Origin of the sequence: Halomonas nitroreducens (genome assembly GCF_003966155.1) — a bacterium.
Classification (GTDB): Bacteria; Pseudomonadota; Gammaproteobacteria; order Pseudomonadales; family Halomonadaceae; genus Halomonas; species Halomonas nitroreducens.
In genome coordinates this window covers 284,956-339,545 of the sequence record NZ_RXNS01000001.1, presented here as the reverse complement: position 1 = coordinate 339,545, position 54,590 = coordinate 284,956, and the positions used below count along the sequence as shown (strand labels likewise).

Sequence of the window (54,590 nt, the reverse complement as noted above, 5' to 3'; positions counted from 1 at the left end):
GGCATCGCAGATCGCGTGCAGCAGCACATCGCCGTCGGAGTGGGCGATGAAGCCATGCGTGAAGGGGATGGCGACCCCCCCGATCATCAGCTGGTCGCCCTCGCCGAAGCGGTGCACATCGAAGCCGTGGCCGATTCGCATCATGCGGTGTTTCCCCTGTCAGCGTGGTTCTGGGTCAATGGAAGTGGCATCGGCCTGGGCGGCGAGGATCAGCTCGGCCAGGGGCAGGTCCTCGGGATGGGTGATCTTGAGGTTGTCGCGGCGCGCGCTGACCAGACGCGGTGCCATGCCCAGGGCCTCCACCGCCGAGGCCTCGTCGGTCACGGCAACCCCGCACTGGGCTGCCTCGGCCAGGGCCCGCCGCAGCAGGCCATAGGCGAAGCCCTGGGGCGTCAGGGCATGCCAGAGGCCCGCGCGGGACTCGGTGCCGCGCACCCGGCCGGCCCCGTCGTCGCGTTTCATGGTGTCGGCCACCGGGGCCGCCAACAACGCTCCCACCGCGTCCTCGACCACCGCCGCGTGGAGCCGGCGCAGGTCGTCGACGGTCACGCAGGGGCGCGCCACGTCGTGCACCAGCACCGGCTCCCCGTCGGCGGCGTGCCCGGCGATGGCCTCCAGGGCATTGGCCACCGAGTCGACCCGTTCGGCGCCCCCGGCAACCCGCCGCCAATCGGCGAAGGGCACCCAGGCCGGATCGAAGCGGCTGTCCTCGGGATCCAGGCACAGGCATAGCCGAGCTCGGGGAAAGGCCAGGTGGAGGCGCTCCAGGGTCCGGGCCAGCACCGGCGCGCCGCCCAGGGACAGGTACTGCTTGGGGCGATCCGCCCCCATGCGCCGCCCCTGCCCCGCCGCGGGCACCACCAGCCAAGGCATCTCGCTCAAGGCGCCTGCCCTCCCCGGGCATCGCTCCCGGCATCGGGGACCCAGAAGAACTGCTCGTCGCGGCGCACCATGCCGACGTCGCTGCGCGCCCGCTCCTCGATGGCGTCCAGCCCGGTCTTGAGGTCGACCACCTCGGCGGCGAGCCGCGCGTTGCGCGCCCGCAGCGGAGCGTTCTCGGCCTCCAGGGTGGTGACCCGCTGGCGCACCTCGGCCAGCTCGCGCAAGCCGCTTTCGCCGAGCCACAGGCGATACTGCAGCAACGCCAGCAAGGCGATGAGCACGATGGCCAACCATTTGAGCATGCGGCGGTTCCGTCACCAGATCGTCGATGACGGCTAGTATGCCATCTTCCCCCGCCGGCCTCATCCACGAAACCGTCGCGAGCGCCGTCATCGCTCGCGGCGATGCCCCCTGCGGGGCCCGGCTCAGGACATGGCCCGCAACGGCAGGGCCGCCTGGGTGGCCGCCACATAGGCCTCGACGTGGTCGCGCTCCTCGGCGCAGAAGCGCGCCACCCCGGCCCGCAGGCGGGGATCGGCGATATGGTGAAGGGATGTCAGCCGGCACGGGGCAAAGCCCCGGGCCAGCTTGTGCTCGCCCTGGGTACCGGGGTCGAAGCGGCTCAGGCCACGGGCCAGGCAATGCTCGATGCCCTGATAGTAGCAGGCCTCGAAGTGCAGGCCGTCGGCCAGGACTTCGCTGCCCCAGTAGCGGCCATAGAGGGTCCGGCGCCCCTGCAGGCACAGGGCCGCGGCCACCGGCTTGCCGTCGAGGCGGGCCTGGACCAGCAGCAGTGCCTCGGGCAGGGTGCGGCGCAGTCGAGCGAAGAAGTCCGCGTTGAGGTAGCCGGGCCGGCCACGCTCCAGGTAGGTGAGCTGGTAGCAGCGGAAGAAGTGCGCCAGGTCGGCGTCGCCGATCGCCTCGCCCTCCAGGCGATGCAGGGTCAGCCCCTGCTCGGCGACCCGGCGGCGCTCGCGACGGATGGCCTTGCGCCGTTTCGAGGTCAGGGCGCCGAGAAAGCCCGCGAAGTCACCGTAGCCGCGGTCATGCCACTGGAACTGCACGCCGTGGCGCGGGATCAGCTCGGGGCAGGCCGCCCGCCAGGCGGCCACCTCGGCCGGCTCGGCGAACAGCAGGTGCCAGCTCGACAGCTCGCCCGCCTCCCAGGCCTCGGCCAGGCGCCGGCGGGCCGCCAGCGGATCGACGTCCGCGGCCAGCGCCAGGCGCGGCCCCGGGGCGGGCGTGAAGGGGATCGCGCTGAGCCCCTTGGGGTAGTAACGTCCGCCGGCCTGCTCCCAGGCCTCGGCCCAGGCCCAGTCGAAGACGTATTCGCCGAAGGAGTGCTGCTTGTGGTAGTGCGGCAACAGCCCCACCAGGGTCTCGCCCCGCCACAGGGTCAGGTGGCGCGGCGTCCAGCCGGTGGCCGGGCTCACCGCCCCGCTGGCCTCCAGGGCGTGCAGGAACTCATGGCGCAGGAAGGGGTGATCGTCACCCACCAGGGCGTTCCAGGATGCGGCGGCCACCGCCTCGATGGCGGGCAGCTCGGTGAGACGCAATCGGCTCATGGGGGCTCCCGGCTGGGCCGGCTGACAAGACGCCGGCAGAACACCTACATTGTGCCTAGGGCCGGTTGACGTTTCATCACGAACCGCGTTGCGGCGCCAAGGGCGTCAGGCAAGGCGCGAAACGCCGGCAATGGTGGTGCCCGTACCCAGTTTCGCAACGCTGCATGGCGTTCTTTGGCGCGCAACCCGAAGGGGCAGGGTCCATTGGGCACAGCACTGCGTTGTTCGTTGCTCATTGGGAACGACCCAACGACGCTCCTCACGCCTTGTTCTGCACCCAATGGACCTCTGTCGCGGCCATGAGGAAACATCAACAGGCCCTGGCCACCTGCCGCCCTGCCACCCCGCCTGCCGGTCACTGGCGTCGCGTCGACGAGGCCAGAATAGGTAAAATAATTACAACTATAGCCGCATCGACCTACCAATCGCGATATTTTGGCTGTAAGTTTGTTAAACTTACTAGATTCATCCTTCTCGTTGCCGAGGTGCCCCATGGCCCAAGCTTCCACGCCCCTCAATGCCACCGTCCAGCAGGTCACCCAGCGCATCCGTCAGCGCAGCGCCGAGCGCCGGGCGCTCTACGAGGAGCGCATGGCCGACCAGCACCGCCGTGGCGTCCACCGCGGCGAGCTCTCCTGCGGCAACCTGGCCCACGGCTTCGCCGCCTGCGGCGCGGAGGACAAGAATGCCCTGAAGCTGATGAACTCGGCCAACCTGGGGATCATCTCGGCCTACAATGACATGCTCTCGGCCCACCAGCCGCTGGAGACCTTCCCCGAGACCATCAAGGCCGCCGCCCGCGACATGGGCTCCACTGCCCAGTTCGCCGGCGGCGTGCCCGCCATGTGTGACGGCGTCACCCAGGGCCAGCCGGGCATGGAGCTGTCGCTGTTCTCCCGGGACGTGATCGCCATGGCCACCGCCGTGGGACTGTCCCACAACATGTTCGATGCCGCCCTCTACCTCGGCGTCTGCGACAAGATCGTCCCGGGGCTGTTCATCGCCGCGGCACGCTTCGGCCATCTGCCGGCCATGTTCGTGCCCGCGGGCCCCATGCCCAGCGGGCTGCCCAACAAGGAGAAGGCGCGCATCCGCCAGCTGTTCGCCGAGGGCAAGGCCAGCCGCGAGGACCTGCTCGAGGCCGAATCCCAGTCCTACCACAGCCCCGGCACCTGCACCTTCTACGGTACCGCCAACTCCAACCAGCTGATGATGGAGATGATGGGGCTGCACCTGCCCGGCACTTCCTTCGTCAATCCCGGCACCGAGATGCGCGAGGCGTTGACCCGCTACGCCACCGAGCAGGCGATCCGCAACACCGCGCCCGGCGGCGACTACCGCCCCTTCTACCGGCAGGTCGACGAGCGCGCCATCGTCAACGCCGTGGTGGGGCTGCTGGCGTCCGGCGGCTCCACCAACCACACCATGCACCTGGTGGCCATGGCCGCCGCCGCGGGCATCACCCTGACCTGGGATGACTTCACCGAGCTCTCCGCGGTGACGCCGAGCCTGATGCAGGTCTATCCCAACGGCCAGGCGGACATCAACCACTTCCAGGCCGCCGGCGGCATGGCCTACCTGTTCCGCGAACTGCTCGGCGCCGGCCTGATCCACGGCGACATCCCCACGGTGTTCGGCACCGACATGACCGCCTATACCCAGGAACCCTTCCTCGAGGACGGCAAGCTGGTCTGGCGGGAAGGCCCCGACGAGAGCCTCGACACCGAAGTGCTGCGCGGCGTGGCCGAGCCCTTCGCGCCCACCGGCGGACTCACCGTGCTCGACGGCAACCTCGGGCGCGGCGTGATCAAGGTCTCGGCGGTGGCCGAGGAACACCGCGTGGTGGAGGCGCCGGTCAAGCTCTTCGAAGACCAGAACGAGATGAAGGCCGCCTTCGAGGCCGGCGTGCTCGATCGCGACGTCATCGCCGTGGTGCGCTTCCAGGGCCCCAAGGCCAACGGCATGCCCGAGCTGCACAAGCTGACCCCCTACCTGGGCGTGCTGCAGGATCGCGGCTACAAGGTGGCGCTGGTCACCGACGGACGCATGTCCGGCGCTTCCGGCAAGGTCCCGGCGGCCATCCACATGAGCCCCGAGGCGCTGGACGGCGGCCCCCTGGCCAAGCTCCGCGACGGCGATATCGTGCGCCTGGACGCCAACGCCGGCACCCTGGAGGCCAGGGTGGACGCCCACACCTGGGCCGATCGCGCACAATACGTCGCCGAACTGGATCACTATCACGTGGGCCTGGGCCGCGAGCTGTTCGCCGGCTTCCGCCACCTGGCCATGCACGGCGAAGAGGGGGCCGGCGTCTTCGGTGGCTTCGAGGCCGACGACCTGGCCCGCCAGGCCGGCCAGATCCATGACGAGGACGCCTGAGGCCAGGCGCTGCGCGCCGAGGTGCCGCCCCGATTCCCGCTCGGGAGGGGCGGCGGCCTGGCGGACCTGGCGACGATACCCTAGGGTAGCCCGCCCCTGGACGAACACGTGAGACCAGACCATGACACGACCGGCCCTGATCGGTGATATCGGTGGGACCAACGCACGCCTGGCGCTGGTGACGCCGGGCGCCGTCGTCCCCCATGACATCCAGAGCCTGCCCTGCGCCGACTACGACGGCCCGGTGGCGGCGATCCGCGACTACCTGGCCCGGGTCGGCGCCGTCGGCGACGACGCCCCGCGCGAGGCCTGCCTGGCCTTTGCCTGCCCGGTCCACGGCGAACGGGTAACGATGACCAACAATCATTGGGACTTCACCAAGGCCGAGGTCAGGCAGGCCCTGGACCTCGAGCTGTTCAAGGTCATCAATGACTTCATGGCCCAGGCGCTGGGCGTACCTCACGTCGCCGAGGAGGAGCTGGTCAGCCTCCAGGCCGGCGAGGCGGCACCCCACGCCGCACGCCTGGTGATCGGCCCCGGCACCGGCCTCGGGGTGGCCGGGGTCTTCCCCGGCCGGCATGCCTGGATACCGCTGCCCACCGAGGGCGGCCACGTGACCTTCGCCCCCACCGACGAGCGCGAACAGAACCTGCTGCGCCACTTCCGCAACCGCTATGGCCGGATCTCGGTGGAGCGGCTGCTTTGTGGCCAGGGCCTGCTGGACCTGTACCTCGCCCACTGCTCGCTGAAGGGCGCCCCCCCCCGCCACGCCACTCCCGCCGAGGTCACCGAGGCGGCCGGCAGCGGCGACGGCGTGGCCCGTGATACCCTGCTGCGTTTCCTGAAGATCCTCGGCGACGTCAGCGGCGATGCCGCGCTCACCCTCGGCGCCCGGGGCGGCGTCTACCTGTGCGGCGGCATCCTGCCCCGCCTGCTCGACTGGCTGCCGGAAAGCCGCTTCCTCGAGGCCTTCGCCGCCAAGGGCCGCATGAGCGCCTACACCGGCCACATTCCCGTCCAGGTGGTCACCGCGCCCTGGACCGGCCTGCTGGGCGCCGCCGAGGCCCTGCACAATGAAGAGGTCGAGTAGCTCGACGGAGGAGGTCGAATGATACCCGCATCCCTGCGCGCCCTGCTGGACGCCACCCACGGCCAGCGCCGTGCCGACTGGGCCGGCCGCGAGGTCTGGCTGGCCCGGGAACCCTGGGGCGAGCTTGCCGTATCGCTCCAGGGCGCCCAGGTCCTGCACTACCAACCGGCTGGCGCCGCGCCGTCCGGACCCGCCGCCCCCCTCCCAGCGGGCGACGCCGAGGAGACGCTGGTACCCGGCGGCTGGCTATGGATCACGCCCACCCCCCAGGCCCTGCCCGGGGCCATCCGGGGCGGCATCCCGCTGTGCTGGCCCTGGTTCGCCGACGAGCGCACCGCCGACGAGTCGCCCGATCGCTCCGGCCCCATGCACGGCCCGGCCCGCAAGGCCGAGTGGGGCCTGGAGGCCGTGGACGAGCACGAGGAGGGGGTGGAGCTGCACCTCTCCCCGGTCGAGCGGCTGCACACCCAGCTGGTCCCCCGGGCGGTGATCCAGGCCAACGCCCAGCGCCTGCACGTGGAGCTGATCACCGAGCATGTCGGCGAGACCCCGGTGAAGATCACCGGCGCCCTGCACAGCTACCTGGCGGTGGCCGAGGCCCATGCCTGCCGGGTGGAGGGGCTGGCCGGCGCCCGTTACCTGGACAAGCTGGCCGACTTCGCCGAGCGCGAGCAGCAGGGCGAGCTGGGCGTACGCGGCGGCCTGGACCGCATCTACCACAGCAATGCCGAGCTGGTCCTCGACGACGGCCGCCGCCGGCTGCGCGTCGCCCGCCAGGGCAGCGACTCGGCGGTGATCTGGCACCCCGGCGACGCCTTGCCGGCGGACACCCCCGCCGAGGCGGGCCGCCGCTTCCTGTGCATCGAATCCGCCAACACCCGGCTCGATCCGGTGTGGCTGGTCCCCGGCGCCCAACACCTGCTGGGCACCACCCTCTCCCTGACGAGCGAGCCATGAACGACGACTCCCCTAGCTTCGACGTCCCCTTCGCCCTGGGCATGATGAACCTGCATGAGGCCCGCGACCTGCATGCTCCCGGGACACTGGCCGACTGGATCGAGGCCCGCCTCGAGGCGGGCCTGCACTGGTTCGACCACGCCGACATCTACGGCGACCGGGCCGCCGAGACGCTGTTCGGCGACGCCCTGCGGGCGCGCCCCGGGCTGGCGAAGCGGGTCCGGGTGGTGACCAAGACCAGCATCGTCGCCCCCGGGCGGGACGCCTCACCCTTCGCCGTCAAGCACTACGACAGCTCGGCGGCCTACGTGACCGCAGCCATCGACGCCTCCCTCGAGCGCCTGGGCGTGGACCACCTGGATCACTTCCTGCTCCACCGCCCGGATCCGCTGATGGACGCCGAGACCACCGCCCGCGCCCTGGACGACGCCATCGCCGCCGGCAAGATCGGCGCCGCGGGCGTCTCGAACTTCCTCCCCGAGGCGTGGCGCCGGCTGCAGGCGGCCATGACGCATCGCCTGGTCGCCCACCAGCTGCAGCTCTCGCTGGATCATGCCGAGCCGCTCTTCGACGGCCTGTTCGACGCCGTGGTCGGCGACGGCCAGGTACCCATGGCCTGGTCGCCACTGGGCGGCGGTGCCTGCCTGCAGGGCGAGGCCGGCCGACTGCTGTCGCGCCTCGCCGAGCAGCGCGACGCCTCCCCCGCCGGCCTGGCCCTGGCCTGGCTGCGCGCCCTGCCCGGTCGACCGCTGCCGGTGATCGGCAGCCTCAAGGCCGAGCGCATCGCGACACTGCGGCGGGACGCCGCCCAGGACCTCGACCGCGCCAGCTGGTACGCGCTGCTCGAGGCGGCCCGCGGCCACGAGGTCGCCTGAACGCCCATGCCCGATACCCACCACTCGATCAGGAGACACCCATGACCCCGGTGATCGCCTTCGGCGAGGCCCTCGTCGACATGCTGTCCAGCCGCCTCGGAGAGACCCGGGACGGCCCGGAGACCTTCACCCCCTATGCCGGCGGGGCCCCCGCCAACGTGGCCGTGGCCTGCGCACGCCTGGGGGTGCCGAGCCATTTCCTGGGCATGCTCGGCGAGGATCACTTCGGCGACTTCCTCGCCGGCGAGCTCGCCGGCCATGGGGTCGACCTCTCCGGGGTCGCGCGGACCCGCGAGGCGCGTACGGCGCTGGCCTTCGTCTCGCGGGATGCCCAGGGCGAGCGGACCTTCGACTTCTATCGGCCGCCCGCCGCCGACCTGCTGTACCGGCTCGAGCACCTGCCGGCGGGCGTCTTCGCCGAGCCGGCCATCCTCCACCTGTGCAGCAACAGCCTCACCGAGCCTGCCATCGCCGAGACCACCCTGGCCATGGCGGAAATGGCCGCCCGGGTGGGCTGCCTGGTCAGCGTCGACGCCAACCTGCGCCATAACCTCTGGCCCGACGACCAGGTGGACATCGGCCTGGTGACCCGACTGCTCGACGCCGCGGACCTGCTCAAGCTGTCCCGGGAGGAGCTCGACTTCCTGCGCGGCGATCACCCCGAGGCGAACTGGCTGGCCGAACGCCTGGCGGCAGGGGTCAAGCTCGCCGTGATCACCGATGGCGGCGGCACGGTGCGCGCCGAGGGGGTGGGCATGTCACTGGCGGTCGCACCGCCGGCAGTCGAGCCAGTGGATACCACCGCGGGAGGGGACGCCTTTATCGGCGGCCTGCTGGCCCGGCTGGCCGAGGACGGGGTCGAGGAGGGCTGGCACCGCGACCCCGAACGTCTCGAGACGGCCCTGGCCTTCGCCTGTCGCTGCGGCGCCCACGCCGTCACCCGCCCGGGCGCCTACGTCGCCCTGCCCACCCGCGACGACCTCGAGTCCTGAGGCCGGCTCAGGCCCGGCCGCCCGGCTCAAGCCGGGCGCCGCTTCAGGCTCCGCGGGATGACCTCCCGCCCGGGCTGGTAGTCGCCGCGTGAGGCGGCCAGGGCACAGGCCAGGGTCGCCGCCGCGATGCGCACGTGATCCTGCACCGCCGAGTTGACCGGCAACGGCAGGAAGTCGAGCAGCCGGCTGTCGCCGAAGGTGGCCAGGCGCAGCGAAGGCAGCAATTCCCCGGCCTCCAGCAAGGTATCCAGGACTCCGTCCAGCAGCGAGTAGGACGCCGTGACCAGGGCGTCCGGTGCCCCGTGCTCGTCGAGCAGCGAGCGCATCAGCCGCGCACCCTCGGCGCGGTCGTAGCGTTCCCCGCCCCGCATGATCACCTCCAGCTTGCGGCCGTCGAGGGCCTGCTGGAAGCCGGCGCGACGCTCCTGGCTGATCGACAGCCAGGGAACAGCATCCAGCCAGGCGATGCGCGACACCGAGACGTCCAGTACCGACCGGGTCAGCTGGGCGGCGGCCTCGGCATCGTTGCTGACCACGCTGGCGAAGCGTCGCGGGTCGAACCCCCGGTCGACGGCCACCACCGGCAATCCCTCCGCCTGCAGCTCGGCGTAGAAGGGGTCCTCCATCGACAGGCAACTGGCGGTGATCAGCACCTCGCAACGCTGGGCTCGCAGGGCAATCGCCAGGTCGCGCTCGGCCTCGGGACGATCATCGGAGCCCGCGATCAGCAGCTGGTAGCCCTGCTCCCGGGCGCCGCGCTCCATGAGCTTGGCCAGCCGCGCATAGGTGGCGTTCTCCAGGTCGGGAATGATCAGGCCCAGGGTGCGACTGGAGCCGCGTCGCAGCGCCGCCGCCTGGGGATCGACCCGGTAACGGTGCTGGCGCACCACCGCCATGACCTTGTCGACCGTTTCTCGGCTGATGCGCCGTTCCCCGGCCTTGCCGTTGATGACATAACTGGCCGTGGTTCGCGAGACCCCGGCCAGACGAGCGATTTCGGCGAGTGTCATGGTCTACCCCTTGAGATGTTGGGGGGATTCTACGCCGGACCACCGCCCGCCTGCCCCCTGCCAAAGTCGTAGACGATCGACCTTGCCATGCAAGATGAATCGATCCAGCATTCAGTTAAGCACGGGTGACACGATTCACCCAAGCAAAGAAGGAAAGATCAACGAGAGTGAAACGCGACTGCCACGCCCCTCGGGCCCTGGATTGCCCCGGCGTCGCCCCCTCGACAACCGGAGACGCCCATGTTGACGCTCAGCCAGGACGACATCCTGCTCGGCTGCCAGGCAGAGAGCTGGCGCGCCGCGCTGGATCAGGCCGCCGACGCCCTGCACACGGCGGGACTGGTGGCCCCCACCTATCGGGATGGCCTCTATGCCCGGGAGGCCCAGTCCTCCACTTACCTCGGCAATGCCATCGCCATCCCCCACGGCACTCCGGAGAGCCGCACCCATGTCCGCGCCACCGGCGTCCGGGTGCTGCAGTTCCCCGGTGGACTCGAGTGGCATGACGGCAACCGGGTCCACGTGCTGGTGACCATCGCCGCCCAGAGCGACGAGCACCTGGATATCCTGCGCCAGCTGACCCACGTACTGGACCAGGACGGCATGGCCGAACGCCTGGCCGGGGCCGACAGCCGAGCCGAGATCGCCGGCCTGCTGTCGAAGGCGGTGGTCGAGGCTCGCCTCGACGCCGAGACCCTCTGCCTGGGTTTCCCCGCCCGCGACCACCAGGAGCTGGCCCTGGCCGGCGCCGCCCGGCTGCGCCAGGCCGGCTGCGTGACCAGCGAGTTCGTGGCCGCCCTGGCCGAGACCTCGCCGCTTTCCCTCGGCCAGGGCCTGTGGCTGGCGGCCAGCCATCGCGGCGTCGAGGTGCCGGCGCTGTCGCTGGCCACCCCGGCCACGGCCCTGGAGACGGACGCGGGCGAGGTGGCCGGCGTCTTCTGCCTGGCCGCCCGGGGCGAGGCCCATCGCGGCCTGCTCGAGCGGATCCTCGCCCTGCTCGAGAGCGAGGCGGGCGGCGACGTGCGCGAGGCCGATGCCGCCACCCTACTGGCCCGCCTCGCCGGCGAATCGGCCAGCGTCAGCCGCCGCCTCGCCCGGGTCCTCAACGCCCACGGCCTGCATGCCCGCCCGGCCAAGCAGCTGGTCCAGGAGGCCCGCGCCCAGGGCATCGCGATCCGTGTCCGCCTGGCCGAGGGCGGCTTTGATGCCGTCTCCGCGACCAGCCTGACCAAGATCATCAACCTCGGCGCCCGGCGTGGCCAGCAGCTGGCCTTCTCCGCCGAGGGCGAGGGGGCCGACGCCGCCCTGGAGGCGATCTGTCGGGCCGTGGAAGGCGGCCTCGGCGAGCGGGTCATGCCCTTCGACGCGAGCCGCGAGGCCATCGCCCCGGACGAGGACGCGCCGGCACCGGAGTCGCTGCCGGCCGACGAGGCCCATCCCGGGGTGGCGGCCTCGCCGGGCCTGGCCATCGCCCCGGCCTTCGTGCTGATGACCCCGCGCTTCGACTATCCGGCCCGCGCCGCCGATCCCGCCGCCGAGAACCGCCGCCTCGATGCGGCGATCCACGAGGGGAAAGAGCAGCTCGAGGCGCTGGTCCAGCAGGCCCGCGGCGGCGAGGTGGCCCAGATCCTCTCCATGCACGAGGAGATGCTCGGCGACCCGGAACTGCACCAGGCCGCCCGCGAGGGCATCGCCGAGGGCGCCTCCGCCGAAGCCGCCTGGTGGGAGGCCATCGACACCGCGGCCCAGGCCCAGGAGCGGCTCGCCGACCGCCTGCTCGCCGAGCGTGCCGCCGACTTGCGCGACGTGGGCCGCCGGGTGCTGGGCATCCTGTGCCGGGTCGAGCTGCCCGAACCGCCGGACCATCCCTATATCCTGGTCACCGACGACATCGGCCCCTCCGACGTGGCGCGCCTCGACACCGACCGGGTGCGCGGCCTGCTCACGGCGAGAGGGGGCGCGACCGCCCACAGCGCCATCCTCGCCCGGGCCCTGGGGATTCCCGCCGTGGTGGGCGCCGGCCCCCGGGTGCTGACCCTGGACAACGGCACCGAGCTGATCCTTGACGGCGAGCGCGGCCGCGTTACCCCCGCCCCCTCCGCCGAGCGCCGCCAGTCCGCCGAGCAGCGCCTGGCCGAGCATCGGCGCCGCGAGGCCGAGGCCTGGGAGGCGCGCTTCGAAGAGGCGCGCACCCGCTGCGGGCACCGGGTCGAGGTGGCCGCCAACCTGGGCAACACCGCCCATGCCGCTGATGCCGTGAGCCGCGGCGCCGAGGGCGTGGGCCTGCTGCGCACCGAGTTCCTGTTCATGGCCCATGCCCGGGAGCCCGATCTCGAGACCCAGATCGAGGAATATCGCGAGGCCCTGGAGGCCCTGGACGGCCGGCCGCTGGTGGCCCGCACTCTGGACGTGGGCGGCGACAAGCCGCTGCCCTACTGGCCGCTGCCCCAGGAGGCCAACCCCTTCCTGGGCCTGCGCGGCATCCGCCTGTCGCTGACCCGGCCCGAGGTGCTGGAGACCCAGCTGCGCGCCCTGCTGATGGCCGCCGTCGGCAAGCCGCTGCGCATCATGCTGCCCATGGTCAAGGACGTCGCCGAGTTCCGCGCCGCCCGGGCCATCGTCGATCGCCTGCTGGACGAGATCCCCGAGACCGAGCGCACCATCGACCTGCAGCTCGGGGTGATGATCGAGGTGCCCTCCTGCGCCCTGCTGGCCGCCAGCCTGGCCGCCGAGGTCGACTTCTTCTCGGTGGGCACCAACGACCTCACCCAGTACACCCTGGCCATCGACCGCGACCATCCCGAGCTCTCCGCCCAGGCCGACGGCCTGCACCCGGCGGTGCTGCGGCTGATCGAGATGACCGTGATGGCCGCCCACGCGCAGGGCAAGTGGGTCGGGGTCTGCGGCGAACTGGCCTCGGATGCCACCGCCGTGCCGGTGCTGGTGGGCCTGGGCGTCGACGAGCTGTCGGTCAGCGCCCGACAGGTGCCGCTGGTCAAGGCTCGGCTGCGCGAGTTCGGCCTCAAGAAGGCCCGGGCCCTGGCCGGGATCGCCCTGGCCCAGGCCACCAGCGAGGCGGTCCGCGACGCCCTGGAGGCCCGCTGATGGCCCGCCTGCTGACCCTGACCCTGAACCCCGCCCTGGACCTGTCGGTGGCGCTGGACCGCCTGGCGCCCGGCGCGGTCAACCGCACCCGGGAGACCCACCTCGAGGCCGCCGGCAAGGGCGTCAACGTGGCCCGGGTGCTGGTCGCCCTCGGCCACGAGGTCTGCGTCTCGGGCTTGCTGGGCGCCGACAACGACGGCCCCTTCCTGCGGGCCTTCGAGGCGCTGGGCGTGGAGGATGCCTTCCTGCGGGTCCCCGGCGAGACCCGCATCAACGCCAAGCTCGCCGAGGCCGACGGCCGGGTCACCGACATCAACGGTCCGGGGCTGGCCATCGACGCCGACGCCTGGGGCCGGCTGCTGACCTGGCTCGATGACCTGGCCGGCAACCCGCGCCGCCGCCCGGAGGCGGTGGTGATCGCCGGCAGCCTGCCGCCAGGCGTCACCCCCGAGGCCCTGGCCGACCTGATCGACCGGCTGCTTGCCGCCGAGCTGCCGGTCTGGGTGGACACCAGCGGCGAGGCGCTCGCCGCCGCCATCGCCGCCGGCCCCACCGCGGTCAAGCCCAACGAGCACGAGCTCGCGGCCTGGGCCGGCCGCGACCTGACCAGCGCGGCGGCACGCCTCGAGGCCGCCCGGGCCCTGCATGCCGCCGGCATCGAGGAGGCGCTGCTCTCCGCCGGTCCGGACGGCGTGCTGTGGGTCAGCCGGCGCGGCGCCTGGCAGGCCCTGCCGCCGCGGCTTCAGGTGGCCAGCACCGTGGGCGCCGGCGACACCCTGCTCGCCGCCATGCTGCACGGCGTGCTGTCGAACCAGGCGCCCCACCAGGCCCTGCGGCTGGCCACGGCGCTCTCCGCCGACGCCGTTCGCCATGTCGGCGTGGGCGACATTCACGCCGCCGATTTCCCTCAACTCCAACAACAGACCCGCGTCCACCACTTGCCCGGTGGCGACGCAGGGGGAGCTCTCGCATGAACGTCATCCTCATCACCGCCTGCCCCAGCGGCATGGCCACCACCTTTCTCGCCGCCCGTCGGCTCGAACAGGCCGCCGGCCGACTCGGCTGGCAGGCCCACGTCGAGATGCACGGCGAGCTCGAGCCCGTCCAGCCGGTCGATGCCGAGACCATTGCCGCCGCCGACCTGGTGGTGGTCGCCGCCGACCAGGTGCCCGCACCACAGCGCTTCGACGGCAAGCGGCTCTTCCAGGCGCCCATCGACCAGGCCCTGCCCGCTCCCCAGACCTTCCTCGAGCGGGCCGCACGCGAGGCCCAGCCCTACGTCCCACATCCCGAGGCGTTGTCCGCCGCCCCGGCCAAGGCTGGCGACGGCAGCCGCATTGTCGCCGTCACCGCCTGCCCCACCGGGGTGGCGCACACCTTCATGGCCGCCGAGGCCCTGGCCGAGGCGGGCAAGAGCCTGGGTCATGCGATCCGCGTGGAGACCCAGGGCTCGGTGGGCGCCCAGGACCAGCTCACCGACGAGGAGATCCGCGACGCCGAGGTGGTGATCCTGGCCTGCGACATCGAGGTCGACCCGGCTCGGTTCACCGGCAAGCGGATCTACCGCACCTCCACCGGTAACGCCCTCAAGACCCCCCGCCCGACCATCGAGGCGGCGCTGGCCGAGGCCGAGGTGGAGGACACGGCGGCCGCGCAGGCCGGCGAGGGCGAGCGCAAGACCAGCGTCAAGGAGAAGGGCGTCTACAAGCACCTGCTGACCGGGGTGTCCTTCATGCTGCCCATGGTGGTCGCCGGGGGCCTGCTGATCGCGTTGTCCTTCGTGTTCGGCATCGAGGCCTTCGAGGAGGAAGGCACCCTGGCCGCGGCCCTGATGCAGATCGGCGGGGGCACCGCCTTCGCGCTGATGATCCCGGTGCTGGCTGGCTATATCGCCTATTCCATCGCCGACCGGCCGGGGATCGCCCCGGGCATGATCGGCGGCATGCTGGCCTCGAACATTGGCGCCGGCTTCATCGGCGGCATCCTCGCCGGCTTCCTGGCCGGCTACGCCGCCAAGGCGGTGACCCGCTACGTCAAGCTGCCGGCCAGCGTCGAGTCGCTCAAGCCGATCCTGATCATTCCGCTGCTGGCCAGCCTGGTCACCGGCCTCACGATGATCTATGTCGTCGGCGAACCGGTGGCTGCCCTGCTCTCGGCCCTCACTACCTTCCTCGAGAACATGGGCTCCGCCAACGCGGTGCTACTGGGCATCCTGCTCGGTTCGATGATGTGCTTCGACCTCGGCGGGCCGGTCAACAAGGCAGCCTACACCTTCGGCGTGGGCCTGCTGGCCTCCGAGACCTACGCCCCCATGGCGGCGATCATGGCCGCCGGCATGGTGCCGGCCATCGGCATGGGTATCGCCAGCCTGGTGGCCAAGGCGAAGTTTTCCGAGCCCGAGCGCGAGGCCGGCAAGGCGTCGCTGGTGCTGGGCTGTTGCTTCATCACCGAGGGCGCCATTCCCTTCGCCGCCAAGGATCCGCTGCGGGTGATTCCGGCCTGCATGGTGGGCGGTGCCGTGACCGGGGCGCTGTCGATGCTGGTCGGCGCCAAGCTGATGGCACCCCATGGCGGCATCTTCGTGCTGCTGATTCCCAACGCCATCACCCCGGTGGTGTGGTATCTGGCAGCCATCGTCGCCGGCGCCCTGATCACCGGCCTGGGCTATGCCGCGCTCAAGCGCGGCGACCAGTCGGTGGCGGTCGAGGCCAGTGCCTGAACCAGCCCCGACCGCAACGACTGGCGCCCCCTGGGCAGGCCGCTCAGGCGAACACTGCCCGGCGGGGCGCCGCCGCTTGCTCGGCGTGAACCGTCAAGCACTCCCGCAGGACGCCGCACTCCTCCTGCTTGTGGCGGGCGAAGCTCATCAGGGGCATCTCGAGTTCCGGAGTGGCATTGGTGTCCAGCAGCAGTCGGGATAACCGGCTCGCCTCGTCGGCGGCCTCCAGCGCGTCCTCCAGCACCTCGTTCACTCCGCGCGCGTCCACCGCCGGCAACGCTTGCGCCCCGGCGATGCTGGCCGAGCCCTCTGCCGGCTCATCCCCCCGGGTGACGCAGGCGCCCAGCTCCATGCGCTCCGCCGCCTTCAGCAGGGCCTTGAGCTGCTGTTCACACGCGACGCCAAGCCCTTCCATCACGCGGCTGATGTCGGCGTGGCCAGAGGCAAAGCCCTGGGCGAGCCGACGGTAGCGCTGCAGATCCCGGTTTTCGAGGCCACTGGCGAGCATCAAGCGTTCCTGGGGCAGCAGGGTGAGAATCGTCATATCGTTCATGAGTCGCTTCCTCGTGTTCCGATGGGACAAGATGCCATCTGGCGACGACATAAAGAACAAGCAAGGAACGGACCAACCCGAGAAACCCGCAGGAAGTGCTGCAGCGAAGATCGCCGCCAAGGCGCAAGGTTGACGCACTACTCTCGCTACGGCATCCGGGGCGATGCGAGCCAATGGTGCCCGGATGCCGCGTCATCTGCCGACGGCCTTCCCCCTGGGAGCGTCGCCGGATGCCGACAAAAAAAACCCGGCCAGGGCGACCGGGGCGCAAGGACAGCGACTGGCTGTCGAGAGAGACTCACTCGTGATTCAGTGGTGGAAGCGCTCCGCGGCTTCCCGGGCCAGTTGGCGGATGGCCTTCCAGTCCTCGGCCTCTACCAGGGACGCGGGCGTCAGCCAGGAGCCGCCCACGCACATGACGTTGCCGAGCGCCAGGTAGTCATCGGCGTTGTCCAGGTTGATGCCGCCGGTGGGGCAGAAGCGCGCCTCGGGGATCGGACCGGCGAAGGCCTTCAGCGCCTTGACGCCGCCGCTCGCCTCGGCGGGGAAGAACTTGAAGCGCCGGTAGCCAAACTGCCAGCCGATCATCAGCTCGGAGACGGTGGCCACGCCGGGCAGCATCGGCACCGGGCTTTCCACGCCATAACGGTAGAGGGCCTCGGTGGTGCCCGGGGTCACCACGAAGTCGGCGCCAACCTGCTCGGCCTGGCGGTACTGGGCCGGGGTCAGCACGGTACCGATGCCGACGCTGGCCTGGGGCAGGGCCTCCTTGATGCGCCGAGTGGCCTCCAGGGCACAGTCCGTGCGCAGGGTGACCTCCAGCACGCTGAGGCCGCCCTCGACCAGGGCAGTGGCCAGGGGCACGGCGTCTTCCACGCGCTGGATCGCCAGGACCGGAATCACCTCGGCCTTGAGGCAGATGCTGTCGATCTCGGTGGTGCGGGTGGAAGGCAGCTGTTTTTCGATGGTCATATCGTGGCTCCAGGAATCGGGTCCGTCGAGGGCTCAGGGCGCCCAGTGGATGCTCAGTGGGCTGGCCAGGAAGGCGCGGATCGGCAGCGAGCGGGTATCGTCGCCGGCCAGGGCCCGGCCGAGGACCGCGCGCTTCTCCTCGCCGGTGATGTGCAGGTAGTGACGATAGGCCTGGTGGAGGCGATCGGCGCTCAGGGTGATGCGCGGCTGGGGCTGGCTCGGCGTGCGCACCGCCACCACCGGCTCGTCGGTGGACAGCGCCAGCTCGAGCTCCCGGCTGTCCGGGAACAGCGAGGCCGTGTGGCCATCGCCCCCCATGCCGAGGATCACCACGCTGGCCGGCCAGCTCAGCTCCGCGATGCGCCGGCCCACCTCGGCTGCTCCCTCCTCGGGGGTCGCGGCCTCGCTGGTCAACGGCACGAAGCGGGCCTCGGTGGCCGCGCCTCGCAGCAGGTGCTCGCGCACCAGGCGGGCATTGCTGTCGTCGGCCGTCTCGGCCACCCAGCGCTCGTCGGCCAGGGTCACGTCGATGCGCGACCAGGGCAGCGCCATGGCCGCCAGGGCATGGAAGAAGGGCACCGGGGTCGAGCCGCCGGACACCACCAGCAGGGCCCGCTCGCGCCGGGCCAGGTCGCTTCTCAGGGCCTCGGCCACGGCCTCGGCAAGCTGGTGAGCCAGTCGCTCGCGGGGTGTCGGGGTGGAATCGCTCATCTCAGTAGTCCTCGTACCAGCTACGGCCATCCTGGGTGATCATCGCGATCGAGGCCACCGGCCCCCAGGAACCGGCGGGATAGCGCCGCGGGGCCTGGTCGTCCTGCCAGGCGGCGATCAGGCTGTCGCACCACCGCCAGGCGTGCTCCACCTCGTCGCGGCGCACGAAGAGGTACTGCTGGCCCTTCATGACCTCGAGCAGCAATCGCTCGTAGGCATCGGGGATCCGCGACTTGGCGAAGGCGCTGTTGAAGTCCAGGTGCAGCGGCCCCTTGCGCAGGCGCATGCCCTTGTCCAGGCCGCTGTCCTTGGTCAGCACCTCCAGCGCGATGCCCTCCTCGGGCTGCAGGCGGATCACCAGCTTGTTGGCGGCCAGGGCGCGCTGGTCGGGGTCGAAGATGTAGTGGGGCTGCTGGCGGAAGTGGATGACGATCTGCGACATCTTGGCCGGCATGCGCTTGCCGGTGCGCAGGTAGAACGGCACCCCCGCCCAGCGCCAGTTGGACACCCCGGTCTTCATTGCCACGAAGGTCTCGGTGTGGCTGTCGGTGTTGGCGTCGTCTTCCTCGAGGTAGCCCGGCACGCTCTGGCCATCGCTGGTGCCGGCGATGTACTGCCCGCGCACCACGTCGCGGCCCAGCATGTCGTCGGTGAACGGCTTGAGCGCCTTGAGCACCTTGACCTTCTCGTCGCGGATGGCGTCGGCATCGAGGTTGGCGGGCGGGTCCATGGCGATCAGGCAGACCAGCTGCAGCAGGTGGTTCTGGACCATGTCGCGCAGCTGCCCGGCCTTGTCGAAGTAGCCCCAGCGCCCCTCGATGCCGACCTTCTCGGCCACGGTGATCTCCACGTGGGAGATGTGGTTCTGGTTCCACTGGGTGCCGAACAGGGGATTGGCGAAGCGCAGCGCGATCAGGTTCTGGACCGTCTCCTTGCCCAGATAGTGGTCGATGCGGTAGATCCGCGACTCGGGGAAGACGGCACCGATGGCGTCGTTGACCTCCCGGCTGGAGACCAGATCGAAGCCGATCGGCTTTTCCACGACCACCCGGCTGCGCGCGTCGAGGCTGCCGCTGGCCTCCAGGTGGCGGCAGATGTCGCCGTAGAGGCTGGCGCCGACCGCCAGGTAGACGACCAGGGGACGGCTACTGCCCGCCTGGCGCCACTCGCGGATGGCCGCATAGCCTTCCGGCTGAGTGGCATCCAGCTGACAGTAGTCGAGGCGGGCCAGGAAGCGCTTGACCACCGCGCGGTCCATCTCCTCCGCCTTGACGTGGCACTTGAGGGCCGCCTCCACCTTGCTGCGAAAGCCCTCGGCGTCCACTTCCTGACGCGCCACCCCGAGCAGGCGGGTGCCCTCGTCGAGCAGCCCCTCCCGGTCGAGCTGGTAGAGCGCCGGATAGAGCTTGCGCTGCGAGAGATCGCCGAGCGCGCCGAACAGGGCGAGATCGATTTCCGTGTCGAAGTCACCCGAGCTCCGCGCCTCGCCGGGCCGCTTGTGTTGGCTCATATCCGCCCCCATTTGGTTAACTTAGCAAAATTCTAGCGTAACGCGACGCCAGCATCCAAAATATTTTGTAAAATTACTACTAAATGCCAACCCTCGACCAAGGGCCTGTGGCTTGCCCCCCTCGGGACGCGCTAGGATGCGCCCCAACTTGTAGTTAAATCACCACATCCATCTAGACTCAACCGGTGGCGTCCGACGCGCCCCGCCGTCAGGGAGACACACTCGCTCATGGTCAGTCACGATCTGCTGGACCGCATCCGCCACCGACTCGATGAGCTCAACCGTTCCGAACGCAAGGTCGCCGACGTGATCCTCGCCGACCCCGGCACCGCCACCAGCATGAGCATCGCCAGTCTGGCGCATGCCGCCTCGGTCAGCGAGCCCACGGTGAACCGCTTCTGCCGCAGCTTCGATGCCAAGGGCTACCCGGACTTCAAGATCAAGCTGGCCCAGAGCCTGGCCGGCGGTACCCCCTACGTCAGCCAGGCGGTGGAGCCCGGCGACGCAGCCGGCGACTACACCAGCAAGATCTTCGGCGCCACCATCGCCGCCCTCGACCTGGCCCGCCGCGAGGTGGATTCCGCGCGGGTCGAGCGGGTGGTCGACTACCTGACCCAGGCCAAGCAGCTGCACTTCTTCGGACTGGGCGCCTCCGGCGCCGTGGCCCAGGACGCCCAGCACAAGTTCTTCCGCTTCAACATCCCGGTGTCGGCCTACGTCGACGTGCTGATGCAGCGCATGGTCGCCGCGTCCTGCCATACCGGGGACGTGGTGGTGATCCTGTCCTACACCGGCCGTACCCGCGAGCTGGTGGACATCGCCCAGGTGGCCCGGGAGAATGGCGCCGTCGTGCTCGGCATCACCGCCCCCGACTCGCCGTTGGCCGACGAGTGCACCGAGACCCTGGCAGTGACCGCCCCGGAGGACACCGACCACTATATGCCGATGACCTCGCGGATGATCCAGCTGGCGCTGATCGATGTCCTCGCCACCGGCGTGACGCTGCGTCGCGGCGAGGACTTCCTGCCCCACCTGAAGAAGATCAAGGACAGCCTGAAGCCGACCCGCTTCCCCGCCGGCAGCGGGGAATGAAGCCGGCGTCTCGGGCCTCCGCTCGGCTGGCGCGCGGAGTCATCCGGTCACTGCGGCGGTCATAGCAGACAAGGACCTCCCGGCCCTGAGGGGGCCGACCATGACAGGGAGCCGCGATGACCCCATTGCCATTGACCCTGCAGGACTGGCGTGCCTGGTGGCCCGGCCGGGCCCGAGCGGACGAGCCTCGCCTGTCGGGGGAGGAACGCCCAGCCGGCAAGGCCGTGCCGGCCATGCTGCGGCGCCGCCTCAATCTGCCCGGCCGCGCGGTCAGCGACATGCTCGAGGCACTCGATCCCGAGGCCAGCCAGGTGCTGGTGCATGCCTCGCGCCATGGCGACGGCGAGCGCACCCTGCAGATGCTCGAGGCGCTCACCGTCGGCCAGCCGGTCTCGCCCGCCCGCTTCGGTCTCTCGGTGCATAACGCCATCCTCGGTGTTCACTCGATCGCCTCGGGAAACCGCCGCTCCCAGCAGGCCCTGGCGGCCTCGGGGACCGAGCTGGCCGCCCTGTTCGGCGAGGCCCGCGGCTACCTGGCCGACGGCGAAAGTTCGGTCGTCGTGGTCTTCAGCGATGCGCCGGTGCCCGGGCGCTTCCGGGGGGCGGACACTCCCGAGGTCGAGCTGGCCGCGGTGGCCATGCGGCTGGGCACCGCCACGGGCCGCACCATCACCGCCGCGCCCCTCCCGGCCGACGCCGCACCCTCCCGAGCCCCGCAGCCCACGGACGTCATCCGCTGGCTGCTCGGCGAGGCCCCGCTGCGCTGCCCCGGCCGCCGCCTGAGCTGGCGACTGGCCCCCTGACCCGACTCGACATCCCCCCTGGACGAAGGAGCCGCCCATGTCGACCCCACTGGAACACGAACTCAAGCAGCTGATCATCGAGACCCTGGAGCTCGAGGACACCACCCCGGAGGACATCGACCCCGACGCGCCGCTGTTCGGCGAGGGCCTGGGCCTGGACTCCATCGATGCCCTCGAGCTGGGCCTGGCGCTGCAGAAGACCTACGGCATCCAGCTCGAGGCCGAAAGCGAGGAGGCTCGCCGCCACTTCGCCAGCCTGCGAAGCCTGGCGGCCCTGGTCGAGGCCCGGCGCAACGACTAGGCCGGCGGTCCTTCCCGGCGATGTCCCGCTCGCGCTTCCCGTCCCTCGTCACGGCCCTGACCGCCGCCGGCCTGCTGGCCTGGCCGCTGCTGGTGCTGGTCCTGCTGCCCCGCCTGGGGGCCGCCCCCCTGCTGGGGCTGATCGTCCTGCTGGCCGCCTGGCGACTGCCCGCCGCCCATCGTCGCTGGGCGCTGGTCCCCTGCCTCGCCGCCCTGGCGATGGTTGTCCTGGGCCGGGCGGAGCTCGGCGTCAGGGCCTGGCCGGTGGCGGTCAATGCCGGGCTGCTGGTGGTGTTCGCCACCTCGCTGTGCCGCCCCCCTTGCGTGGTGGAACGTCTCGCCCGTCGCCAGGACCCCGACCTCTCCGCCGCCGGGGTCCGCTACACTCGGCGTGTCACGGGGCTATGGTGCGGCTTCTTCCTGGTCAACGGCAGCCTGGCCTTGTGGACGGCGCTGGCCGCCGACCTCGCTCTCTGGACCCTGTACAATGGCGCCATCGCCTACGCCCTCGGCGCCGCGCTGTTCGCCGCCGAGTGGTGCATCCGCCAACGTGTCAGGAACCGCCATCGTGACTACCCCCGCTCGGCCAGTGAGTGACGCCCCCTTGACGAGCCAGCCCTGGCGCCATGTCGCCCCGTCGCGAATGGCCGCCTGGGACGCCGATGCCGGACGCCCCGTCTCATGGGCCGAGTTTCATGGGCGCATCGGCGCCTGGCAGCGCCGGCTGGACGCCCTGGACGCCCTGGACGGCCCCGGCCAGCGCTGGCTGCTGCATTGTCGCTGCCCCCGGGAGTTCGCCGCGGCGCTGCTCGCGCTGTGGACGCGTGGCGACAGCGCCGTGCTGCCGGCCGACGAGCGTCCCGAGACCCTCGGGGCCCTCGCCGCCGAATGCCGCGCCGCCCTCGGCGACATCCCCGATGGCCTTGTCGCCGATGCCACGCCGTCCTCGCCCCGCTGGGGGCCCCTGGCCCCGGCGCGCCTGGCCGTGTCGCTCTATACCTCGGGCTCGACCGGCGAGCCGCGGCGCATCGACAAGACTTTCGCCCAGCTCGACGCCGAGCTGGCGGCCCATGCCCGGCTGTGGCCCCTCGAGGGCCGGCTGGTGATCAGCCAGGTCAGCCACCAGCACATCTACGGCCTGCTGTTCGGCATCCTGCGCCCGCTCTGCGAGGACGCGCCCCTGGCCGGGGCCGCCTGCCGGACTCCCGAGACGCTCGGCGCCTGGCTGGGTCGGCTGGCCGACGCGCCCATGGCCCCGCCCGGCGCGGTGCTGGTCAGCGCCCCGCCGCCCCTGGAGCGCTTGCCCGAGACGGGCCTCCCGCCGGCCGCGACCGACCGGCTGGCCCGCGTCCACTCCTCGGGCGCACCCCTGTCGGCCACGGCCAGCGCCCACGCCCGCCGGGTGCTCGGCGCGCCGGTCGAGGAGATCTACGGCAGCTCCGAGACCGGCGGGATCGCCTGGCGCGACCAGCAGCGGGACGAGGCCTGGACGCCCCTGCCCGGCGTCGAGGTGCGCGCCGACGACGCGGGGGGTCTGTGGTTGCGCTCTCCCTATCTCGCGAGCCCCGGCTGGCAGCCCCAGGCAGATCGCATCGCCCCCGGGCCGGCGGGCTTCCGCTTGCTGGGGCGGGCCGATCGCATCGCCAAGGTGGGCGGCAAGCGGCTGTCGCTCAGCGGCCTGGAGCGACGCCTCGCCCGCCATCCGGACGTCCTGCGGGCGCATGCCCTGCCGCTGCCGGGACGCCCCCATCGCCTGGGGGCCGTGCTCCAGCTCGCCACCGCGGCGCTGCCCTGGTGTCGCGAGGCACGGCGCGCCCGGGTGGCCGAGCTGCGCGACGCCCTGTCGACCGCCTATCCCGTCTCGCTGATGCCCCGCCACTGGCGCTTCGTCGCAACCTGGCCCCGCAATGCCCAGGGCAAGCTGGGCGCGGCCGAGGTGGCCCGCCTGTTCCGCGACCTCGACGACCCGCGACGCCCCCGCTGGCTCGGCGTCGAGAAGGATGGCCCGGCGGCCTGCCGGGTGACGCTGGAAGTGCCCGAGCGGCTGAGCTACCTCGCCGGCCACTTCCCCGAGCAGCCGGTGGTGCCGGGGGTGGTGATGGTGCAGTGGGCGGTGGCCCTGGCCGAGGAGCACCTGGCCCTGGCCGGCGAGTTCCGGGGCCTGGAGCGGGTGCGTTTCCCCCAGCCGCTGCTGCCCGGCGAGCGGGCCACCCTCGAGCTGGCCCTGGAGCCCCCTGCCGAGGGGCCACGCCTGGCCTTCACGCTGACCGGCCGACGCGGCTGCCATGCCCGCGGCCGGGTGCGCCTCGCCCCGGGGGAGGTCGGCCATGGCCGCTGAACAGGCGATTCGCCCCTGCGTGCTGATCCCCGTGTACAACCATGGCACGGCCATCGCTGCCACCTGTGCCGGCGTGCGCCCGCTGGGCGTCCCGATACTGCTGGTCGACGACGGCAGCGACGCGGACTGCGTGGCCGTGCTCGACGCCCTGGCCCGGGAGCCCGACACCCTCCTGCTGCGCCTGCCGCAGAACCGCGGCAAGGGCGCCGCGGTCAAGGCCGGATTGCGCGAGGCCGAGCGCCGGGGCTTCACCCATGCCCTGCAGGTGGACGCCGATGGCCAGCATGCCCCCGAGGACCTGCCGCCCTTCCTCGCGGGCCTGGCCGAGGCGCCCGGCGAGCTGCGCATCGGCTACCCCCGCTTCGATGCCAGCGTGCCCCGCCACCGCTTCTACGGACGCTACGCCACCCACGTGCTGGTGTGGATCAGCACCCTGTCGCTGGCGCTGCGCGACACCATGTGCGGGGTCAAGCTGTTCCCGGTGGCAGCGACCAACCGGCTGGTGACCCGCCACGACTGTGGCGACCGCATGCAGTTCGACACCGAGCTGCCGGTGCGCTGGCTGTGGGCCGGCTGGCCGGTGGCCAACTTGCCGGTGCGCGTGCACTACCCCCTGGACGGCGTCTCCCACTATGCGCTGTGGCGGGACAACCTGCTGCTGGCCGTGATGCACGCGCGGCTGCTGCTCGGCATGCTGCGCCGGCTGCCTCGCCTGGTCGCGGGCCGGCGCTCGGAAGGACCGCCATCATGAGGGCCACTCACTGGGCGCACATCCAGGAGCGCGGCACCCTGGCCGGGATGCGGGCCATGGTGTGGATCCGCCGCCACCTCGGCCGGCTTCCGTTCCGCCTGGCGCTGGGCCCGGTGGTGCTCTACTACTACCTCAGCCACCCGCTGCCGCGCCGCGCCTCCCGGGAGTACCTGGCCCGCATCTGGCCGGACCACGCCGGGCAGCCGCCCCGGTATCCGCGCCTGCTGGGCCTGCGCCACTTCATGGCCTTCGGCCAGGCGCTGATGGACAAGGTCGACGCCTGGAGCGGCCTGCCCCCCGCGGTGCGCATCGCGCCCGAGGACCATGCGCGGCTGGACACCGCCATCCGCGGCGGCCGGGGCGGGCTGATTCTGGTCTCCCACCTGGGCAACCTGGAGATCTGCAGCGCGCTGGGCCAGCGCCGACCGGACTTCCATGTGACCCAGCTGATGCATACCCGCAACTCGCGCAAGTTCAACCGCCTGCTGGCCCGCACCACGGGCCGGCAGGGGCCGGAGATCCTCGAGGTGGGCGATATCTCGCCGGCCACCGCCATGCGCCTGGCGGCGCGCATCCAGGCCGGGGGCTTCGTGGTCATCGCCGCCGACCGCGTGCCCCTCGCCGAGCGCGGCCGCACCCGGCGCCTGCCCTTCCTGGGCCGGCCGGCCCCCTTCCCGGAGGGCCCGTTCCGGCTGGCGGCCTTGCTGCGCTGCCCGGTCTACACCCTGAGCTGCCTGCGCGAGGGGCCCGCCTACCGGATCGCCTTCGCCGCCTTCGACGACACCACGCGGCTCGGCCGCCGGGCCCGCGAGGCCTGGTACCCGGAGGCCATGCAGCGCTACGTCGACTGGCTCGCCGCCCAGTGCCGGCAACACCCCCTGCAGTGGTTCAACTTCTTCCCCTTCTGGCACGCCCATGACTGATACAACCACTCCGCCCCTGGTCCTCGACGGCCGTGACGTCGCGCTTTCGGCCGTCGAGGCCGTGGCCCACCGCCGCCGCCAGGTGCGGCTCTCCGACGACCCCGGCTTCCGGGCGCGCATCGCCGCCGGCCCCGCCTTCCTCGACCGTCTGCTGGCGGAGGACGGCGTGATCTACGGCGTCACCACCGGCTTCGGCGACGCCTGCACCCGGGCCGTTCCCGCCGAACTCCACGAGGAGCTGCCCCGCCACCTCTACACCTTCCACGGCTGCGGCCTGGGCGAGGTGCTCGACGTGTCGGCCGCCCGGGCCGTGGTGCTGGTGCGCCTGGTGTCGCTGTGCCGCGGGGTCTCGGGGGTCAGCCTGGCGCTGCTCGAGCGGCTGGCCTGGCTGCTCGAGCACGACGTGGTCCCGGTAATTCCCGCCGAGGGCTCGGTGGGTGCCAGCGGCGACCTCACCCCGCTGTCCTACCTCGCCGCGGTGCTCTGCGGCGAGCGCGAGGTGTTCGACGGCGGCCGCCGCCGGCCCACCGCCGAGGCCTTCGCCGAGCGCGGCCTGGCCCCCTACCGGCTGCGCCCCAAGGAAGGCCTGGCGCTGATGAACGGCACCGCGGTGATGACCGCCCTGGCCGCCCTGGCCTGGGGCCGCGCCGAGCGACTGTCGCGCCTGGCCAGCCGCGTCACCGCCATGAGCGTCTGGGCCCTGGACGGCAACCCCTACCATTTCGATGCCGACCTCTTCGCGACCAAGCCGCACCCCGGCCAGCAGCGCGTCGCGGCCCGCCTGCGCGACGATCTGGGCCGAGGGGCCGCCGCCGGCGCCACCCCGCGCAACCCCTCGCGCCTCCAGGACCGCTACTCGACGCGCTGTGCCCCCCATGTCATCGGCGTGCTCGAGGATGCCCTGCCCTGGCTCCATGACCAGCTCGAGCGCGAGCTCAACAGCGCCAACGACAACCCGCTGATCGACGCCGAGGCCGGCAAGGTGCTGCATGGCGGCCACTTCTACGGCGGCCACGTGGCCTTCGCCATGGATGCCCTGAAGCCCCTGGTGGCCAACCTGGCCGACCTGCTCGACCGGCAGCTCGCGCTGCTCGTGGACCCGCGGTACAACCACGGCCTGCCCGCCAACCTCAGCGGCGCCGCCCCCGAGCGGCTGGCCCTCAACCATGGCTACAAGGCCCTGCAGATCGGCGTCTCGGCCTGGACGGCGGAGGCCCTCAAGCTGACCATGCCGGCCAGCGTGTTCTCGCGCTCCACGGAGTGCCATAACCAGGACAAGGTCAGCATGGGCACCATCGCCGCCCGCGATGCCCTGCGCGTGATCAGCCTGACCGAGCAGGTCGTCGCCGGCGTGCTGCACGCCGCCGGTCAGGCCCTGGACCTGCGCCGCGACCAAGACGGCGCCCCCCCGCCCCCGGCCCTGGCCGCCTGGCAGGAACGCCTGCGCCAAGAGGTGTCCTTCGTCGTCGAGGACCGGGCCATGGAGGCGGAGCTGCGCCGCCTCTGCCGGCGCCTGCCCCGCCTCGCCGGACACCTCTATCCGGAATGAACGCCCGGCACCGCCGGGCCCCTCAGGGAGACCGCCCATGACCCGCCTGCTCGCCCTGCTGCTGTGCCTGCTGCCCGCCACGGCCCTGGCCTTCGGGCTCGAGGACCTGCAACGCCAGCTCGAGGCCACCCCCAGCCTGGAGGGCCGCTTCGTCCAGACCCGCCACCTGGCCGACCTCGACAGCCAGCTGGAGAGCACCGGCCACTTCCGCTACGAGCGCGACGTCCGGGTGGTGTGGACCCTCGAGACGCCGGTCGAGGAGCGCCTCGAGTTCTCGGCCGACTCGCCACCCGAGGTGGCCGCAGGCGACCGCCGCCAGGCCGAGGCCGCTGCGCTGTTCCTCGACCTGCTGCAGGGGCACTGGCAGGCCCTCGAGGAGCGCTTCACCCTGACCCTGAGTGGCGATGCTTCCGCCTGGCGAGTCACCCTGCGTCCGCGCCAGGCGGCCCTGCGCCAGCGCATCGAGGAAATTCGCCTGCGCGGTGGTCGCTACCTGGAGCGGCTGGCGCTGGACGCGGCCAACGGCGACCGACTGAGGGTGCGTCTCTCCGACCAGCGGGCCGTGGAGGCCGGCGATGCCACCCCCTGATTCCCGGCGCCGCCTGCTGGCCGGCCTCTGGGGCACGATCCTGCTGGGCTGCGCCCTGCTGCTGGGGTGGCTGCTGCGCGACGGCCTGCCCGCCGACACCCGCCTCACCGCGATGCTGCCGGAGGATCGCCGCGCGCCGCTGGTCGAGCGAGCGGACGACCAGCTCGGCCAGGCCTTCGCCGAGCGCTTCGTGCTGCTGCTCGACGCGCCCTCGCTGGCGGAGGCGGCCGCGGACCTGGCCGCGACCCTGCAGGCCGCCGGCGGCGAGCGCCCGCTGCTCGAACGCCTCGACTGGCGGGCCAGCGACCTGGCCGACGGCGGCCCCGGCGAGCGCCTCGGCGAGTCCCGCTACCGCCTGCTCACCGGGGAGGTACGCCGAGCCATCGACGCCGACGGCGGCCGGTCCCTGGTGGCGCCAGCCCTGCGCGCGCTGTTCTCGCCGGCTGCCCCCGCGGATCCGGTCGCCGACCCCTTCGGCCTGCGGGACCGCTGGCTGGCGGCCCGCGCCACCAGCCCGGTGCAAGCCCGGGATGGCCTGCTGACGGTGGTCGACGACGACCGGTCCCAGGCCCTGATGATCGGCCACCTCGCCGCCTCGCCCTACGACCTGGCTGCCCAGGCGTCGCTGACGAGCGCCCTGGACGCCTTCCGGGCCAGCCACCCCGAGGCGACACTCACCCGCTCGGGGCTGGTCTTCCATGCCGCCGCCGGCGCCCGCCAGGCGCGCGGCGAGATCACCACCATCGGCCTGGGCGCCCTGGCCGGCCTGCTCGGCGCGCTGCTGGCCGTGTTCCGCTCGCCGCGGGCCATCGCCCAGATGCTGCTGCCGCTGGCGACGGGGCTGCTGCTGGCCCTGCCACTGACCCTGCTGCTGTTCGGCCGGCTGCACCTGCTGACCCTGGCCTTCGGTGCCAGCCTGATCGGCATCGCCATCGACTATGCCCTGCACCTGCAGTGCCGCCGCGCGGTCCAGGGCCGGCACTTCCGGCTGCCGAGCCTGCTGCCGGCCCTGGCCCTCGGCCTGGCCTCCAGCCTGGTGGCCTATCTGGCCCAGGCCCTGACGCCCATGCCCGGCCTGCGCCAGATGGCGGTGTTCGCTGCCCTGGGGCTGGCCGGCGCCTGGCTCACCGTGGTGCTCTGGCTGCCCCGCCTGCGCCTCGACGCGCCCCCGGCCACCGCGCGCCTGGCTCGGGGCTGGTGGCGCCGGACCGGCCCTCGTGGCGGGCTCTCGCCGCGCCTGGCCCTGGTCGGCCTGCTGCTGGTGGTCGGCCTGATCGCCTGGCGGCTCGACACCGACGACAGCCTCGCCCTGCTCAACCCCTCGCCGGCCGAGCTGCTCGCCGAGGAGCGCGCCCTCCAGGCCCTGCTGGGCCGCGACACCGGCCGCCGCTACCTGCTGGTCACCGCCGCCGACGAGCCGCGCCTGCTCGAGCGCCTCGAGGGCCTGGGGACGACCCTGGACCGCTGGCGCGACCAGGGCGCCGGCTTCACCGTCCACAACCTCGCCGACAGCGTGCCCTCGCCGGCACGCCAGGCCGCCGACCTCGAGCGGGTGCGCCGGCTCTACGACGAGCCGCTGGCCGAGCTGGTGGCCCGGGCCGGCCTGCCGCCACGCACCCTGGACCGGGCCCGCGCCCGCCTCGAGGCCGTGCCGCTGCTCGACGTCGAGGCCTGGCTGGCGTCCCCGCTGGGCCGCCACCAGCGTCGCCTGTGGCTCGGCGAGAGCCCCGACGGCGTGGCCGCCCTGATCCTGCTGACCGACCTGCCTGCCGGTGACGCGGCCGAGGCGCTGGACAGCCGTCTGCAGGCCCTGGCCGACGCCCGGCCGGGCGTCACCTACGTGGATCGCGCCGCCCGCCTGGGCCGGCTGCTCGGCGAGCTGCGCGGCCAGATCGCTGGCTGGCTGGGCGGCGCCCTGGCACTGCTCGCGCTGAGCCTGACCTGGCGCTATCGTGGAAGGACCTGGCGGGTGCTGACCCCCCCGCTGGGGGGCGTGCTCGGGGTCCTCGGGGTCTATGCCCTGGCCGGGGTCCCGCTGAACGTGTTCAGCCAGCTCGGCCTGCTGCTGGTGCTGGGCATCGGCCTGGATGCCGGCATCTTCGGCGCCGAGGCCGAGGGACGGGCGGCCACCTGGCTGGCCATCAGCCTGTCCACCCTGACCAGCCTGCTGGCCTTCGGGCTGCTGGCCTTCAGTGCCACCCCGGCGCTGCACTACCTGGGGCTGTCCTGCCTGATCGGCCTCGCCCTGGTATGGTGCCTGGTGCGCTGGGCCGCCCCCGGCACTGAGACCTCGCCAGCGGAGACCGCCGATGCCGACACCCCATGACACCGACGCGGACGTGCTGATCATCGGCGCCGGCCCCGCCGGGGCGGCGGCCGCCGCCTGGCTGGCCCGCGAGGGCTACCGGGTGCGGGTGCTCGAGCGCGACCACTTCCCGCGCTTCTGCCTCGGCGAGAGCCTGCTGCCGGCGTGCATGCAGGACCTCGCGGGAGCCGGCCTGCTCGACAGCGTCCAGCGCGGCGGCTACCAGGCCAAGAACGGCGCCGCCTTCCGCTGGCGGGAGCGGGAGGCCACCATCGACTTCCGCGACCGGCAGGGCCCCGGCTGGCGCCACACCTACCAGGTCGAGCGCGCCGACTTCGACCAGCGGCTGATTCGCGTCGCCACCAGGCGGGGCGCCGAGGTCGAGTTCGGCGTGACGGTGACCGCAGTGCACCCGGACGCCCGGCGCCCCCGCCTCACCCGCATTGACGAGCACGGCCGCCCCCGGACCCTGACGGCTCGCTTCCTGCTCGATGCCAGCGGTCCCGGGCGGGTGATCGCCCGCGCCCGGGGACTCGCCCGCCCGCCCCGGCTGGCCCCGCGACAGGCCCTGTTCAGCCATGTCGACGATGGCATTCGCGACCCGGCCTACGACCGCGACAAGATCCTCATCGCGATCCACCCCCGGGAGGCCGGCATCTGGTACTGGCTGATCCCCTTCCGCGGCGGCCGCGCCTCGCTGGGCGTGGTGGGCGATCCCGCGGCCCTGGCCCGCCACGGCGACACGCCCGAGGCGCGCTGGCAGGCGCTGCTGGACGCCGAGCCCTGCCTGCGCGACCTGCTGCGAGACGCGCGGCGCCGCCGCCCGCTGGGCGAGCTCCAGGGCTACGCCACGGCGGCGAGCCGCCTGCATGGCCCCGGCTATGCCGTGCTCGGCAATGCCGGGGAATTCCTCGACCCGGTCTTTTCCTCAGGGGTCACCATCGCCCTGCACTCGGCGCTGCTGGCCGCGCCCCTGGTCGCCCGCCGGCTCGACGGCGAGGCGGTGGACTGGGCGGCAGCCTTCGAGACGCCGCTGCGCCGCGGCATCGCCACCTTCCGGGCCTTCGTCGAGGCCTGGTACGACGGCCGCCTGCCGGCGATCATCTTCCATCCCCGACAACCCGCCACGCTGCGCCGGCAGATCAGCGCAGTGCTGGCCGGCTACGCCTGGGATCGCGACAATCCCTTCGTGCGGGCCCCGCATCGCCACCTCACCGCCCTGGCGCGCCACTGCGGGCAGCGGGCACCGGCCGGGAGCCCCCCGTGAGGGCGCCGGCGAGCCGGCTGGCGGTGCTGCTGCTGACCCTGCAGCTGGCCGGCTGTGCCGCGCTGCGGCCAGCCCCGCCGCCCGCGCCGGGGCTGGCGGCGATGCCGACCCTGGGGCCCGTCCAGCGGCGCCTGACCCTGGCCCCCGACGCTGACCCGCAACAGGCTCGGACCCTGATCACGGTACTCAGCCTCGAGCCGGAGCGCCTGCGTGCCGTGCTGCTCACCCCCTACGGCCAGCGCCTGGCCACCCTGGTGCGTGACGCCCGCGGCAGCCGCTACGAGAGCGGTGACACGCCCGTCCCCGGGGAGGCCCCGCTGCCGGTGCCGGCCGACTGGCTGGCCGCCCGCCTGGAATGGTGCCTGTGGCCCCTGGAGGCCCTGCACCAGGCCTTCGCCGGCTCGGCCTGGTCGGCACAACGGGTCGGCGACAGCCGCGAAATCCGCCGGGGCGGCGCCCTTGTCGCGCGGATCCGCCCGGCGGATCCCGAGCTGTCGGGGACACGGCGGGTCTTGCTCGATGACCGCCAGGGTGAGTACCGTCTGACCATCGCCCCCCTGAAGGAAGCTCCGCCATGAACCCACGTCCCTGCTCCCCCCGGCAGGCCTGTCGGCTGTCGCCGCCGGCCATCGTCTGCAGCCTGGGGAGCGGCCTCGACGAGATCCACGAGGCGCTGGCCGAGGGGCGGCGGGGGCTGACCACCGACGACGCCTACACTCCCGGCCGGCCGCTGCCGCTGGGCCGCGTCACGGCCCCCCTTCCGCCGGCGCACGACTGGCCGGCGGACCAACGCAGCCGCAACAACCGCCTGCTGGCTGCTGCCCTGGCGCGCCTCGAGGCCCCGCTGCGCCGGGTGCTCGCCGCCCATGATCCGTCACGCATCGGGGTGGTGATCGGTACCAGCACCTCCGGCATCGCCGAGACCGAGGGCGCCCTGGCCCGGGCGGGCGAGGGGCCGCTGCCCGACAGCTTCCGCTATGCCCAGCAGGAGCTGGGCGCGCCGGCCCGCTTCGTCGCCGAGCGCCTGGGCCTGACCGGGCCGGCCTACGCGCTCTCCACCGCCTGCAGCTCCGGGGCCCGGGCCCTGGCCAGCGCCCGCCGGCTGCTGCTCGCCGGCGAGTGCGACGCGGGGATCGCCGGTGGCGCCGACAGCCTGTGCCGGCTCACCGTCAACGGCTTCGCCAGCCTCGAGGCGGTCAGTGACCGACCTTGCACGCCCTTCTCGGCGCACCGCGACGGCATCAACCTGGGCGAGGCGGCGGCGCTGTTCGTGGTCGAGGCCACCCCGGGCGGCATCCAGCTCGAGGGCAGCGGGGAGAGCGCCGATGCCTACCATGTGTCGGCGCCGCGGCCCGACGGCGGGGGCGCCCTGGCGGCCATGCGCGAGGCGCTGGCCCGGGCCGGACGACGGCCCGAGGAGATCGACTATCTCAACCTCCACGGCACCGGGACCCCCCACAACGATCGCATGGAGGCGGCGGCCGTCGCCGCGCTGTTCTCCCGCCCGCCGGCATGCAGCTCGACCAAGGGTCTTACCGGCCATACCCTGGGCGCCGCCGGGGCCCTGGAGGCCGCCTTCTGCTGGCTGGCCCTCGATGCCGGCTTCCTGCCCCGCCACGTCTACGACGGCCACTTTGATGCGCAGCTGCCCGCGCTGCCGCTGGTGACCCGTGCCGGCAGCGCCCGGCCGCGCCTGGCCCTGAGCAATTCGTTCGCCTTCGGCGGCAACAATGCCGCCCTGCTGCTGGGACGCCACGACTGACATGTCCGACCTGCCCGACCTGCCCTGCCCCATCGCGCCCTATGTGCCCCACCGCCACGCCATGTGCCTGCTCGAGCGGCTGGTGGCACTGGACGACGGCTTCCTCGCCGCCGAGACCTGCCCGGGGCCCGGCGACCCCTTCGCCACGCCCCGGGGCATCCCCGGCTGGGTGGGCCTCGAGTGGCTGGCCCAGGCCGTGGCGGCCTGGGCCGGCGTCCAGGCGGCCCGTCGCGGCGCCCCCCCGGCCATCGGCTTCCTGGTGGGCAGCCGGCGCTATGCCTGCCCGGCAGGTCACTTCGCCCTGGGGCGCCGGGTCCGGGTCGAGGTGACCCTCGACTTCCGGGCCGACAATGGCCTGGCCGAGTTCCATGGCCGCGTGCTGGCCCCCGGCGGCGAGCCGCTGGCCGAGGGCCGGCTGCAGGTCTTCGAACCCCATCGACGCGGGGCCTCCCCGCCTGACGAGACGCCATGAACGACAGCATCCTGATTACCGGCTCCAGCCGCGGCATCGGCCGCGCCATCGCCCTGCGCCTGGCCCGCGACGGCTTCGCGGTGGTGGTGCATGCCCGCCGCCCCTCGGCCGACGCCGAGGCCGTGGTGGCGCAGGTACGCCGGGCGGGCGGCGACGCTCGCCTGCTGTGCTTCGATGTCGCCAACCGCGATGTCGCGCGCCGCGCCCTGGAGGACGACGTCACGGCCCACGGCGCCTATTACGGCGTGGTGTGCAACGCCGGGAGCACCGCCGATGCCACCTTCGCGGCCATGACCGACGAGGCCTGGGACAGCGTCCTGCACACCCACCTCGACGGCTTCCACAACGTGGTCAAGCCGCTGGTCCTGCCGCTGGTGCGGCGCCGGGCCCCGGGCCGGATCGTGCTGATGTCGTCGGTCTCGGGACTGATGGGCAACCGCGGCCAGGTCAACTACAGCGCCGCCAAGGCCGGCCTGATCGGCGCGGCCAAGGCCCTGGCCGTGGAGCTGGCCAGCCGCCGGATCACCGTGAACTGCGTGGCCCCCGGGCTGATCGACACCGGCATGGCGGAAGACCAACTGGACCCGGCGACCCTCGAGCAGATCCCCATGCGACGTGCCGGCACCGCCGACGAGGTCGCCGCCCTGGTGAGCTTCCTGTGTTCCGGCGAGGCGGGCTACGTCACCCGCCAGGTGTTCGGCGTCAATGGCGGCCTGTGCTGAACGCCCACGCGGTACCGATGCTGGACCTGGTCATGGCTCGGGTGCCCTCCGGCCGGGATCGCGGTGCGGCCTCGTGGCGGGGCCGCGAGCTGCTCAGCCGCCTGGCCCGGCGCCGCGGCCTGGACTGTCCGGTGGACGGCTGGTCGCCCCGGGGCGGCGGGCCGCCCGGTCACCCGGCCCTGCCCAACGGGCTCTACGCGGCCCTCAGCCATCGCGATGAGCGGGTCGTGGCCGGGCTCGCCAGCTGCCCCGTCGGTCTCGACCTGGAGCATGCCCGAGCCCGCCATGCCAGGCGCCTGGCGGCGCTGGTCGCCCGACTACCCGAGCCCGAGGTGCGCCGGGCCATCCTCGGCGCCGGAGATCCCCCGGCGGCCTTCTACCGGGCCTGGACCCTGCACGAGGCGCTCTTCAAGCTGGCAAGCCTCGCCGGCCGGCCGCCGTCCGCAGTGCTCGCCACCCGTCTCGCCAGCCTCGGTCCCGGCGGCCACCTCCAGGCCTGGCAGTGGCAGGATGCCGCCTGGACCCTGTCGATCTGTGCCCCCGAAGCCCGGCTGCGCATCCGCGCCGCCCCACGATTGCCGCTGGTTCGCCTCGCCTCCGGCGCGCTGCCCTGAGCCCGGCTTGCCAAGGCGCCGGCTAGCTGTGATCTCTCGAGAGGTTGTTCATCCGGAACCTACCCGGACTACCAGTGGACCCTGCGCGGCGACGCCGACGAGCGCTACGGCGAGGGCTTCACCGAGGCGGTGCGCAGCGCCCTGCTGGAGATGGATGATCCGGACCTGCTCGCGAGCTTCCCCCGCTCGGCCTTCATCCCCGCCGACAACGCCATGTATGCCCCCATCGAGAACGTGGCGGAAGACCTCGGCCTGCTGGGCGTGGCGACGCTCGGCTACTACATCGACGAACACTTCCAGTACCTGATGTTCGACGTGGCCTTCTTCCTGCTGCTGATCACCGCCGGCCTCAACATCGCCGTGGACGCCCTGTCGCGACGCCTGCGACCCCGCCAGGTCCCGCTGGACGACCCCTGCCTGCACTGATCTCAGGTCACGCAAGGAAAAAAGGCCGGCGCCATCCAGCGCCGGCCTTCTCACTTCAGGCATCCACACTGACCGGGATCAGGCAGCGCCCTTCACCAGGGCGGTGATGGTGATCTCCACCCTCAGCTCGTCGGCGGGCATCGGCGCACAGACGCAGGTGCGCGCCGGGGCATGGCCTTCCGGTACCCAGGCATCCCAGACGGCGTTCATGGCCGCGAAGTCATGGCCTTCCTTGAGGTAGAGGGTGGCGGACAGCAGGTGTTCACGATCCGAGCCGATCTCCTCGAGCAGGCCGTCGACCCGGGACAGCATGCTCTCGGTCTGCTCGGTGATGTCGCCGTGGCGGGCCTCGGGGCCGGCCACCTGGCCACACAGGTAGGCCACGCCGTTATGGATCACGGCCCGGCTCATGCGGGTCTTGGTGTCATGGCGCTGGATGGTCATCGATATGTCTCCTGCTGAAAATGGGGAACGCCAGATAGTAACCCAGCATAGAAGGATAAATCAGTCGATATCACCGAGTCATTCGGCACAATCGATGCATTTCAAGGCCACCGGGGCTCCCTCCAGGCGCCGGGCCGCGATCCATTCGCCACAGCCGATGCAGAGCCCGTACTCGCCCCGCGGGATCCGCGCCAGGGCCGAGGCGATGCGGGTCAGGGTCAGCTGGCGGCGCTTCTCCTCCGCCCTGGCCATCGCCTGGCCCTGCAGGGCATCCATACGCGATAGGCGCCCGACCGCGGTCTGGTCCAGCATCACGGTCTCGCGGGCGTCGCGGCTGGCGGCGCTCTGCTCGAGGAGGTCATCGCGCATGGCCTCGAGGCGGACGGTGACGGCCGCCATGTCCAGGTCGGGATGGTTCATGAGCTCTCCATCGGTGATGACGAATTATTGGCGCGGCTGCTGTAAGCATTCGTCACCGACCGCGACACATCAAGGCATATCGATGCATCGCCACGATGCTCGCTGCACCACTGCCATGTTGACCCACAGGAGACAGACCATGAAACGTTCCACCATGATGGCCGCCGTCCTCACCACCGCCCTGGCCCAGGCCGGCACCATGGCCACCGCCCAGGCCGCCGGCGACTCGGAAGCCATGGAGAAATGCTATGGCGTGGCCCTGGCCGGCCAGAACGACTGCAAGGCGGGACCGGGCACCACCTGTGCCGGCACCTCTACCGTGGACTACCAGGGCAACGCCTGGAAACTGGTTCCTGAGGGTACCTGTACCAGCATCGAAACGCCCCACGGCAACGGCAGCCTGACCGAAATCGATCGCCCGTAAGCCTGCCACGGCCCGCCAGCCGGCGGGCCGCCCCTTCGAGGAGACCGCCATGCCCTTTCCCCTTGCAAACGGCGCCGTGGGCATCGGCCTCAAGCATCGCCACGCCGAGGCGCTGCTCGCCGAGCCTCAACCGGTGGACTTCCTGGAGCTGCACGCCGAGAACTACATGGGAGCCGGCGGCCCGGTCAAGGAACGCCTCCACGCCATTGCCAGGGCCTATCCGCTCTCGGTGCACGGCGTGGGCATGTCGCTGGGCGGGGCCGAACGCCCCGATGCCTCCCACCTGGCCCGGCTGGTGGGGCTGGTAGAGGAGCTGAACCCGGCGCTGGTCTCGGAACACCTGGCCTGGAGCCGGCTCGACGACGACTTCTACAACGACCTGCTGCCGGTGCCCCTCACCGAGGAAAGCCTGGCGCTGGTCGCCCGCAACGTCGACATCGTGCAGCAGGCCCTGGGCCGCCGCCTGCTGATCGAGAATCCCAGCCTCTACGTGCGCCTGGAGATGAACACCCTCGACGAGGCCGACTTCCTCACCGAGCTGGTGGCCCGCACCGGCTGCGGGCTGCTGCTGGATATCAACAACGCCTATATCAGCGCCCACAACCTGGGCCGCGATCTCGACGCCTACCTGGCCGCCCTGCCCGGGCACGCCGTGGGCGAGTTCCACCTGGCCGGCCACAGCCTCGACACCGCCGCCAGCCCGCCGCTGCGCATCGACGATCATGGCGGCCCGGTGTGCGATGACGTCTGGGCGCTCTATGCCCGCCTCGCCCGCCAGCACCCGGCGGTGCCGACCCTGATCGAGTGGGACACCCGGGTCCCGTCACTGGATCGCTGGGTCGAGGAGGCAGAACGGGCCAGGGCCGAACGGAGCCTGCCGGTCGCTACGGCCGTCGGCGAATAGACGACCAGGAGATGCCCATGGACACCCTCGCCGATTGGCAACGTCGCTTCATCGCCGCCATGCGCGATCCCGCCACCGGGACGGAGGCGGATCTGGGGCAACCCGACGGCCTGGCCGTCTATCGCAACAACATTCGCCAGAGCCTGATCGAGGCCCTGGCCACGGCCTTCCCCCATACCCGGACGCTGCTCGGCGAGCGCTACTTCGCCGCCGCGGCCGGCGACTATGCCCGCGAGCGCCCGCCCGCCGAGCCCCGACTCATGCACTATGGGGACGGCTTCGCCGATTTCCTGGACACCCTGCCGCCGCTGGCGGACCACCGCTACGTGAGCGACATCTGTCGCCTCGAACGGGCCCGGCTGGACATCAGCCATGCCGCCGAGGCGCCCGCCCTGGAAGCCGCTCGCCTGGCCGAGCACCCGGCCCCGGAAGGCCTGGTGCTGGTCCCTCGACCGGCGACCCGTCTGGTGATCTGCCGCCACGACGTGGCCGCGCTCTGGCAACGCCTCGAGGACGGCGACGATCCCCTTCCCCCCGGCTCGGCCGGCGACTGGCCCTGGCTGGCGGTGCGCCAGGAGGGCCGGGCCAGCCTGACGCCCGTCTCGCCGTTCACCCGGCGCCTCCATGAACGTCTGGACGGGACCGCCGTCCTCGGCGAGGCACTGATGATCAGCCCCGAAGCCGGGGACGATGCGGCCGCCGGCGAGGCTCTGGGCACCCTGCTCGGCCTGGGCGCGCTGGGCGTCCCGGGCGAACCCACCGCGGAGGACACCCCATGAAGACCTTGCTGCTTCCCCTGGCACTCTACTACCGGCGTCTGGCCCCGGGACTGGATCGGGTTCCCTTCGACCTGGTGGCGTTGCTGATGCGCCTCGTCCTGGGCAGCGTCTTCTTCCTCTCGGCCCTGACCAAGGTCGAGGGCTTCTCGATCAGCGCGAGCACCTTCTTCCTGTTCGAGCACGAATACGCCCTGCCGCTGCTGCCGCCGGTGCTCGCGGCCTACCTTGCCACGCTCGCCGAGTTCAGCCTGTCGTTGCTGCTCTGGGCGGGGCTCGCCACCCGGCTGGCCGCCACGGGACTGCTCGTCATGACGCTGGTGATCCAGACCTTCGTCTATCCCGACGCCTGGATCACCCATGGCCTCTGGGCGGCCAGCCTGCTGACCCTGCTGCTGCGAGGGCCCGGGCGGCTGTCGCTGGACCAGCTGGTGGCCGGCTGGCTGGAGCGTCATGCGCCCGGCGCCAAGGCGATTCGTGCTCATCCTAGGGGGTAACGCCCCGGGCCTCGGGGCTGGCCAGCACCCCCTGGGCCAGCCACCAGCTGCCGACCAGCAGTCCTAGCATGCCCGCCAGCACCAGGGTGAAGGAGGCTCCCAGGTCGAGCGCCACTCCCAGCACCGCCGGAGCGATCCCGGTGGAGAACACCATGACCGCACTCAGGGTGGCCCGCACCCGGCCCAGGTGCTCGGCGCCCCAGAGACGCACCAGCAGGCTGGTGGCGATGGCCTCCTGGGCGCCCATCGCCAGGCCGCCCCCCATCATCAGGGCCCACACCGCCAGATGGCCCCCCAGGGTGATGGCCAGCACCAGGGCCAGGGCGAAGGGCAGCAGGTAGAGGCGTGCCAGGCGCACCGGCCCCAGCCGGTCGACCCAGTGGCCACCGAGCAACGCCCCGGGCAGCTTGGCAAGCCCCATGCCGGTCAGGGCCACGGAATAGAGGGCCAGCGAGCTGCCCATGGCCGCGGTCAGGTGCGCCTGGTAGATGAACAGCCCGGTCAAGGCGATCGGCAGGGTCATCAGCAGCGGCAGCAAGCGCCAGAAGCGCGCCTCGCGAAAGGGCCGTGGGCCCTCGCGGCTCGCCTGCCGGTCCGGCCGCGAGCGCGGTGCCGCCGGCCAGGGAGCGCGGCCCAGCATCATCAGCCACGCCAGGGCGATCCCGGCGGCCAGGCTCCACCACAGCTCGCGCCAGCCCAGCCACACCAGCAGCGCGGCCACCAGCGGCGGCAGCAGGGTCTCGCCGACCATCAAGCCCAGTCCGGCGAGTCCCAGAGCCCGGCCGCGCAAGTCGGTGAACTCGCGTCCCGCCAAGGTGTTGCCGAGGTGGCTCATCATGCCTTGACCACACAGGCGCACCAGGCCGAGTCCCAGCAGCCCGACGAGCCACGCCGAGGACAGCGTCAGCAGCAGGATGCCGGCGAGCAGCACCAGCAGGATGGCCAGGGCGAAGCGGCGCGGCGCCACCCAGTCGATGCTGGGGCCGAGGCGCAGCATGGCAAAGCCACTGGCCAGGGTGACCAGGGAGTAGGCGGTGCCGAACTGGCCGGCGGTGAGCCCTAGCCGCTCGGCGATGGGAACCTGGAAGAGACCGAGGAAGAAGCTCTGACCCAGGCTCGACGAGAACATCGCCAGAAAGGCGATGCCGAGCACCCCCCGATGGTCCCTCAGCAGGGTGCGATAGCTCATGAAGGTCTCCGTTTGACGACATGCAACGACAAAGGCCCCGCCGGGAGCGGGGCCAGAGCCTTGCGGGGCGCGAGGGTCTAGCGCAGCAGCAGCACGGGAATGCTGGCACGGCGCAGCACCGAGGTGGTGGTGCTGCCCACCAGCAGGTGGCGGATGCGCGAATGCCCGTAGGCCCCCATCACCACCAGGTTGATGGCGTGCTCGTCCTTGTAGGCACGCAGGGTCTCCTCCACCTCGCCGGCACGGATCGCCCCCTCGGCCTCGTGGCCCGCCTCGCGCAGGGTGGCGAGCGCCCAGTCGAGCTGGGAGCGGTTGTCGCCGGTGTCGGCGCCGACGATCAGCACATGGCAGGGAATGCCCTTGAACAGCGGGCTCCTGGCGAGCATCTCGACGCCCTTGCGAGTGGTCTTGCTGCCGTCGAAGGCGATCATCACCCGCTCGGGGCGCTGGAAGGCGTCGGGCACCATCAGGATCGGACGATGCAGGCTGCGCACCACCCGTTCCAGGTTGGAGCCCAGGTGCTCGCTGGCCTGGTGCGCGGTCTCGCCGCGCTTGCCCACCACCAGCAGGCGGATGTCGTCCTCCAGCTCGGCCAGGGTCTCGACCAGGGTGCCGTTGCGCTGCCGGGTGGCGGGCTCCGCCACGCCGTCCTCGATGGCCCGATCCCTGGCCGCCTGCAGCATCAGGCGGCCCTGCTCCTGGGCCACCTTGGCGCGCTGTTCGTCCAGGTGCGAGAGCTCCTCGAGCAGGTGCTCCCGAGAGCCCAGGCCGATGTTGCCTGAGAGATCCGCCTCGGCGGTCTGGGGGTGGTTGTCGACCACGTGGACGAAGGTCAGCGGCGCCTCGAGTGCCAGGCTGGCCCAGGCCGCATAGTCACAGACGCCCTCGGAAAACTGCGAGCCGTCGATGGCGGCCATCACCTGTTCTGTCATCTGTCTGTCCTGAAGCTGGCGTGTATTGTCTCGTTACCCACGTTCTACACCATCGCGGCCATCCCGTCACAGGGGCGAGCCGGCATGTATCGGCGATGGCTCAATGCCCGCCCATCAGCTTCTCGACCGCCTCGGGATCATCGTGGACGGCATAGCGGTCGACGATGGTGGCGCTCGCCTCGTTGAGGCCGATCAGCTCCACCTCGGTGCCCTCCCGGCGGAACTTGATGACCACCCGGTCCAGGGCCTGGACGGCGGTGATGTCCCAGAAATGGGCCCGGGACAGGTCGATGGTGACCTTTTCCAGACTCTCCTTGAAGTCGAAGGCTGCGGCAAAGCGCTCGGAAGAGGCGAAGAACACCTGGCCGACCACCTTGTAGACCCGCGTGCTCTCGCCTTCGCCGGCCTCGGCACCGATGTAGAGGATGTTGCCGACCTTGTTGGCGAAGAACAGCGCCGCCAGCAGCACGCCGACGAAGACGCCGATGGCCAGGTTGTGGGTGCCCACCGTGACCACCACGGTGGCCAGCATCACCAGGTTGGTGGACAACGGATGCTTCCTGAGGTCGCGGATCGAGGTCCAGCTGAAGGTCCCGATGGAGACCATGATCATCACCGCCACCAGGGCCGCCATGGGGATCTGCGAGACCCAGTCGGCGAGGAACACCACCATCATCAGCAGCATTACGCCGGCGATCAGGGTGGACAGGCGGGTCCGCCCCCCCGACTTGATGTTGATCACCGACTGGCCGATCATCGCGCAACCCGCCATGCCGCCGAGCAGGCCGGTGCCGATGTTGGCCAGGCCCTGTCCCTTGCACTCGCGGTTCTTGTCGCTGCCGGTGTCGGTGAGGTCATCGACGATGGTGGCGGTCATCATCGACTCCAGCAGGCCCACCACGGTGAGCATCACCGAGTAGGGGAAGATGATCGACAGGGTCTCCAGGTTGAGCGGGACCTCCGGCCACAGGAACACCGGCAGGGTGTCCGGCAGCTCGCCCATGTCGCCCACGGTGCGGATATCCATGCCGGTCAGCAGGTAGACGGCGGTGAGCACCAGGATGCAGACCAGCGGCGAGGGCAGGGTCTTGCCGATCACCGGCACGTAGGGGAAGAGATAGATGATGCCGAGCCCCGCCGCGGTCATGGCATAGACATGCCAGGTCACGTTGGTCAGTTCCGGCAGCTGGGCCATGAAGATCAGGATTGCCAGGGCATTGACGAAACCGGTGACCACCGAGCGCGAGACGAAGCGCATCAGGTCGGCCAACCGCAGGTAGCCAGCGGCGATCTGCAGCACCCCGGTGAGCAGGGTGGCAGCCAGCAGGTACTCCAGACCATGCTCCTTGACCAGGGTCACCATCAGCAGAGCCATGGCCCCGGTGGCCGCCGAGATCATCCCCGGTCGGCCACCGGCGAAGGCGATGATCACCGCCATGGAGAAGGAGGCATAGAGGCCAACCTTGGGGTCGACCCCAGCGATGATGGAGAAGGCGATGGCCTCCGGGATCAGGGCCAGGGCGACGACGATGCCCGCCAGGGAGTCGCCTTTCAGGTTCGAGAACCAGTCGTGCTTGATGGATCGGATCATGCTGCGGTCCAGTCGGAGAAGGTGGGTGATGCCGTGAGGCGCCAGGGTCTAGCGTTCGGACGACACGGCCTGCCCTGGTCGCCGCGGCGACGTCGGGCGCATGTCGAGCGTTCTGGGGGGCGCAGGGAGGGTGCCGAGGGACACCGGAGCACCACGATGATGCCGGGCGATGACGCACCGATGGCGGCGCTCGCCGGATCGTTTGGGGCGGGAAAGGCTAGGGCGGCGTGGCCAGCCCGGTGCGAGGCGGTATCACGGTCGGTCGATTCCCTGTGCTCATGAGAGCCCCGGGAGCATGGCCCAGGGCGCAAAGGCGCAGGATTCTAACAGGAATGCCGGCGGCCTGCATATTGAACCGCCGGCCGGGGGCTCATCGTTCGTCCGGGCTCGGCGCCGACTCACCCATCGCCCGAAAGGCCTTGAGCAGATCCATCGGCATGGGAAAGACCACGGTGGAACTCTTGCTGCCCATGTCCGCCATGGTCTGGAGGTAGCGCAGCTGCAACGCCGCCGGGTTGGCCGACAGGACGTGGGCGGCCTCGACCAATTTCTTCGATGCCTGCAGCTCGCCCTCGGCGTGGATGACCTTGGCGCGCCGCTCGCGCTCCGCCTCGGCCTGGCGGGCGATGGCCCGGATCATGCTCTCGTCCAGGTCGACGTGCTTGATCTCGACGTTGGCCACCTTGATGCCCCAGCCCTCCGCCGAGGCGTCGATGATCTCCTGGATGTCGTCGTTGAGCTTGTCGCGCTCGGAGAGCATCTCGTCCAGATCGTGCTTGCCGAGCACCGAGCGCAGGGTGGTCTGGGCCAGCTGGCTGGTGGCATTGACGAAGTGCTCCACCTGGATGATCGCCTTCTCCGGATCCACCACCCGGAAGTAGAGCACGGCATTGACCTTGACGGTGACGTTGTCCTGGGAGATCACGTCCTGCTCGGGCACGTCCATGGTGATCACCCGCAGGTCGACCACCTGCATCTTCTGGATGCCCGGAATGATGATGAACAGCCCCGGCCCCTTGACCGCCTGGAAGCGCCCCAGGAAGAACACCACGCCGCGTTTGTACTCCGGCAGGATGCGGATCGAGGCCGCCAGCAGCATCAGCACCAGAACGACCGGTACGAGATAGGAAATCATCATGGTTGTCTCTCCTCGACGTTGAGGGCCGATGCGCCACCGGCCTCCTTCAGGACGATCCGTCCTCCGGCTCGACCTCGACAGTGAGGCCGTCGATGTCGACCACGCGCACCACCTGACCACGGCTCAGGGGTCGGCGGCTGCGCGCGTTCCAGCGCTCGCCATGGAGCCGCACGTGCCCCTCGCCCTGGAAGTCCTCCAGCACCTGGGCCTCGTTGCCCAGCAGCTCCTCCTGCCCGGTACGCGCCGGGCGCCGCCGCAGACCGATGAAGCGGGTCATGACCCACAGCATCAGCCCCGCCGCCACCAGGGCGATGCCACCGATCAACGGCAGCGAGATGTTCAGAGTGTCCGCATCCATCAGCATCACCGATCCGATCACGAAGGCCACGATGCCGCCCATGCCCAGGATGCCGAAGCTGGGCATCAGGGCCTCGCCGACGATCAGCCCCAGCCCCACCAGGATCAACGCCAGGCCGGCATAGTTAACGGGTAGCACCTGGAAGGCGAAGAGCGCCAGCAACAGGCAGATGATGCCGATGGTGCCGGGGACCAGGCTGCCGGGGTTGGAGAGCTCGAAGATCAGGCCGTAGAAGCCGATGATCATCAGGAAGTAGGCCACGTTGGGATCAGTGATCACTGCCAGCAGTCGGGTTCGCCAGTCCGGATCGAAGCGCTCGATGACCAGCTCGCCGGTGGCCAGGGTGAGTGTCCCGTCGGCCATGACCACCTCGCGGCCGTCGATCTGTGTCAGCAGGTCGTCGAGGTCGGAGGCCAGCACGTCGATGACATTGCGTTCCAGGGCCTCCCGGGCGGTGAGGTTGACGGCCTCGCGCACGGCCGCCTCGGCCCAGTCGGCGTTGCGGCCGTGGCGCTCGGCCAGCGAGCGGATATAGGCCACGGCGTCCTCGAGCACCTTGCGCTCCATGGCGGTCTCGCCACGACGCTTGCCCGGCTCGCCACTCGGCGCCTCGGCGCTAGCATCCTGCTGGCCGCTGGCCCCCTCCCCGCTCGCCGTCTCTCCGGTCTGGTCCTTGCCGCCCGAGGCCTCGTCGCCCCCCTCGTCGGCCGGTTCCTCGGGTTCCCCCAGGCCCGGCAGGCCGCCACCGCCACCGATCTGCACGGGGGTGGCCGAGCCCAGGTGGGTGGCGGGAGCCATGGCCGCCACATGGCTGGCATACAGCAGGTAGGTCCCGGCGCTGGCCGCCCGGGCGCCCCCGGGGGAGACATAGAAGGCCACCGGCACCTCGGAGGCCAGCATGGCGGAGATCATGTCGCGCATGGCGGCATCGAGCCCGCCAGGGGTATCCATCTGCACCACCACCAGCTCGGCGTCGCCTTCCTCGGCGAGGTCGAGACCGCGCAGGAAGTAGTCGCTGGTGGCCGGACCGATGGCGCCGTCGAGGGTCATCACCAGGGCCGTGTCACGCGCCTGCTGGGCCTGGGACTGCCATGCCGCCAGGGCCCCCAGCAGCAGGCAGGTCAGGCTCAGCCAGAGGATGACGCGGCGCCTGGCATGCGATCCGGTGGACATCATGACTCCCCGCCTCGGCATAAGGTTAAAGCTGTGATGCCGGGCGGGGCGATTCGTTCAGCCTCCGGGTCGCGCCCCGGGGTTGGTCGCGAGGACATCGGCGCGAATCACCGCCTGCTCGGCAATCAGTTCGTTGACGATCGCCCGGCTGGCCTTGTAGTGGCTCGTTTCCTTGTGAGCCGCCAGGGCTTGCTGGTCAGTGTAGATCTCGTAGAGATGGATGAGCTCCGGGGTATCGCGATCCTCGAGCACGTCGAAGGCCAGGCAGCCCGGCTCGTCGCGCACCGAGGCCTCGGCATTGGGCAGCATGGCCGCGAGGAAACGTTCGCGGGTACCGGCTTTGAGACGTGTCTGGACGATGATGCAGTACATGGGGGACTCCCGAGGGTTGTGGAAAAAGGGTTTTTATGGAAACATTTTCCAATATACTCATGAAGTCCCATCGCGTCGACGAGGAGGTCCCATGCAACGTCCCGCACCGTTCAACGGCATGCGCCACATCGCCCTCCAGGTCCAGGACCTGGAGGCCTGCGAGCATTTCTATGTCGAGGTGCTCGGCCTGGACGTGCTGCGCCGCGCCCACCAGGACCTCGTCTACCTGACGCTCGGCAACGACAATGTCTCGCTCTCTCGGGCCCATCAGCCCACCGGTGACGATCCCCAGCGCCTCGACCACTTCGGCTTCGTGGTCGACTCACGCGAGGACGTTGATGCGTGGCACGCCTATCTGCTCGAGCGGGGCGTCGAGGTGGTGCGCGGCCCCCACGACCACGCCGACGGCGGACGCAGCCTCTACTGCAAGGACCCGGACGGCAATACCGTACAACCGCTCTACCACCCCAGCGTCTCAGGCCAGCGCCTGCGCTGATCCCTGTTCTCTCGTGGCGGCCCCTGACCGCCGACTCCCCGGCATGCCCGCCATGCTGACTCGTTAGGCGTCACCGGCCAGGTGGCGCCCTTTTTCGTGCCACGACTGGCGATCCCGGCGTCGCAGTGACAGGATGCGGCGTTGACGGCATGCAGCCGGCCGGCACACGCGTGCGGCTATGCTGAGACGCGAGGGCGGGGACTTCCTGCCCACCGGTGTAAGGAACGCGTGCCCCCCACGACCCAGTGCAGGCACGCCCCACAGCAAGGACCCCCGATGCCCGAGCCCCCAGTTCCCTCGGCCGACACGGATTGCCGCGACGGGCCTTCCCTGCTCACCCGCCTGAGCCGTGCCCTGAGGCGGGCCGGCCAGTTCGACGCGGTCGAGGATCTCACGACGCTGGCCGATACCGGCCTCGCCCACTGGCATGTCTGGCTGCACCGCGCGGACGGCGATTGGGTGGCGCGCATCCCCAAGCAGAGCCAGATGGGCTTGCCGGCCACGGCCAACCTGGCCTATCAAGCGGCCTGCTTTGCGCGGGCTGCCGCCGGCGGCCATGCCCCGGCCCTGCACGGCAGCCTGCCGCCGGACGAGGACCTGCCCCGGGGCGCCCTGCTGGTCGAGGCCATCGCCGGCCGTCCGGCGCGGCTGCCCGAGGATCTGCCGACCATCGCGCACAGCCTGGCCGGCCTGCATCGGCTGCCCTGCCCGTCGGCGACGGAGCGCGCGCCCTTGCTGGCGCCCGCCGATCCCTGGCGGGCGATGCGCGAGGAGGTGCTCGGCCAGGCCACCGCCCTGCCCGAGGCAGGACTCGGGGCCGAGGCGAGGCGACTGATCGCGGCACAGCTCGACGCGCTCCCCGAGCGGCTGCCGGGGGCCGCACACATGGCCAGGCTGATCAGCTTCGATGCCCACCCCGGCAACTTCCTGGTCGATGCCCGCGGCCGCGCGGTGCTGGTCGATCTGGAGAAGTGCCGCTATGGCCTGCCGGGCTTCGACCTGGCCCATGCCAGCCTCTACACCTCCACCACCTGGGACCGCGCCAGCCGGGCCACGTTGAGCCGCGACCAGGTCGCCGACTTCTATGCCGACTGGCGCGAGGCCATGGGACCGGCCGCTGCCGACCATCCCCCGGACGCCCTGCTGGCCTGCCGCCGCGCCATGTGGCTATGGTCGCTGACCTGGTGCGCCAAGTGGCGCGTCGCCCAGGGACAGCGTCCCCGAGACGCCGCGGACGGCGAGGACTGGTCCGCCGCGCTCAGCGCGGACACCCTGGTCGCCCATGTGCGCGACCGGGTCGATCACTACCTGGCGCCGGCCACGCTGCGCCGCGGCCGCGACGAGCTCGACGCCCTGGCGGCCCAGTTCACCAGCCTCCCCCGCCATACAGGACCATCGCCATGACCCTTCGTAACCTGGCCCGACGCGTGCTCCCCCTGCTGCTGGCGATACCGCTGACCTTCTCGCTGGCCGTCTCGGCGGCCGCCGAGACGGCCCTGCCCGAGGACTGGGGCGACATCGAGACCCGGGCCCGAGGGCAGACCGTCTACTGGAACGCCTGGGGCGGGGATGCCGCCACCAACCGCTACATCGCCTGGGTGGCCGGGCGGGTGGCCCAGCGCCATGGCGTGGAGGTGATCCACGTCAAGCTCGACGACACCGCAGCGGCGGTCTCCCGGGTGATTGCCGAGAAGTCGGCGGGCAACCTCGCCGAAGGCGCCATCGACCTGGTGTGGATCAACGGCGAGAACTTCGCCGCCATGAAGCGCCATGACCTGCTGTTCGGCCCCTTTGCCCAGAGGCTGCCCAACTTCTCGCTGACCGCGCCTGACGACAACCCCGAGATGCTCACCGACTTCACCCTGCCCACCGAGGGCTTTGAAGCGCCCTGGGGCAAGGCCCAGTTGACCTTCTATTACGATGCCGCCCGGGTCGACGAGCCACCGCGCGACATGCAGGCGTTGCTCGACTGGGCCAAGTCCCACCCCGGTCGCTTCACCTATCCCCTGGTGCCGGACTTCCTGGGCAGCACCTTCCTCAAGCAGGCGCTGCTCGAGCTGGTCGAGGACCCGACGGTGCTCGCCGAGCCGGCCACCGACCACGACGTGGCGGCGGTGACCGCCCCGCTATGGGACTACCTGGATGCCCTGCATCCGCACCTGTGGCGCCAGGGCCGCCACTTTCCGACCAGCGGCCCAGAGCTCAAGCAGCTGATGGGCGACGGCGAACTGTCCCTGGCCTTTACCTTCAACCCCTCAGAGCCCGCCGCGGCGGTGGCCGACTATCAGCTGCCCCCCAGCACCCGCAGCTACGTGCTGGATGGCGGCACCCTGGGCAATGTCCACTTCGTGGCGATCCCCTTCAATGCCCGGCACAAGGCCGGCGCCATGGTGCTGGCCAACTTCCTGCTCTCCCCCGAGGCCCAGGCCCGCAAGCAGGACATCGCGGTCTGGGGCGATCCCACGGTGCTCGACATGGATCGGCTCGATGCCGCCGCCCGGGCCCTCTTCACCGGGGAGGACGGCAACCCGGCACGCCTGCCACCTCAGGCCCTGGAGAAGCTCCTGCCCGAGCCCCACCCCAGCTGGATGGAGGCCCTGGAGGCGGCCTGGCTCGCGCGCTATGCCGAGGGCTGACGGCCGGGCGGGACGCTGATGTCGGGATTCACCCTCGGGGTTCGCCTGCTCCCCCGCCTGACCATCCTGCTGCTGGTGCTGCCCGTGGCCGCCGGCCTGGTGGGGGTGGTGGCGCCGGCCTTCGGCTGGCTGCCGGCGCTGGGCGGCCGGACCTGGACGCTGGCCCACTGGCAGGCACTGTGGCAGGCGCCGGGACTCGCGGACATGCTGCGCCTGAGTCTGGTCACCGGGCTCGCCAGCACCCTGCTGGCCCTGGCCATCGTGCTGCTGTTCCTGGCGGCCTTCCTCGAGACGCCGCTGTTCCGGGTGGTCAGGCGCCTGCTCTCGCCGCTGCTGGCCGTGCCCCATGCCGCCGCCGCCATCGGCCTGGCCTTCCTGCTGACCCCCTCGGGGCTGGCCAGTCGCCTGTTCTCGCCCTGGCTGACCGGCTGGACGCAGCCGCCGGACTACCTCTTCCCCGGCGACCCGGGCGGTCTGGCACTGATCGCCGGCCTGGTCCTCAAGGAAGTGCCCTTCCTGCTGCTGATGAGCCTCGCCGCCCTGCCCCAGTGCCAGGCCAGGGAGCGCCTGATGGTGGCACGCGCGCTGGGCTACGGGCCGGTCAGCGCCTTCGCCAAGGCCGTGCTGCCGGGCCTCTACCCGCTGATCCGCCTGCCGGTGTACGCGGTCATCGCCTTCGCCACCTCCACCGTCGAGGTGGCACTGATCCTGGGGCCCTCGACGCCGCCGACCCTGGCCGTGGCAGTGGTCCGCTGGCTCGGCGACCCCGACCTGTCACTGCGCTTCCTGGCCTCGGCCGGGGCCCTGCTGCAGCTCGCCGCCACCGCCCTCGCCCTGCTCGCCTGGTGGGGCGCCGAGTGCCTGGTGCGCCGGCTGGCGGCCGGCTGGTTGATCGATGGCGGACGGCGACGCGGCGAGGCCACCGGCCGGGTCCTCGGAGCCACCCTGACCTGGCTGGCCATCGGCCTGCTGGGCGCCAGCCTGGCCGGGCTGATCCTCTGGTCGCTGGCCGCCTACTGGCCCTTTCCCGCCGCCTGGCCCTCGCCGATGACGCTGCGGACCTGGCGGGAGGCCGCCGACACGGCCCTGGGCCCGCTGCGCCACACCGCCTCCATCGGTCTCGGCGCCACCGCCCTGTCGGTGGTGCTGGTGGTCGGCTGCCTGGAAGCCGAGACCCTGCGACGGCGACCGTTGCGGCCCGGGGCCCAGCTGATCCTCTACCTGCCGCTGCTGGTGCCGCCGGTGGCCTTCCTCTACGGCCTGGTCCAGCTCCAGGCCCAGCTCGGCCTCGCCGCCGGCTGGCTGGCAGTGACCCTGGGCCACAGCCTCTTCGTGCTGCCCTATGTGTTTCTGTCGCTGGCCGAGAGCTACCGGCGGCTCGACCCCCGCTGGGGCCAGGTCGCCGCCGCCCTGGGCGCGTCCCGGGCGGCCACCTTCCGGCGGGTCCGGCTGCCCATGCTGGCCGGCCCCATCGCCGTGGCCGCCGCGGTGGGCTTCGCGGTCAGCGTCGGCCAGTACCTGCCGACCCTGCTGCTCGGCGCCGGTCGGCTGGCCACCCTGACCACCGAGGCGGTGAGCCTGGCCAGCGGCGGCGACCGTCGCCTGACGGCGGTCTACGCGCTGGGCCAGCTCGCCCTGCCGGCCTTGGGCTTCGCGCTGGCCCTGGGCCTGCCCCGCTTTCTCTTTCGCCATCGACGCCAGCTACTGACATGACCCAGTTCACGCTTCCGACCGCCCCCTCCCCCCTGATCCTGGAGGACGTGATCATCCGTCACGGCGACCAGACGCTGGTCGCCGTGGATGCTCGCGTCCCTCCCGGCGAGGTGCTGACCCTGATGGGCCCCTCCGGGGTCGGCAAGTCGACGCTGCTGGCCCAGGTCGCCGGCTTCCTGGCCCCGGTGTTCCAGGCCTCCGGGCGGATCCGGCTGGGGGACGACGACCTGACCCGTCGGCCCCCGGAGCGGCGCCGCCTGGGGCTGCTCTTCCAGGACCCGCTGCTGTTTCCTCACCTCAGCGTGGGCGGCAACCTGGCCTTCGGCATGCCCGTCGGAGGCGGCCGCCGACGGCGCCGGCAGGCCGTCGAGGCGGCCCTGGCGGACATCGGGCTGGCCGGCTTCGCCGACCGCGACCCGGCGACCCTGTCCGGCGGGCAGCGGGCCCGGGTCGCCCTGATGCGGGTGCTGCTGGCCGAGCCGCGGGCCATGCTGCTCGACGAGCCCTTCTCCAAGCTCGATGCCGCCCTGCGCGACGAGATGCGCCGCCTGGTGTTCGCGCGCATTCGGGCGCGGGGCCTGCCGACCCTGATGGTGACCCACGACCGCGACGATGCCGAGGCGGCGGGAGGGCGGGTGATCGAGCTCGCCTAGGACTCGGGCGCGGCCCGTGCCGAAATGCGCGGCGCGGGCCCCTCCTCCAGCCAGCGCAGTTCTCGGGGACTGAAGCCGCCCACCAGGCGTGGCTTGACGACTTCGAAGAAGGGCGAGATATCGAAGTCCCGCGGCGTGAACAGGGTGTAGTGGCGCCGTCGGAACAGTCGACGATGGCCGGCGACGCGGATCGGCAGGATCGGATAGTGCACCGACTGGAAGGCCTCGGCGAGCAGGGTCGAGCAGATGGCCCGGGTCGGATCGCCGCTGCCGAGTGCCAGCAGGCTGCGCCGCCAGGTGACCGGCACCGGGGGCAGGGGCATCAGGTAGCGGGCCAGGTCGACGATATTGCGCAGGTCATAGCGATGGCCCACCCGGGCATGGGCGAAGTCGATCAGCTGCTCGATCTCCGACGCCGACAGGCCCACCGGGCGACAGATGCGCAGGGTATGGCCCCGATAGGCGGCGAAGCCCACCATGCGCACCCCCTCGGCCAGGTCGGCCTCGATGAACCACTGGCCGGGCTCGGCACCCAGGCGCCGGGCCTGGTGCTCGCCTACGTAGAGGGCGGCGTGGGACCAGGAGGACTGGGTCAGGTACTTGATGACCGTGCTCAGCCGGGACGAGCCCTCGACCAGCAGGACATCGCCGGGGCGCAGGCAACCGCACACGTCCTCGTCGTAGGCTGGCACCGTGCGGTACCAGGGCCGTGGGCAGGACAGCCAGCAGCCCAGCCAATAGCCGCAACGCTCCAGCCAGGCCGTCATGATCCGCCTCCCCGACCCTCGCTGCCCTGCTGGTTACGCCCGATCGCCAGGCGGACCAGCCCCAGCAGCAGGACCAGGCAGGCCAGCGGGATCAGCCAGGGCGCCAGGACCGCCAGCCCCCCGGCGATCGGCAATCCCAGCCAGACCACCAGCAGCGGGGCACAGCAGGCCCCGCCGGCCAGCAACGCCGGCAGGGCCGCCAGCCCGGCGGCGCGGGGGGCACGCCTGGGGCAGGCGGCCGGTTCGCGGCGGGCCAGCCACAGCCCGGCCAGGTTGCCGCCCAGCAGCAGGCCAAGGCCCAGGGCTATCAGGGTATCGAGGGGGCTGAAGGTCCACACCCAGGGGCCCAGCTCGACCAGCCCCACCGGCTCGAAGCGCAGCGGCCCCCGGGACTCGAACATCCGTTGCCAGGCGGTGAGGGACAGGTGCACGCCGCCCCGGCCGCCGCCGGCGATGTCCCCGGACAGCCACAGGAACAACAGCGCATAGCCCAGGGTCGTCGCGGCCATCATGGCGAGGGTGGCGGGCCGCGAGAACAGCGCCGCGAGCAGCCGGGCCAGGGCGGTCACGGTGTCCCGCCTTCCCCGATCAGCAGGGTGTCGGGATGGAAGGCGGCCCAGGCGAACCACATGACCTGGAAGGCCGGCACGGACGTGAGGGCCTCGCCCCCGGGGCCGCCCGCGCCGCCCGGGCCGAAGCGCAGCGCGGCGGGATCGATATCCTGTCCCTGAGGGTGGCGGTAGACCCAGCCGGTATCCAGCCCGGGGTCATGGATGACCACATAGGCCCGCTCCCCGAGGGTCAGGCGCACCATCCCGGCCTCGCGCAGCGCCGGCAGGCTGACGGCGGCGGCGCCTCCGGCCTCGCGGAAGGCCAGCACCATGGCCTTGGGCGGCAGTCGGGCATCCTCGGCCATCACCGGGAACAGCCGGCCGCTGTCCGGCAGGTAGTAGCCGCGGCGCGGGTTGTAGCCGCCATAGGGGTCGCGGCGGTAGTTGCGCACATAGCCGGTGTCGCGGCTCAGCACCCGGGTCCCGGGATGGCGGGCCTTCCAGGCCCCCCAGGTGGTCCAGACCAGCCGCTCGGCGACCAGCCCCCGTCCGGCCTGGGAGCCGTCGATGGCCACGCCCAGCAGCTGTGGCCACTCGCTGTCGGTGGCCCGGTCGTACATCACGAGGTTGCTGTTGACCAGGCGCCCGGAGACGCCGAAGGTGCCGTCGCCTCGTCGGAAGCCCAGCGCCGAGCCGGTCAGCGGGCAGTAGGTGACGCTGAGCGGCGTCCCGGCCACCACGTCGTTGACGATCTCGTGCCAGACCAGGATCCGTTGAGGATAGGCCCGGGCCTCGCCGTCCCGCTGGAGGCCGATCACCCGGTCGCCCGGGGCCAGCCAGGCATCGGCTTCGGCGACCGACTCGAAACGTGGCCGGTCGATGGCGGGAATGCCGTCCTTGCCCGGCCCGCCGGGTCGCACCGCCTGCCGAAAGGCCGCCAGGGAATGTGCCAGCGGCACCTCGGGCTCGAGGACCGTCGGCGGTGCTGCCGCCCGGGCCAGCGGCGATGCCGCCGGCCCGACCAGACACAGGGACAGGCCCAGGATCACGGTCAACACGGCACGTGCCATCATGTGCGTTCCTCCCCCTCCGGCGCATGAACCGCCTCTGGGTTTCGTCGCCGATTCGCGCCGGGACTTACACGGGCCCGCGATCGCGGTAAGGTAGGGACAGGCCCGCCGCCCCAGGAACGCCTGCTCAAGGACGTCACCAGGACACCGACCGTGCATGACCCACACGCGCCCCCCCTGTCCATCATCGTGCCGACCCTGGACGAGGCCGGCACGATCGCGGCAACCCTCGACGCGCTGCGCGCGTATCGCGAGCGCGGCGCCGAGGTGATCGTGGTCGACGGCGACAGCCGGGACGCCACCGCCGAGCTGGCCGGCCCCCTGGCCACGCGGGTCGCCGTCGTCGCGCCCGGCCGGGCTCGCCAGATGAATGCCGGGGCCCGGCTGGCCCGGGCCCGACGGCTGCTGTTCCTGCATGCCGACACGCGCCTGCCGCCCGACGCCGACCGGCACATCGCCGCGGCCCTGGCCGGACGACACCACTGGGGGCGTTTCGATATCCGCCTGGCCGGGCGCCACCGTCTGCTGCCGGTGATCGCCCGAGCCATGACCCTGCGCTCGCGGCTCACCGGTATCGCCACCGGCGACCAGGCGCTGTTCATGACCCGCGAGGCCTTCGACACCGTGGGCGGCTTCCCCGACCAGCCGCTGATGGAGGATATCGAGATGTCCCGGCGCCTGAAGCAGCTGTCGCGCCCGGCGTGCCTGCCGGGCCCGGTGGTCAGCGACGGGCGACGCTGGGCCCGCCAGGGCGCCTGGCGAACCATCCTGCTGATGTGGTGGCTGCGCTATCGCTACTGGTGTGGCACTCCTCCCGCGCGACTGGCCAGGCACTACCATGATGTCCGCTGACGCCGGGGCGGGGAGCCCGCGATTGGCGATTCTCGCCAAGGCCCCCTTGCCCGGCCGCGTCAAGACGCGGCTGATCCCCGCGCTGGGCGCGGCCGGCGCGGCGGCCCTGCATGTCCGGCTGCTGCGTCATACGCTGGCCATGGCGCTGGCGGCGACGCGCCCCGAGCGGATCACCCTGTGGACGGCTCTGGACCCTGCCCACCCCCTGTTCCTGGCGCTCGCCGAGGACCATGGGATCCGCCTGGCCGCCCAGCCCGAGGGCGACCTGGGCGCACGCATGCACCATGCCCTGGTCGTCCTGGGCGGCCCCGGCCTGCTGGTGGGCAGCGACTGTCCGGTGCTGACCCCCGCCCTGCTGGGGCAATGCCAGGCGGCCCTGGAAACGGCGGAGGCGGTCTGCC

Annotated in this window: 55 protein-coding genes and 1 pseudogene (2 of these 56 only partly in view); 36 read left to right on the top strand and 20 right to left on the bottom strand. The window is 71.7% G+C overall.

From position 1 onward, the window contains the following. The 4 genes from ispF to EKG36_RS01445 form a co-directional block, all read right to left on the bottom strand. Positions 1-141 carry the beginning of a 2-C-methyl-D-erythritol 2,4-cyclodiphosphate synthase gene (gene ispF / locus EKG36_RS01460; protein WP_126480466.1) on the bottom strand. Its footprint begins 348 nt before the window's first position, so 141 of the gene's 489 nt are visible here — the first part of the coding sequence; the start codon lies at positions 139-141; its stop codon lies beyond the left edge, outside the window. Positions 142-159: 18 nt separating this feature from the next. Continuing rightward, a complete protein-coding gene (ispD, locus tag EKG36_RS01455; protein ID WP_126480468.1) occupies positions 160-873 on the bottom strand; it encodes a 2-C-methyl-D-erythritol 4-phosphate cytidylyltransferase in 714 nt (237 codons plus the stop codon). 5 nt (positions 874-878) lie between these two features. Next, positions 879-1,184, bottom strand: coding sequence for a cell division protein FtsB (ftsB, locus tag EKG36_RS01450; RefSeq protein WP_126480256.1), 306 nt, complete (start codon positions 1,182-1,184; stop codon positions 879-881). A gap of 123 nt (positions 1,185-1,307) precedes the next feature. After that, positions 1,308-2,447: a GNAT family N-acetyltransferase gene (locus EKG36_RS01445; protein WP_126480254.1), complete on the bottom strand. Its 1,140-nt coding sequence runs from the start codon at positions 2,445-2,447 to the stop codon at positions 1,308-1,310. Positions 2,448-2,939: 492 nt separating this feature from the next. On the opposite strand from EKG36_RS01445, the gene edd reads away from it, so the two are divergent. The 5 genes from edd to EKG36_RS01420 all read left to right on the top strand — a co-directional run bounded on the left by edd (position 2,940) and on the right by EKG36_RS01420 (position 8,740). After that, positions 2,940-4,826, top strand: coding sequence for a phosphogluconate dehydratase (edd, locus tag EKG36_RS01440; protein ID WP_126480252.1), 1,887 nt, complete (start codon positions 2,940-2,942; stop codon positions 4,824-4,826). Positions 4,827-4,947: 121 nt separating this feature from the next. Beyond that, positions 4,948-5,916, top strand: coding sequence for a glucokinase (glk, locus tag EKG36_RS01435; protein WP_126480250.1), 969 nt, complete (start codon positions 4,948-4,950; stop codon positions 5,914-5,916). 18 nt (positions 5,917-5,934) lie between these two features. Beyond that, positions 5,935-6,873 carry an aldose epimerase family protein gene (locus EKG36_RS01430; RefSeq protein ID WP_126480248.1) on the top strand — a complete coding sequence of 313 codons (939 nt, stop codon included), beginning with the start codon at positions 5,935-5,937 and terminating at the stop codon, positions 6,871-6,873. Next, complete coding sequence (locus EKG36_RS01425; protein WP_126480246.1) at positions 6,870-7,748, top strand: aldo/keto reductase; 879 nt, start codon at positions 6,870-6,872, stop codon at positions 7,746-7,748. Before EKG36_RS01430 ends, EKG36_RS01425 begins: the two co-directional genes overlap by 4 nt. A gap of 41 nt (positions 7,749-7,789) precedes the next feature. Beyond that, positions 7,790-8,740: a carbohydrate kinase family protein gene (locus tag EKG36_RS01420; RefSeq protein WP_126480244.1), complete on the top strand. Its 951-nt coding sequence runs from the start codon at positions 7,790-7,792 to the stop codon at positions 8,738-8,740. A 26-nt stretch (positions 8,741-8,766) separates the two neighbouring features. On the opposite strand, the gene cra is transcribed toward EKG36_RS01420, so the two are convergent. Then, positions 8,767-9,750, bottom strand: coding sequence for a catabolite repressor/activator (gene cra, locus EKG36_RS01415; protein WP_126480242.1), 984 nt, complete (start codon positions 9,748-9,750; stop codon positions 8,767-8,769). Positions 9,751-9,990: 240 nt separating this feature from the next. Between cra and ptsP the strand changes: the two genes are divergently transcribed. From ptsP to EKG36_RS01400, 3 genes are read left to right on the top strand one after another with little or no spacing between them, the layout of a single operon-like run. Continuing rightward, the gene (gene ptsP, locus EKG36_RS01410) at positions 9,991-12,855 is read left to right on the top strand and encodes a phosphoenolpyruvate--protein phosphotransferase (RefSeq protein ID WP_126480240.1); all 2,865 of its coding nucleotides are present in this window, start codon (positions 9,991-9,993) and stop codon (positions 12,853-12,855) included. Further along, positions 12,855-13,829, top strand: a complete 975-nt coding sequence (gene pfkB / locus EKG36_RS01405; protein ID WP_126480238.1) for a 1-phosphofructokinase — start codon at positions 12,855-12,857, stop codon at positions 13,827-13,829. Before ptsP ends, pfkB begins: the two co-directional genes overlap by 1 nt. Then, complete coding sequence (locus EKG36_RS01400; RefSeq protein WP_126480236.1) at positions 13,826-15,574, top strand: PTS fructose-like transporter subunit IIB; 1,749 nt, start codon at positions 13,826-13,828, stop codon at positions 15,572-15,574. The genes pfkB and EKG36_RS01400 overlap by 4 nt, the downstream gene beginning before the upstream one ends. A gap of 43 nt (positions 15,575-15,617) precedes the next feature. Here EKG36_RS01400 and EKG36_RS01395 read toward each other — a convergent pair whose 3' ends face one another. From EKG36_RS01395 to zwf, 4 genes are all read right to left on the bottom strand, one after another. Further along, positions 15,618-16,127, bottom strand: a complete 510-nt coding sequence (locus tag EKG36_RS01395) for a hypothetical protein (protein WP_126480234.1) — start codon at positions 16,125-16,127, stop codon at positions 15,618-15,620. Between the two features lie 309 nt (positions 16,128-16,436). Beyond that, positions 16,437-17,099 (bottom strand): bifunctional 4-hydroxy-2-oxoglutarate aldolase/2-dehydro-3-deoxy-phosphogluconate aldolase, encoded by a 663-nt coding sequence (locus EKG36_RS01390; RefSeq protein ID WP_126480232.1) that lies wholly within the window; start codon positions 17,097-17,099, stop codon positions 16,437-16,439. Between the two features lie 33 nt (positions 17,100-17,132). Further along, a complete protein-coding gene (gene pgl / locus EKG36_RS01385) occupies positions 17,133-17,810 on the bottom strand; it encodes a 6-phosphogluconolactonase (RefSeq protein WP_126480230.1) in 678 nt (225 codons plus the stop codon). A 1-nt stretch (position 17,811) separates the two neighbouring features. Next, positions 17,812-19,320: a glucose-6-phosphate dehydrogenase gene (zwf, locus tag EKG36_RS01380; protein WP_126480228.1), complete on the bottom strand. Its 1,509-nt coding sequence runs from the start codon at positions 19,318-19,320 to the stop codon at positions 17,812-17,814. A gap of 228 nt (positions 19,321-19,548) precedes the next feature. Between zwf and EKG36_RS01375 the strand changes: the two genes are divergently transcribed. The 17 genes and pseudogenes from EKG36_RS01375 to EKG36_RS01295 all read left to right on the top strand — a co-directional run. After that, entirely contained in the window at positions 19,549-20,412 is an 864-nt protein-coding gene (locus EKG36_RS01375; RefSeq protein ID WP_126480226.1) for a MurR/RpiR family transcriptional regulator, read from the top strand. A gap of 116 nt (positions 20,413-20,528) precedes the next feature. Next, positions 20,529-21,215, top strand: coding sequence for a beta-ketoacyl synthase chain length factor (locus tag EKG36_RS01370; RefSeq protein ID WP_126480224.1), 687 nt, complete (start codon positions 20,529-20,531; stop codon positions 21,213-21,215). A 37-nt stretch (positions 21,216-21,252) separates the two neighbouring features. Then, entirely contained in the window at positions 21,253-21,516 is a 264-nt protein-coding gene (locus tag EKG36_RS01365; RefSeq protein WP_126480222.1) for a phosphopantetheine-binding protein, read from the top strand. A 20-nt stretch (positions 21,517-21,536) separates the two neighbouring features. After that, positions 21,537-22,112 (top strand): COG4648 family protein, encoded by a 576-nt coding sequence (locus EKG36_RS01360; protein WP_126480220.1) that lies wholly within the window; start codon positions 21,537-21,539, stop codon positions 22,110-22,112. After that, positions 22,084-23,853 (top strand): ApeI family dehydratase, encoded by a 1,770-nt coding sequence (locus EKG36_RS01355; RefSeq protein ID WP_246007399.1) that lies wholly within the window; start codon positions 22,084-22,086, stop codon positions 23,851-23,853. Before EKG36_RS01360 ends, EKG36_RS01355 begins: the two co-directional genes overlap by 29 nt. Then, entirely contained in the window at positions 23,843-24,604 is a 762-nt protein-coding gene (locus EKG36_RS01350) for a glycosyltransferase family 2 protein (RefSeq protein WP_126480218.1), read from the top strand. The genes EKG36_RS01355 and EKG36_RS01350 overlap by 11 nt, the downstream gene beginning before the upstream one ends. Beyond that, on the top strand, positions 24,601-25,527 hold the full coding sequence (locus tag EKG36_RS01345) for a lysophospholipid acyltransferase family protein (protein WP_126480216.1): 927 nt from the start codon (positions 24,601-24,603) through the stop codon (positions 25,525-25,527). Before EKG36_RS01350 ends, EKG36_RS01345 begins: the two co-directional genes overlap by 4 nt. Next, positions 25,520-27,076: an HAL/PAL/TAL family ammonia-lyase gene (locus tag EKG36_RS01340; RefSeq protein WP_126480214.1), complete on the top strand. Its 1,557-nt coding sequence runs from the start codon at positions 25,520-25,522 to the stop codon at positions 27,074-27,076. Before EKG36_RS01345 ends, EKG36_RS01340 begins: the two co-directional genes overlap by 8 nt. Before the next feature lie 37 nt (positions 27,077-27,113). Then, positions 27,114-27,665 carry an outer membrane lipoprotein carrier protein LolA gene (locus tag EKG36_RS01335; protein ID WP_126480212.1) on the top strand — a complete coding sequence of 184 codons (552 nt, stop codon included), beginning with the start codon at positions 27,114-27,116 and terminating at the stop codon, positions 27,663-27,665. Continuing rightward, entirely contained in the window at positions 27,652-29,991 is a 2,340-nt protein-coding gene (locus tag EKG36_RS01330) for an MMPL family transporter (RefSeq protein WP_126480210.1), read from the top strand. The genes EKG36_RS01335 and EKG36_RS01330 overlap by 14 nt, the downstream gene beginning before the upstream one ends. Further along, a complete protein-coding gene (locus tag EKG36_RS01325) occupies positions 29,975-31,237 on the top strand; it encodes an NAD(P)/FAD-dependent oxidoreductase (protein WP_126480208.1) in 1,263 nt (420 codons plus the stop codon). The genes EKG36_RS01330 and EKG36_RS01325 overlap by 17 nt, the downstream gene beginning before the upstream one ends. Further along, entirely contained in the window at positions 31,234-31,815 is a 582-nt protein-coding gene (locus EKG36_RS01320) for a DUF3261 domain-containing protein (protein WP_126480206.1), read from the top strand. Before EKG36_RS01325 ends, EKG36_RS01320 begins: the two co-directional genes overlap by 4 nt. After that, positions 31,812-32,999: a beta-ketoacyl-ACP synthase gene (locus EKG36_RS01315; protein WP_126480204.1), complete on the top strand. Its 1,188-nt coding sequence runs from the start codon at positions 31,812-31,814 to the stop codon at positions 32,997-32,999. Before EKG36_RS01320 ends, EKG36_RS01315 begins: the two co-directional genes overlap by 4 nt. Position 33,000: 1 nt before the next feature. Further along, positions 33,001-33,471, top strand: coding sequence for a hotdog family protein (locus EKG36_RS01310; RefSeq protein ID WP_126480202.1), 471 nt, complete (start codon positions 33,001-33,003; stop codon positions 33,469-33,471). Continuing rightward, a complete protein-coding gene (gene fabG / locus EKG36_RS01305) occupies positions 33,468-34,193 on the top strand; it encodes a 3-oxoacyl-ACP reductase FabG (protein WP_126480200.1) in 726 nt (241 codons plus the stop codon). The genes EKG36_RS01310 and fabG overlap by 4 nt, the downstream gene beginning before the upstream one ends. A 17-nt stretch (positions 34,194-34,210) precedes the next feature. Beyond that, a complete protein-coding gene (locus EKG36_RS01300; protein ID WP_126480197.1) occupies positions 34,211-34,807 on the top strand; it encodes a 4'-phosphopantetheinyl transferase superfamily protein in 597 nt (198 codons plus the stop codon). A 57-nt stretch (positions 34,808-34,864) separates the two neighbouring features. Next, positions 34,865-35,065: pseudogene (locus EKG36_RS01295) on the top strand (putative selenate ABC transporter substrate-binding protein); the annotation flags it as partial. Positions 35,066-35,311: 246 nt separating this feature from the next. On the opposite strand, the gene EKG36_RS01290 reads toward EKG36_RS01295, so the two are convergent. Together EKG36_RS01290 and EKG36_RS01285 are read right to left on the bottom strand one after the other, a co-directional pair. Beyond that, positions 35,312-35,677, bottom strand: a complete 366-nt coding sequence (locus EKG36_RS01290; protein ID WP_126480195.1) for a RidA family protein — start codon at positions 35,675-35,677, stop codon at positions 35,312-35,314. Between the two features lie 78 nt (positions 35,678-35,755). Then, positions 35,756-36,097, bottom strand: coding sequence for a TraR/DksA family transcriptional regulator (locus EKG36_RS01285; RefSeq protein ID WP_126480193.1), 342 nt, complete (start codon positions 36,095-36,097; stop codon positions 35,756-35,758). A gap of 139 nt (positions 36,098-36,236) precedes the next feature. Between EKG36_RS01285 and EKG36_RS01280 the strand changes: the two genes are divergently transcribed. Genes EKG36_RS01280 through EKG36_RS01265 form a run of 4 tightly spaced genes read left to right on the top strand, consistent with a single transcriptional unit; the run spans position 36,237 to position 38,698 of the window. Next, positions 36,237-36,521 carry a BufA1 family periplasmic bufferin-type metallophore gene (locus tag EKG36_RS01280; protein WP_126480191.1) on the top strand — a complete coding sequence of 95 codons (285 nt, stop codon included), beginning with the start codon at positions 36,237-36,239 and terminating at the stop codon, positions 36,519-36,521. A gap of 49 nt (positions 36,522-36,570) precedes the next feature. After that, on the top strand, positions 36,571-37,425 hold the full coding sequence (gene bufB, locus EKG36_RS01275; RefSeq protein WP_126480189.1) for an MNIO family bufferin maturase: 855 nt from the start codon (positions 36,571-36,573) through the stop codon (positions 37,423-37,425). 17 nt (positions 37,426-37,442) lie between these two features. Then, positions 37,443-38,204, top strand: a complete 762-nt coding sequence (locus EKG36_RS01270) for an HvfC/BufC N-terminal domain-containing protein (RefSeq protein ID WP_185827445.1) — start codon at positions 37,443-37,445, stop codon at positions 38,202-38,204. Next, on the top strand, positions 38,201-38,698 hold the full coding sequence (locus EKG36_RS01265) for a DoxX family protein (RefSeq protein ID WP_126480184.1): 498 nt from the start codon (positions 38,201-38,203) through the stop codon (positions 38,696-38,698). The genes EKG36_RS01270 and EKG36_RS01265 overlap by 4 nt, the downstream gene beginning before the upstream one ends. Here the strand turns inward: EKG36_RS01265 and EKG36_RS01260 are convergent. From EKG36_RS01260 to EKG36_RS01235, 6 genes are all read right to left on the bottom strand, one after another. Next, the gene (locus EKG36_RS01260; RefSeq protein WP_126480182.1) at positions 38,688-39,887 is read right to left on the bottom strand and encodes an MFS transporter; all 1,200 of its coding nucleotides are present in this window, start codon (positions 39,885-39,887) and stop codon (positions 38,688-38,690) included. The two genes, EKG36_RS01265 and EKG36_RS01260, sit on opposite strands and share 11 nt — an antisense overlap. A 77-nt stretch (positions 39,888-39,964) precedes the next feature. Further along, positions 39,965-40,819: a universal stress protein gene (locus EKG36_RS01255; protein ID WP_126480180.1), complete on the bottom strand. Its 855-nt coding sequence runs from the start codon at positions 40,817-40,819 to the stop codon at positions 39,965-39,967. Positions 40,820-40,919: 100 nt separating this feature from the next. Then, the gene (locus tag EKG36_RS01250; protein ID WP_126480178.1) at positions 40,920-42,410 is read right to left on the bottom strand and encodes a SulP family inorganic anion transporter; all 1,491 of its coding nucleotides are present in this window, start codon (positions 42,408-42,410) and stop codon (positions 40,920-40,922) included. Between the two features lie 370 nt (positions 42,411-42,780). Further along, positions 42,781-43,548, bottom strand: coding sequence for a slipin family protein (locus tag EKG36_RS01245; protein WP_126480176.1), 768 nt, complete (start codon positions 43,546-43,548; stop codon positions 42,781-42,783). 46 nt (positions 43,549-43,594) lie between these two features. Beyond that, positions 43,595-45,079 (bottom strand): NfeD family protein, encoded by a 1,485-nt coding sequence (locus EKG36_RS01240; RefSeq protein WP_126480174.1) that lies wholly within the window; start codon positions 45,077-45,079, stop codon positions 43,595-43,597. Positions 45,080-45,136: 57 nt separating this feature from the next. After that, complete coding sequence (locus tag EKG36_RS01235) at positions 45,137-45,451, bottom strand: putative quinol monooxygenase (RefSeq protein ID WP_126480172.1); 315 nt, start codon at positions 45,449-45,451, stop codon at positions 45,137-45,139. 91 nt (positions 45,452-45,542) lie between these two features. On the opposite strand from EKG36_RS01235, the gene EKG36_RS01230 reads away from it, so the two are divergent. The 5 genes from EKG36_RS01230 (at position 45,543) to EKG36_RS01210 (ending at position 50,949) form a co-directional block, all read left to right on the top strand. Then, positions 45,543-45,947 carry a VOC family protein gene (locus EKG36_RS01230; RefSeq protein ID WP_126480170.1) on the top strand — a complete coding sequence of 135 codons (405 nt, stop codon included), beginning with the start codon at positions 45,543-45,545 and terminating at the stop codon, positions 45,945-45,947. 276 nt (positions 45,948-46,223) lie between these two features. Next, entirely contained in the window at positions 46,224-47,351 is a 1,128-nt protein-coding gene (locus tag EKG36_RS01225) for an aminoglycoside phosphotransferase family protein (protein ID WP_185827444.1), read from the top strand. Then, complete coding sequence (locus tag EKG36_RS01220) at positions 47,348-48,583, top strand: ABC transporter substrate-binding protein (RefSeq protein WP_185827443.1); 1,236 nt, start codon at positions 47,348-47,350, stop codon at positions 48,581-48,583. The genes EKG36_RS01225 and EKG36_RS01220 overlap by 4 nt, the downstream gene beginning before the upstream one ends. An 18-nt stretch (positions 48,584-48,601) precedes the next feature. After that, complete coding sequence (locus EKG36_RS01215) at positions 48,602-50,296, top strand: ABC transporter permease (RefSeq protein WP_126480168.1); 1,695 nt, start codon at positions 48,602-48,604, stop codon at positions 50,294-50,296. After that, positions 50,293-50,949 (top strand): ATP-binding cassette domain-containing protein, encoded by a 657-nt coding sequence (locus EKG36_RS01210; RefSeq protein WP_126480166.1) that lies wholly within the window; start codon positions 50,293-50,295, stop codon positions 50,947-50,949. The genes EKG36_RS01215 and EKG36_RS01210 overlap by 4 nt, the downstream gene beginning before the upstream one ends. On the opposite strand, the gene EKG36_RS01205 is transcribed toward EKG36_RS01210, so the two are convergent. From EKG36_RS01205 to EKG36_RS01195, 3 genes are read right to left on the bottom strand one after another with little or no spacing between them, the layout of a single operon-like run. Further along, complete coding sequence (locus tag EKG36_RS01205) at positions 50,946-51,716, bottom strand: YiiX/YebB-like N1pC/P60 family cysteine hydrolase (RefSeq protein WP_126480164.1); 771 nt, start codon at positions 51,714-51,716, stop codon at positions 50,946-50,948. The genes EKG36_RS01210 and EKG36_RS01205 overlap by 4 nt on opposite strands. After that, positions 51,713-52,285: a hypothetical protein gene (locus EKG36_RS01200; protein WP_126480162.1), complete on the bottom strand. Its 573-nt coding sequence runs from the start codon at positions 52,283-52,285 to the stop codon at positions 51,713-51,715. Before EKG36_RS01200 ends, EKG36_RS01205 begins: the two co-directional genes overlap by 4 nt. Then, positions 52,282-53,340, bottom strand: coding sequence for a DUF3179 domain-containing protein (locus EKG36_RS01195; protein WP_126480160.1), 1,059 nt, complete (start codon positions 53,338-53,340; stop codon positions 52,282-52,284). The genes EKG36_RS01200 and EKG36_RS01195 overlap by 4 nt, the downstream gene beginning before the upstream one ends. Positions 53,341-53,490: 150 nt before the next feature. Between EKG36_RS01195 and EKG36_RS01190 the strand changes: the two genes are divergently transcribed. Then, positions 53,491-54,189: a TIGR04283 family arsenosugar biosynthesis glycosyltransferase gene (locus EKG36_RS01190; protein WP_126480158.1), complete on the top strand. Its 699-nt coding sequence runs from the start codon at positions 53,491-53,493 to the stop codon at positions 54,187-54,189. 22 nt (positions 54,190-54,211) lie between these two features. After that, positions 54,212-54,590, top strand: the 5' portion of a protein-coding gene (locus EKG36_RS01185; RefSeq protein ID WP_246007398.1) for a TIGR04282 family arsenosugar biosynthesis glycosyltransferase. The gene runs 218 nt beyond the window's last position; 379 of the gene's 597 nt are visible here — the first part of the coding sequence; its start codon is at positions 54,212-54,214; its stop codon lies beyond the right edge, outside the window.

What these genes read in the sequence shown, in the direction of transcription:
- EKG36_RS01255 (WP_126480180.1), bottom strand. Translation starts at nt 40,819, where the DNA reads ATGACAGAACAGGTGATGGCCGCCATCGACGGCTCGCAGTTTTCCGAG.
- EKG36_RS01330 (WP_126480210.1), top strand. Translation starts at nt 27,652, where the DNA reads ATGCCACCCCCTGATTCCCGGCGCCGCCTGCTGGCCGGCCTCTGGGGC.
- EKG36_RS01375 (WP_126480226.1), top strand. Translation starts at nt 19,549, where the DNA reads ATGGTCAGTCACGATCTGCTGGACCGCATCCGCCACCGACTCGATGAG.
- EKG36_RS01265 (WP_126480184.1), top strand. Translation starts at nt 38,201, where the DNA reads ATGAAGACCTTGCTGCTTCCCCTGGCACTCTACTACCGGCGTCTGGCC.
- EKG36_RS01400 (WP_126480236.1), top strand. Translation starts at nt 13,826, where the DNA reads ATGAACGTCATCCTCATCACCGCCTGCCCCAGCGGCATGGCCACCACC.
- EKG36_RS01220 (WP_185827443.1), top strand. Translation starts at nt 47,348, where the DNA reads ATGACCCTTCGTAACCTGGCCCGACGCGTGCTCCCCCTGCTGCTGGCG.
- EKG36_RS01240 (WP_126480174.1), bottom strand. Translation starts at nt 45,079, where the DNA reads ATGTCCACCGGATCGCATGCCAGGCGCCGCGTCATCCTCTGGCTGAGC.
- EKG36_RS01260 (WP_126480182.1), bottom strand. Translation starts at nt 39,887, where the DNA reads ATGAGCTATCGCACCCTGCTGAGGGACCATCGGGGGGTGCTCGGCATC.
- ftsB (WP_126480256.1), bottom strand. Translation starts at nt 1,184, where the DNA reads ATGCTCAAATGGTTGGCCATCGTGCTCATCGCCTTGCTGGCGTTGCTG.
- EKG36_RS01195 (WP_126480160.1), bottom strand. Translation starts at nt 53,340, where the DNA reads ATGATGGCACGTGCCGTGTTGACCGTGATCCTGGGCCTGTCCCTGTGT.
- bufB (WP_126480189.1), top strand. Translation starts at nt 36,571, where the DNA reads ATGCCCTTTCCCCTTGCAAACGGCGCCGTGGGCATCGGCCTCAAGCAT.
- EKG36_RS01420 (WP_126480244.1), top strand. Translation starts at nt 7,790, where the DNA reads ATGACCCCGGTGATCGCCTTCGGCGAGGCCCTCGTCGACATGCTGTCC.
- EKG36_RS01390 (WP_126480232.1), bottom strand. Translation starts at nt 17,099, where the DNA reads ATGACCATCGAAAAACAGCTGCCTTCCACCCGCACCACCGAGATCGAC.
- EKG36_RS01245 (WP_126480176.1), bottom strand. Translation starts at nt 43,548, where the DNA reads ATGATGATTTCCTATCTCGTACCGGTCGTTCTGGTGCTGATGCTGCTG.
- ispD (WP_126480468.1), bottom strand. Translation starts at nt 873, where the DNA reads ATGCCTTGGCTGGTGGTGCCCGCGGCGGGGCAGGGGCGGCGCATGGGG.
- EKG36_RS01235 (WP_126480172.1), bottom strand. Translation starts at nt 45,451, where the DNA reads ATGTACTGCATCATCGTCCAGACACGTCTCAAAGCCGGTACCCGCGAA.
- EKG36_RS01230 (WP_126480170.1), top strand. Translation starts at nt 45,543, where the DNA reads ATGCAACGTCCCGCACCGTTCAACGGCATGCGCCACATCGCCCTCCAG.
- EKG36_RS01350 (WP_126480218.1), top strand. Translation starts at nt 23,843, where the DNA reads ATGGCCGCTGAACAGGCGATTCGCCCCTGCGTGCTGATCCCCGTGTAC.
- EKG36_RS01280 (WP_126480191.1), top strand. Translation starts at nt 36,237, where the DNA reads ATGAAACGTTCCACCATGATGGCCGCCGTCCTCACCACCGCCCTGGCC.
- EKG36_RS01425 (WP_126480246.1), top strand. Translation starts at nt 6,870, where the DNA reads ATGAACGACGACTCCCCTAGCTTCGACGTCCCCTTCGCCCTGGGCATG.
- fabG (WP_126480200.1), top strand. Translation starts at nt 33,468, where the DNA reads ATGAACGACAGCATCCTGATTACCGGCTCCAGCCGCGGCATCGGCCGC.
- EKG36_RS01210 (WP_126480166.1), top strand. Translation starts at nt 50,293, where the DNA reads ATGACCCAGTTCACGCTTCCGACCGCCCCCTCCCCCCTGATCCTGGAG.
- EKG36_RS01285 (WP_126480193.1), bottom strand. Translation starts at nt 36,097, where the DNA reads ATGAACCATCCCGACCTGGACATGGCGGCCGTCACCGTCCGCCTCGAG.
- zwf (WP_126480228.1), bottom strand. Translation starts at nt 19,320, where the DNA reads ATGAGCCAACACAAGCGGCCCGGCGAGGCGCGGAGCTCGGGTGACTTC.
- pfkB (WP_126480238.1), top strand. Translation starts at nt 12,855, where the DNA reads ATGGCCCGCCTGCTGACCCTGACCCTGAACCCCGCCCTGGACCTGTCG.
- EKG36_RS01360 (WP_126480220.1), top strand. Translation starts at nt 21,537, where the DNA reads ATGTCCCGCTCGCGCTTCCCGTCCCTCGTCACGGCCCTGACCGCCGCC.
- EKG36_RS01335 (WP_126480212.1), top strand. Translation starts at nt 27,114, where the DNA reads ATGACCCGCCTGCTCGCCCTGCTGCTGTGCCTGCTGCCCGCCACGGCC.
- cra (WP_126480242.1), bottom strand. Translation starts at nt 9,750, where the DNA reads ATGACACTCGCCGAAATCGCTCGTCTGGCCGGGGTCTCGCGAACCACG.
- glk (WP_126480250.1), top strand. Translation starts at nt 4,948, where the DNA reads ATGACACGACCGGCCCTGATCGGTGATATCGGTGGGACCAACGCACGC.
- EKG36_RS01325 (WP_126480208.1), top strand. Translation starts at nt 29,975, where the DNA reads ATGCCGACACCCCATGACACCGACGCGGACGTGCTGATCATCGGCGCC.
- EKG36_RS01270 (WP_185827445.1), top strand. Translation starts at nt 37,443, where the DNA reads ATGGACACCCTCGCCGATTGGCAACGTCGCTTCATCGCCGCCATGCGC.
- EKG36_RS01395 (WP_126480234.1), bottom strand. Translation starts at nt 16,127, where the DNA reads ATGAACGATATGACGATTCTCACCCTGCTGCCCCAGGAACGCTTGATG.
- EKG36_RS01445 (WP_126480254.1), bottom strand. Translation starts at nt 2,447, where the DNA reads ATGAGCCGATTGCGTCTCACCGAGCTGCCCGCCATCGAGGCGGTGGCC.
- EKG36_RS01430 (WP_126480248.1), top strand. Translation starts at nt 5,935, where the DNA reads ATGATACCCGCATCCCTGCGCGCCCTGCTGGACGCCACCCACGGCCAG.
- EKG36_RS01300 (WP_126480197.1), top strand. Translation starts at nt 34,211, where the DNA reads ATGCTGGACCTGGTCATGGCTCGGGTGCCCTCCGGCCGGGATCGCGGT.
- edd (WP_126480252.1), top strand. Translation starts at nt 2,940, where the DNA reads ATGGCCCAAGCTTCCACGCCCCTCAATGCCACCGTCCAGCAGGTCACC.
- EKG36_RS01250 (WP_126480178.1), bottom strand. Translation starts at nt 42,410, where the DNA reads ATGATCCGATCCATCAAGCACGACTGGTTCTCGAACCTGAAAGGCGAC.
- EKG36_RS01345 (WP_126480216.1), top strand. Translation starts at nt 24,601, where the DNA reads ATGAGGGCCACTCACTGGGCGCACATCCAGGAGCGCGGCACCCTGGCC.
- EKG36_RS01215 (WP_126480168.1), top strand. Translation starts at nt 48,602, where the DNA reads ATGTCGGGATTCACCCTCGGGGTTCGCCTGCTCCCCCGCCTGACCATC.
- EKG36_RS01290 (WP_126480195.1), bottom strand. Translation starts at nt 35,677, where the DNA reads ATGACCATCCAGCGCCATGACACCAAGACCCGCATGAGCCGGGCCGTG.
- EKG36_RS01225 (WP_185827444.1), top strand. Translation starts at nt 46,224, where the DNA reads ATGCCCGAGCCCCCAGTTCCCTCGGCCGACACGGATTGCCGCGACGGG.
- EKG36_RS01365 (WP_126480222.1), top strand. Translation starts at nt 21,253, where the DNA reads ATGTCGACCCCACTGGAACACGAACTCAAGCAGCTGATCATCGAGACC.
- EKG36_RS01340 (WP_126480214.1), top strand. Translation starts at nt 25,520, where the DNA reads ATGACTGATACAACCACTCCGCCCCTGGTCCTCGACGGCCGTGACGTC.
- ptsP (WP_126480240.1), top strand. Translation starts at nt 9,991, where the DNA reads ATGTTGACGCTCAGCCAGGACGACATCCTGCTCGGCTGCCAGGCAGAG.
- EKG36_RS01315 (WP_126480204.1), top strand. Translation starts at nt 31,812, where the DNA reads ATGAACCCACGTCCCTGCTCCCCCCGGCAGGCCTGTCGGCTGTCGCCG.
- EKG36_RS01205 (WP_126480164.1), bottom strand. Translation starts at nt 51,716, where the DNA reads ATGACGGCCTGGCTGGAGCGTTGCGGCTATTGGCTGGGCTGCTGGCTG.
- EKG36_RS01370 (WP_126480224.1), top strand. Translation starts at nt 20,529, where the DNA reads ATGACCCCATTGCCATTGACCCTGCAGGACTGGCGTGCCTGGTGGCCC.
- EKG36_RS01310 (WP_126480202.1), top strand. Translation starts at nt 33,001, where the DNA reads ATGTCCGACCTGCCCGACCTGCCCTGCCCCATCGCGCCCTATGTGCCC.
- pgl (WP_126480230.1), bottom strand. Translation starts at nt 17,810, where the DNA reads ATGAGCGATTCCACCCCGACACCCCGCGAGCGACTGGCTCACCAGCTT.